Origin of the sequence: Streptomyces sp. NPDC006551 (assembly GCF_040611675.1) — a bacterium.
GTDB lineage: Bacteria > Actinomycetota > Actinomycetes > Streptomycetales > Streptomycetaceae > Streptomyces.
Genome location: NZ_JBEXOT010000004.1, coordinates 113,894 through 169,807, shown reverse-complemented (window position 1 = coordinate 169,807; position 55,914 = coordinate 113,894). Strand labels below are relative to the sequence as shown.

General features: G+C 71.7%; 49 protein-coding genes and 3 pseudogenes (1 of these 52 running past the window's edge). 22 read left to right on the top strand and 30 right to left on the bottom strand.

Translation table 11 applies throughout. From position 1 onward, the window contains the following. The 3 genes in view from ABZY12_RS06970 to ABZY12_RS06960 are tightly spaced (each overlapping or abutting the next) and all read right to left on the bottom strand, a layout consistent with a single transcriptional unit that may run on beyond the window. On the bottom strand, positions 1-972 hold the 5' portion of the coding sequence (locus tag ABZY12_RS06970; protein WP_356887941.1) for an iron-containing alcohol dehydrogenase family protein. 90 nt of this gene lie to the left of the window's left edge; the window shows 972 of its 1,062 coding nt (coding positions 1-972); its start codon is at positions 970-972; its stop codon lies off the left edge, out of view. Next, complete coding sequence (locus tag ABZY12_RS06965) at positions 960-1,697, bottom strand: phosphocholine cytidylyltransferase family protein (protein WP_356887939.1); 738 nt, start codon at positions 1,695-1,697, stop codon at positions 960-962. Before ABZY12_RS06965 ends, ABZY12_RS06970 begins: the two co-directional genes overlap by 13 nt. Continuing rightward, positions 1,694-3,472, bottom strand: coding sequence for a DUF5941 domain-containing protein (locus tag ABZY12_RS06960; protein ID WP_356888139.1), 1,779 nt, complete (start codon positions 3,470-3,472; stop codon positions 1,694-1,696). Before ABZY12_RS06960 ends, ABZY12_RS06965 begins: the two co-directional genes overlap by 4 nt. 434 nt (positions 3,473-3,906) lie before the next feature. Here ABZY12_RS06960 and ABZY12_RS06955 point away from each other — a divergent pair, with 434 nt between their 5' ends. From ABZY12_RS06955 to idi, 3 genes are all read left to right on the top strand, one after another. Then, complete coding sequence (locus tag ABZY12_RS06955) at positions 3,907-4,848, top strand: cation diffusion facilitator family transporter (protein WP_356887937.1); 942 nt, start codon at positions 3,907-3,909, stop codon at positions 4,846-4,848. 204 nt (positions 4,849-5,052) lie between these two features. Further along, on the top strand, positions 5,053-6,339 hold the full coding sequence (locus tag ABZY12_RS06950) for a bifunctional class I SAM-dependent methyltransferase/N-acetyltransferase (RefSeq protein ID WP_356887935.1): 1,287 nt from the start codon (positions 5,053-5,055) through the stop codon (positions 6,337-6,339). A gap of 141 nt (positions 6,340-6,480) precedes the next feature. Then, positions 6,481-7,089, top strand: coding sequence for an isopentenyl-diphosphate Delta-isomerase (idi, locus tag ABZY12_RS06945; protein WP_356887933.1), 609 nt, complete (start codon positions 6,481-6,483; stop codon positions 7,087-7,089). Positions 7,090-7,249: 160 nt separating this feature from the next. Here idi and ABZY12_RS06940 read toward each other — a convergent pair. Together ABZY12_RS06940 and ABZY12_RS06935 are read right to left on the bottom strand one after the other, a co-directional pair. Then, positions 7,250-7,696: pseudogene (locus ABZY12_RS06940) on the bottom strand (ATP-binding protein); the annotation flags it as partial. A 129-nt stretch (positions 7,697-7,825) separates the two neighbouring features. Continuing rightward, positions 7,826-8,452, bottom strand: coding sequence for a DUF308 domain-containing protein (locus tag ABZY12_RS06935; protein ID WP_356887931.1), 627 nt, complete (start codon positions 8,450-8,452; stop codon positions 7,826-7,828). 64 nt (positions 8,453-8,516) lie between these two features. Between ABZY12_RS06935 and ABZY12_RS06930 the strand changes: the two genes are divergently transcribed. Further along, positions 8,517-9,269, top strand: coding sequence for an enoyl-CoA hydratase/isomerase family protein (locus ABZY12_RS06930; protein WP_356887929.1), 753 nt, complete (start codon positions 8,517-8,519; stop codon positions 9,267-9,269). Between the two features lie 89 nt (positions 9,270-9,358). On the opposite strand, the gene ABZY12_RS06925 is transcribed toward ABZY12_RS06930, so the two are convergent. Then, complete coding sequence (locus ABZY12_RS06925) at positions 9,359-10,003, bottom strand: DJ-1/PfpI family protein (protein WP_356887927.1); 645 nt, start codon at positions 10,001-10,003, stop codon at positions 9,359-9,361. Positions 10,004-10,010: 7 nt separating this feature from the next. Continuing rightward, on the bottom strand, positions 10,011-10,997 hold the full coding sequence (locus ABZY12_RS06920; protein WP_356887925.1) for a DJ-1/PfpI family protein: 987 nt from the start codon (positions 10,995-10,997) through the stop codon (positions 10,011-10,013). 113 nt (positions 10,998-11,110) lie between these two features. Here ABZY12_RS06920 and ABZY12_RS06915 point away from each other — a divergent pair, with 113 nt between their 5' ends. Together ABZY12_RS06915 and ABZY12_RS06910 are read left to right on the top strand one after the other, a co-directional pair. Beyond that, on the top strand, positions 11,111-11,977 hold the full coding sequence (locus ABZY12_RS06915; protein WP_356887923.1) for a hypothetical protein: 867 nt from the start codon (positions 11,111-11,113) through the stop codon (positions 11,975-11,977). 134 nt (positions 11,978-12,111) lie between these two features. Continuing rightward, positions 12,112-14,481, top strand: a complete 2,370-nt coding sequence (locus ABZY12_RS06910; protein WP_356887921.1) for a Tex family protein — start codon at positions 12,112-12,114, stop codon at positions 14,479-14,481. A gap of 129 nt (positions 14,482-14,610) precedes the next feature. On the opposite strand, the gene ABZY12_RS06905 is transcribed toward ABZY12_RS06910, so the two are convergent. The 7 genes and pseudogenes from ABZY12_RS06905 to ABZY12_RS06875 all read right to left on the bottom strand — a co-directional run bounded on the left by ABZY12_RS06905 (position 14,611) and on the right by ABZY12_RS06875 (position 22,481). Further along, entirely contained in the window at positions 14,611-15,018 is a 408-nt protein-coding gene (locus ABZY12_RS06905; protein ID WP_356887919.1) for a hypothetical protein, read from the bottom strand. After that, positions 15,015-15,743 carry a 2-phosphosulfolactate phosphatase gene (locus ABZY12_RS06900; RefSeq protein ID WP_356887917.1) on the bottom strand — a complete coding sequence of 243 codons (729 nt, stop codon included), beginning with the start codon at positions 15,741-15,743 and terminating at the stop codon, positions 15,015-15,017. The genes ABZY12_RS06905 and ABZY12_RS06900 overlap by 4 nt, the downstream gene beginning before the upstream one ends. Continuing rightward, positions 15,743-17,380 carry an ABC-F family ATP-binding cassette domain-containing protein gene (locus ABZY12_RS06895; protein WP_356887915.1) on the bottom strand — a complete coding sequence of 546 codons (1,638 nt, stop codon included), beginning with the start codon at positions 17,378-17,380 and terminating at the stop codon, positions 15,743-15,745. Before ABZY12_RS06895 ends, ABZY12_RS06900 begins: the two co-directional genes overlap by 1 nt. A 198-nt stretch (positions 17,381-17,578) precedes the next feature. Next, positions 17,579-17,887 (bottom strand): hypothetical protein, encoded by a 309-nt coding sequence (locus tag ABZY12_RS06890; RefSeq protein WP_356887913.1) that lies wholly within the window; start codon positions 17,885-17,887, stop codon positions 17,579-17,581. A gap of 79 nt (positions 17,888-17,966) precedes the next feature. Then, positions 17,967-18,826 (bottom strand): annotated as a pseudogene (locus ABZY12_RS06885) (BCCT family transporter); the annotation flags it as partial. A 338-nt stretch (positions 18,827-19,164) separates the two neighbouring features. Further along, positions 19,165-20,490, bottom strand: a complete 1,326-nt coding sequence (locus tag ABZY12_RS06880; protein ID WP_356887911.1) for a M14 family metallocarboxypeptidase — start codon at positions 20,488-20,490, stop codon at positions 19,165-19,167. Beyond that, the gene (locus ABZY12_RS06875; protein WP_356887909.1) at positions 20,487-22,481 is read right to left on the bottom strand and encodes a Xaa-Pro dipeptidyl-peptidase; all 1,995 of its coding nucleotides are present in this window, start codon (positions 22,479-22,481) and stop codon (positions 20,487-20,489) included. The genes ABZY12_RS06880 and ABZY12_RS06875 overlap by 4 nt, the downstream gene beginning before the upstream one ends. A gap of 199 nt (positions 22,482-22,680) precedes the next feature. Between ABZY12_RS06875 and ABZY12_RS06870 the strand changes: the two genes are divergently transcribed. The 6 genes from ABZY12_RS06870 to ABZY12_RS06845 all read left to right on the top strand — a co-directional run bounded on the left by ABZY12_RS06870 (position 22,681) and on the right by ABZY12_RS06845 (position 30,246). Beyond that, complete coding sequence (locus ABZY12_RS06870; protein ID WP_356887907.1) at positions 22,681-24,198, top strand: M1 family metallopeptidase; 1,518 nt, start codon at positions 22,681-22,683, stop codon at positions 24,196-24,198. Positions 24,199-24,413: 215 nt separating this feature from the next. Further along, complete coding sequence (locus tag ABZY12_RS06865; protein ID WP_356887905.1) at positions 24,414-25,439, top strand: LacI family DNA-binding transcriptional regulator; 1,026 nt, start codon at positions 24,414-24,416, stop codon at positions 25,437-25,439. Between the two features lie 177 nt (positions 25,440-25,616). Next, positions 25,617-26,930 carry an extracellular solute-binding protein gene (locus ABZY12_RS06860; RefSeq protein WP_356887903.1) on the top strand — a complete coding sequence of 438 codons (1,314 nt, stop codon included), beginning with the start codon at positions 25,617-25,619 and terminating at the stop codon, positions 26,928-26,930. Positions 26,931-27,125: 195 nt separating this feature from the next. Then, the gene (locus ABZY12_RS06855) at positions 27,126-28,001 is read left to right on the top strand and encodes a sugar ABC transporter permease (RefSeq protein ID WP_356888137.1); all 876 of its coding nucleotides are present in this window, start codon (positions 27,126-27,128) and stop codon (positions 27,999-28,001) included. Continuing rightward, on the top strand, positions 27,998-28,834 hold the full coding sequence (locus tag ABZY12_RS06850) for a carbohydrate ABC transporter permease (protein ID WP_356887901.1): 837 nt from the start codon (positions 27,998-28,000) through the stop codon (positions 28,832-28,834). Before ABZY12_RS06855 ends, ABZY12_RS06850 begins: the two co-directional genes overlap by 4 nt. Before the next feature lie 44 nt (positions 28,835-28,878). Further along, the gene (locus tag ABZY12_RS06845; RefSeq protein ID WP_356887899.1) at positions 28,879-30,246 is read left to right on the top strand and encodes a GH1 family beta-glucosidase; all 1,368 of its coding nucleotides are present in this window, start codon (positions 28,879-28,881) and stop codon (positions 30,244-30,246) included. Here ABZY12_RS06845 and ABZY12_RS06840 read toward each other — a convergent pair. Continuing rightward, positions 30,218-31,045 (bottom strand): oxygenase MpaB family protein, encoded by an 828-nt coding sequence (locus ABZY12_RS06840; RefSeq protein WP_356888135.1) that lies wholly within the window; start codon positions 31,043-31,045, stop codon positions 30,218-30,220. The two genes, ABZY12_RS06845 and ABZY12_RS06840, sit on opposite strands and share 29 nt — an antisense overlap. 211 nt (positions 31,046-31,256) lie before the next feature. After that, positions 31,257-31,745, bottom strand: a complete 489-nt coding sequence (locus tag ABZY12_RS06835) for a hypothetical protein (protein ID WP_356887897.1) — start codon at positions 31,743-31,745, stop codon at positions 31,257-31,259. A 136-nt stretch (positions 31,746-31,881) separates the two neighbouring features. Between ABZY12_RS06835 and sph the strand changes: the two genes are divergently transcribed. Together sph and ABZY12_RS06825 are read left to right on the top strand one after the other, a co-directional pair. After that, a complete protein-coding gene (gene sph, locus ABZY12_RS06830; RefSeq protein WP_356887895.1) occupies positions 31,882-32,913 on the top strand; it encodes a sphingomyelin phosphodiesterase in 1,032 nt (343 codons plus the stop codon). A 146-nt stretch (positions 32,914-33,059) separates the two neighbouring features. Further along, positions 33,060-34,298, top strand: a complete 1,239-nt coding sequence (locus ABZY12_RS06825; RefSeq protein ID WP_356887893.1) for a glycosyltransferase — start codon at positions 33,060-33,062, stop codon at positions 34,296-34,298. Between the two features lie 219 nt (positions 34,299-34,517). Here ABZY12_RS06825 and ABZY12_RS06820 read toward each other — a convergent pair whose 3' ends face one another. Together ABZY12_RS06820 and ABZY12_RS06815 are read right to left on the bottom strand one after the other, a co-directional pair. After that, positions 34,518-35,009: a hypothetical protein gene (locus ABZY12_RS06820; protein ID WP_356887891.1), complete on the bottom strand. Its 492-nt coding sequence runs from the start codon at positions 35,007-35,009 to the stop codon at positions 34,518-34,520. 103 nt (positions 35,010-35,112) lie between these two features. After that, positions 35,113-35,595: an Appr-1-p processing protein gene (locus ABZY12_RS06815; protein ID WP_356887889.1), complete on the bottom strand. Its 483-nt coding sequence runs from the start codon at positions 35,593-35,595 to the stop codon at positions 35,113-35,115. A 117-nt stretch (positions 35,596-35,712) separates the two neighbouring features. Between ABZY12_RS06815 and ABZY12_RS06810 the strand changes: the two genes are divergently transcribed. Next, a complete protein-coding gene (locus ABZY12_RS06810) occupies positions 35,713-36,468 on the top strand; it encodes a MerR family transcriptional regulator (RefSeq protein ID WP_356887887.1) in 756 nt (251 codons plus the stop codon). A gap of 101 nt (positions 36,469-36,569) precedes the next feature. Here the strand turns inward: ABZY12_RS06810 and ABZY12_RS06805 are convergent, their stop codons facing one another. The 4 genes from ABZY12_RS06805 to ABZY12_RS06790 are packed head-to-tail and all read right to left on the bottom strand — an operon-like array spanning position 36,570 to position 42,344. Beyond that, complete coding sequence (locus tag ABZY12_RS06805) at positions 36,570-38,744, bottom strand: 3-hydroxyacyl-CoA dehydrogenase NAD-binding domain-containing protein (RefSeq protein ID WP_356887885.1); 2,175 nt, start codon at positions 38,742-38,744, stop codon at positions 36,570-36,572. Between the two features lie 34 nt (positions 38,745-38,778). After that, on the bottom strand, positions 38,779-39,996 hold the full coding sequence (locus tag ABZY12_RS06800) for an acetyl-CoA C-acetyltransferase (protein WP_356887883.1): 1,218 nt from the start codon (positions 39,994-39,996) through the stop codon (positions 38,779-38,781). 51 nt (positions 39,997-40,047) lie between these two features. Next, a complete protein-coding gene (locus ABZY12_RS06795; protein WP_356887881.1) occupies positions 40,048-41,190 on the bottom strand; it encodes an acyl-CoA dehydrogenase family protein in 1,143 nt (380 codons plus the stop codon). Further along, complete coding sequence (locus ABZY12_RS06790) at positions 41,187-42,344, bottom strand: CaiB/BaiF CoA-transferase family protein (RefSeq protein WP_356887879.1); 1,158 nt, start codon at positions 42,342-42,344, stop codon at positions 41,187-41,189. Before ABZY12_RS06790 ends, ABZY12_RS06795 begins: the two co-directional genes overlap by 4 nt. A gap of 180 nt (positions 42,345-42,524) precedes the next feature. On the opposite strand from ABZY12_RS06790, the gene ABZY12_RS06785 reads away from it, so the two are divergent. The 3 genes from ABZY12_RS06785 to ABZY12_RS06775 all read left to right on the top strand — a co-directional run bounded on the left by ABZY12_RS06785 (position 42,525) and on the right by ABZY12_RS06775 (position 45,762). After that, positions 42,525-43,730: a saccharopine dehydrogenase NADP-binding domain-containing protein gene (locus tag ABZY12_RS06785; protein ID WP_356887877.1), complete on the top strand. Its 1,206-nt coding sequence runs from the start codon at positions 42,525-42,527 to the stop codon at positions 43,728-43,730. A 927-nt stretch (positions 43,731-44,657) separates the two neighbouring features. Continuing rightward, complete coding sequence (locus ABZY12_RS06780; RefSeq protein WP_356887875.1) at positions 44,658-44,951, top strand: hypothetical protein; 294 nt, start codon at positions 44,658-44,660, stop codon at positions 44,949-44,951. Continuing rightward, complete coding sequence (locus ABZY12_RS06775) at positions 44,944-45,762, top strand: DUF2637 domain-containing protein (protein ID WP_356887873.1); 819 nt, start codon at positions 44,944-44,946, stop codon at positions 45,760-45,762. Before ABZY12_RS06780 ends, ABZY12_RS06775 begins: the two co-directional genes overlap by 8 nt. 508 nt (positions 45,763-46,270) lie before the next feature. On the opposite strand, the pseudogene ABZY12_RS06770 reads toward ABZY12_RS06775, so the two are convergent. The 4 genes and pseudogenes from ABZY12_RS06770 to ABZY12_RS06755 form a co-directional block, all read right to left on the bottom strand. Continuing rightward, positions 46,271-46,492, bottom strand: a pseudogene (locus tag ABZY12_RS06770) (transposase); the annotation flags it as partial. A gap of 76 nt (positions 46,493-46,568) precedes the next feature. Then, positions 46,569-46,961 (bottom strand): VOC family protein, encoded by a 393-nt coding sequence (locus ABZY12_RS06765; RefSeq protein ID WP_356887871.1) that lies wholly within the window; start codon positions 46,959-46,961, stop codon positions 46,569-46,571. Continuing rightward, on the bottom strand, positions 46,958-47,095 hold the full coding sequence (locus ABZY12_RS06760; RefSeq protein ID WP_356887869.1) for a hypothetical protein: 138 nt from the start codon (positions 47,093-47,095) through the stop codon (positions 46,958-46,960). Before ABZY12_RS06760 ends, ABZY12_RS06765 begins: the two co-directional genes overlap by 4 nt. Positions 47,096-47,242: 147 nt before the next feature. Then, positions 47,243-47,941 (bottom strand): endonuclease V, encoded by a 699-nt coding sequence (locus ABZY12_RS06755; protein ID WP_356887867.1) that lies wholly within the window; start codon positions 47,939-47,941, stop codon positions 47,243-47,245. 85 nt (positions 47,942-48,026) lie between these two features. Here ABZY12_RS06755 and ABZY12_RS06750 point away from each other — a divergent pair, with 85 nt between their 5' ends. Then, positions 48,027-48,326 carry a YciI family protein gene (locus ABZY12_RS06750; protein ID WP_356887865.1) on the top strand — a complete coding sequence of 100 codons (300 nt, stop codon included), beginning with the start codon at positions 48,027-48,029 and terminating at the stop codon, positions 48,324-48,326. 4 nt (positions 48,327-48,330) lie between these two features. On the opposite strand, the gene ABZY12_RS06745 is transcribed toward ABZY12_RS06750, so the two are convergent. Then, entirely contained in the window at positions 48,331-49,407 is a 1,077-nt protein-coding gene (locus ABZY12_RS06745; protein ID WP_356887863.1) for an oxidoreductase, read from the bottom strand. A 180-nt stretch (positions 49,408-49,587) separates the two neighbouring features. Between ABZY12_RS06745 and ABZY12_RS06740 the strand changes: the two genes are divergently transcribed. The 3 genes from ABZY12_RS06740 (at position 49,588) to ABZY12_RS06730 (ending at position 53,199) form a co-directional block, all read left to right on the top strand. Further along, positions 49,588-50,004: an SsgA family sporulation/cell division regulator gene (locus ABZY12_RS06740; protein WP_356887861.1), complete on the top strand. Its 417-nt coding sequence runs from the start codon at positions 49,588-49,590 to the stop codon at positions 50,002-50,004. 241 nt (positions 50,005-50,245) lie between these two features. Continuing rightward, a complete protein-coding gene (locus ABZY12_RS06735; protein WP_356887859.1) occupies positions 50,246-51,895 on the top strand; it encodes an ABC-F family ATP-binding cassette domain-containing protein in 1,650 nt (549 codons plus the stop codon). Positions 51,896-52,224: 329 nt separating this feature from the next. Next, positions 52,225-53,199 (top strand): acyl-ACP desaturase, encoded by a 975-nt coding sequence (locus ABZY12_RS06730; RefSeq protein ID WP_356887857.1) that lies wholly within the window; start codon positions 52,225-52,227, stop codon positions 53,197-53,199. Positions 53,200-53,212: 13 nt separating this feature from the next. Here the strand turns inward: ABZY12_RS06730 and ABZY12_RS06725 are convergent, their stop codons facing one another. From ABZY12_RS06725 to ABZY12_RS06715, 3 genes are all read right to left on the bottom strand, one after another. After that, positions 53,213-54,544: an SDR family oxidoreductase gene (locus ABZY12_RS06725; protein ID WP_356887855.1), complete on the bottom strand. Its 1,332-nt coding sequence runs from the start codon at positions 54,542-54,544 to the stop codon at positions 53,213-53,215. A 162-nt stretch (positions 54,545-54,706) separates the two neighbouring features. Next, positions 54,707-54,922, bottom strand: coding sequence for a WhiB family transcriptional regulator (locus tag ABZY12_RS06720; RefSeq protein ID WP_356888133.1), 216 nt, complete (start codon positions 54,920-54,922; stop codon positions 54,707-54,709). A gap of 201 nt (positions 54,923-55,123) precedes the next feature. Beyond that, positions 55,124-55,879: a class I SAM-dependent methyltransferase gene (locus ABZY12_RS06715; protein ID WP_356887853.1), complete on the bottom strand. Its 756-nt coding sequence runs from the start codon at positions 55,877-55,879 to the stop codon at positions 55,124-55,126. Positions 55,880-55,914: the final 35 nt, after the last annotated feature.

The window sequence follows — 55,914 nt, the reverse complement described above, 5'->3', positions numbered from 1 at the left end:
CGGACGGGTCTGCGGGGCGAATTCGACGGCCCGGACGAACTCGTCCACGCTGAAGCCGATCTCCTCCGGAAGCACGGGCAGACCGTGCCGGCGCAGGGTGTCGACCATCAGCGCGGATTCGTCGCGCGCGCCGCGCAGATGCATCGCGAAGGCCGCGCCGAGGCCGCACTGCTCGCCGTGGCTGGCCGCGCGGGCCGGGAAGAGCAGGTCGAAGGCGTGGCTGATCTCGTGGCAGGCGCCCGAGGAGGGCCGGCTGTCGCCGCTGATGGACATGGCGATGCCGGACATCACCAGGCCCTCGGAGAGGGTGACGAGGAAGTCGTCGTCGCCGACACCCCCGGGGTGCCGGAGCACCGCTTCGCCCGCGCTGCGGGCCATGGCGGCGGCCAGGCCGTCGACCTTCTCGCCGGTCTGGGCGTGGGAGAGCTCCCAGTCCGCGATGGCGGAGAGGTTGGAGATCGCGTCGCCGATGCCGGAGCGGACGAAGCGCACGGGGGCGTCGCGGATCACGTCGAGGTCGATGACCAGCGCGATCGGGGTCGGGACGCCGTAGGAGCCGCGGCCGTTGTCGTTGTCGAGGGTGGAGATCGGCGAGCAGATGCCGTCGTGCGACAGGTTCGTGGCGATGGCGACCAGCGGCAGGCCGACACGGGCCGCCGCGTACTTGGTCACGTCGATGATCTTGCCGCCGCCGAGCGCGACGACGGCGTCGTACCGCTGGCCGCGCATCGCGTCGGCGAGCTTGACGGCCGCGTCGATGGTGCCGCCCTCGACCGGGTACCAGTCGGCGCCGGGCAGCTCGGGGGCGAAGCGGTCACGCAGCTTGACGCCGGAGCCGCTGCTGATCGCGACGGCGATCTTGCCGTTGCTGGAGATCCGCTGGTCCGCGAGGAGCGCGGACAGATCGTCCAGCGCTCCTCGGCGGATGTCGACGACGACCGGCGACGGAATGAGCCGGGTCAGTACTGGCACGCGATGTCACGGCCCTTCGCCAGGTCGTCGTGGTTGTCGATCTCCACCCACTTCACGTCGCCGATGGGCGCGACGTCGACGGTGAAGCCGCGGTTGACGAGCTCCTGGTAGCCGTCCTCGTAGTAGAGGTCGGGGTCGCGCTCGAAGGTGGCCTTCAGGGCGTCGGCCAGCTCCTCGGCGGCCTCGGCCTCGATGAGGGTGACACCGATGTACTCGCCGGTGGCGGCGGCCGGGTCCATCAGCTTGGTGATGCGCTGGACGCCCTTGCCGTCGGCGGTGACGACCTTCATCTCCTCGTCGGCGAGGCTCTTCACCGTGTCGAGGGCGAGGATGATCTTCTGGCCGTCGCCGCGCGCGGCGAGCAGGGTCTTCTCGACGGAGACCGGGTGCACGGTGTCGCCGTTGGCGAGGATGACGCCCTTCTTCAGGACCTCACGGGCGCACCACAGGGAGTAGGCGTTGTTCCACTCCTCGGCCTTGTCGTTGTCGATCAGGGTGAGCGTGACGCCGTACTCGGCCTCCAGGGCCTCCTTGCGGTCGTACACGGCCTCCTTGCGGTAGCCGACGACGATGGCGACCTCGGTGAGGCCGACCTCCGCGAAGTTCTTCAGAGTCAGGTCGAGGACGGTGGTGTCACCGTCGACAGGCACGAGGGCCTTCGGGAGCGTGTCGGTGTAGGGGCGCAGACGCCTTCCGGCACCGGCTGCCAGTACGAGGCCAATCATGCTGTTTCTCCTTCGTCATGTACGGCGGGTGCTCCGGAGGACACCCAGAAACGGATGGACTCCACGAGCACCACGAGCGCAACGGCGACGGCGAGGGCGGTGAGCGCCAGGGTGAAGTCGTCGCCACGGCTCGCGAGCAGAGCGGCGAGCAGGGTCACCAGGAGCGTGCGGCCCTCGTGACCGCCGATGGTGCGCACCAGCCACGAGGGCGGCGCGCCGGTGCCGCCGCGGATGCGGTACACCGTGTCGTAGTGATGGTAGGCGACCGCCGCGATCAGCCCGAATGCGGCGGGCAGCGCCCCGGGGGCGTCCGCCTCGGCGGCGATCAGGAGGACGGTGCCGTACTCGGCTGCGCGGAAGACGGGCGGGACGAGCCAGTCGAGGGCGCCCTTGAGGGGGCGAGCGACGGCGAGTCCGGCGAGGATCGCGTAGCCGGCGGCGGCACCGGCGGTGGCCGCGCTGCCGATGTCCTGGGTCGCGGTGACACCGAACAGGAGCGCGGCGCCGAGCAGGGCGAGCACCGGCGGCGGTACGGGCAGGGGGCGCCGCGCGGCCTTGGCCACCAGCTCGGCGAGGGGGCCCGAGTCCGCGAGGTCGGCGAGCGCCTGGGCGGCGCGATCGGTGCGGCGCGCCTTGCGGGTCACCGAGCGCAGGACGCGGCCGGCCGTGGTGTAGCAGGCACCGAAGGCGCAGCCGACGAGCAGGGCGTAGAACACGATCCGGGGGCTGGTGACGGCGGTGAGGACCGCGATCATCGCCCAGCGCTCGCCGATCGGGAGGATGATCATGCGGCGGGCCCAGACGGTCCAGCCGACGCTGTTCAGCCGGTCGGAGAGGGCCGCGGTGGGGCTCGTGTTGGCCTGGGCGTCGTGGTTCGCCTCGTTGAAGGAGAAGTCCACGACATGGCGGCAGGTCATCAGGACCATCGCGCCCAGCGCGAGCGCCCACACGTCGTCGCCGTCGCGTGCGGCGCCGAGGGCGAGGCCCGCGTAGAACGCGTACTCCTTGGCGCGGTCGAAGGTGGCGTCGAGCCAGGCGCCCATCGTCGAGTACTGGAGGGAGTAGCGGGCGAGCTGCCCGTCGGTGCAGTCCAGAACGAAGGAGACGAGGAGCAGGACGCCGGCTGCGAGGTAGCCGCCGCGCTCGCCGGTGGCGGCGCAGCCGGCCGCGACGAGGGCGGTGAGCAGCGAGGCGGTCGTGACCTGGTTGGGGGTCAGCCCGCGCCGGGCGCACCAGCGGGCGATGTAGCGGGAGTACGGGCTGATGAAGAAGGTCGTGAAGAAGCCGTCGTGTGCCTTGACCGCGGAGCGCAGGCGTACGGCCTCGTCGTCGACGGCGGCGACGGCGGCGCGGGCCGCGTGGCGGGCCTCGGCGTCGACCGGCACGGCGGCGACGAGCGAGCCGAGCTCGGGCCGGTGCACGGCCACGCCGTCGGCGCCGAGGGCGTCGGCGAGGGCGTCGGGCAGGCTCTCGCCCGCCGGGGCGTCGGCCAGCGCGCGGGTCAGCGCCGGGCGGGCCTCGCTCCGCGCGGAGAGCACACCGGGCGCCGCGACCGCGGGGAAGCGGGGGTCGGTGAGGGCCAGGCGCAGTGCGTGGAGGTGTCCGACGAACCGCGGGTCGACCACGGCGACGCGTTCGACGGCCGGGACGGCGGCGAGCAGCGCGCCCGTCTCGTGCGGACCCGAGGCGACCCTGACGTCGAAGCCGAGCGACCGCAGATCGCCGTCGAGCGACGATCCGGGTGCCGGCGGACCGGTGAGGATGGCGGTCGACAGACGAACTCACTCCTTGGAGCTGGCGGACGGGCCGGCGGGGTCCTTGGCACACGGCCCCGGGCATGGTGGCGCGGCCCGGCATCGGGCGGCGGCACGTCGGCCGAGGCTATCGGATGAACGAAAGCGCGAGTTCACCGAGGCTTCGCGATGAGGACTCCCCCGGGCCCACTCGAATCACCGCGAGCGAGCCGCGTCCTGCGGAGATCATCATGGGCGATCGACACCCCGCCCCACAAACCGCGTCCCGCCGCCCCTCGGCCGGGACGCCCGCCCGCCCCCCTGGCCCCCAAGATCGTCGCGCGCGCCTGACCTGCGGACATAACCGCAGGTCAGGGCAGTTGACAACGGTGTTCAGTGCCGTGTTGCGGATACCCCCCACCCGTAGTTCACTTGCCCCTCGGGGCACAGGAACGACACGACCGGGAGGCCTTGTCATGGGGGCTGGACACGACCACGGGCACAGCCATGGAGGCCCGCCGCCGACGGGTACGGCGGCGGCGGCCTACAAGGGGCGGCTACGCATCGCGCTCGCGATCACCCTCTCCGTGATGGTGATCGAGATCGTCGGCGGCATCCTCGCCGACTCGCTCGCGCTGATCGCCGACGCGGCCCACATGGCGACCGACGCGGTCGGCCTGGCGATGGCCCTGCTCGCGATCCACTTCGCCAACCGGCCGCCCAGCGAGAACCGCACCTTCGGCTTCGCCCGGGCGGAGATCCTGGCCGCGCTCGCCAACTGTCTGCTGCTGCTCGGCGTCGGCGGCTACGTGCTGTACGAGGCGATCCAGCGGTTCATCGAGCCGGCCGAGACCAAGGGCGGGCTGGCGATCACGTTCGCGCTCATCGGTCTGGTCGCCAACATGATCTCGCTCTCCCTGCTCGTCCGCGGACAGAAGGAGAGCCTCAATGTGCGCGGCGCCTATCTGGAGGTGCTCGCGGACGCGCTGGGTTCGGTGACGGTGCTCGTCGCCGCGGGCATCATCCTCGCGACCGGCTGGCAGTACGCGGACCCGATCGCCTCGATCCTGATCGGCCTGATGATCGTGCCGCGCACGGTCAAGCTGCTGCGCGAGACCCTGGACGTGCTCCTGGAGTCGGCCCCCAAGGGCGTCGACATGGCGGAGGTGCGATCGCACATACTGGCACTGCCCGGCGTCGAGGACGTCCACGACCTGCACGCCTGGACGATCACCTCCGGGATGCCGGTCCTCTCCGCCCACGTGGTGGTCGATCAGGCCGCCCTGGACTCGGTGGGCCACGAGAAGATGCTGCACGACCTGCAGGGATGCCTGGGCTCGCACTTCGACGTGGAGCACTGCACCTTCCAGCTGGAGCCCGCCGGTCACGCGGAGCACGAGGCCAAGCTGTGTCTGTGATCCCTGTTAGTCTCTTCGTACGAACGTGAGGTGGGAGAGGAGCTGAGGTTGATGACCGTCGCGATGGAGGCTGCCCAGTGCGGCAGCGCCCGGTCCAGCTTCAGCTCCCGGGCCTCCGGCTGATCTGATCCCCCGGTTCCCCGCATCGCGGAACCGGTACGTCACGACGTCGGCCGGGGCCCTCTCACACAAGGGTTTCCCACGTTGTCCGACAACAACAACGCTCTGTACGAGGCGTTCTTCGCCCTGCACCACGGTCTTCCGCGGCAGGGTCCGGGGTCCGACGCCACCACCCGCCGACTGCTGGCGCTCTCCCTCGACGCCCCTGGGGGGCGTGGGGGGACCCCCAGCCCGCTTCCCGAGCGTCCCCGCGTGCTCGACCTGGGCTGCGGTCCCGGCCGCTCCGCGCTGCTCCTGGCCGCCGAGGCGGGCGCCGAGGTGACGGCCGTGGATCTGCACGAGCCGTTCCTGCGGGAGCTGCGGGAGGCCGCCGACGCCCGCGGCCTCGGCGACTCGATCCGCACCCTCCACGCCGACATGGGCGAGCTTCCGGTCCCGGACGGGTCCTTCGATCTGGTCTGGGCCGAGAGCTCGGCCTACTCCATCGGTTTCGACACCGCGCTCGCCTCTTGGCGGCGGCTGCTCGCGCCCGGGGGCACGCTGGTGCTCACCGAGTGCGAGTGGACCGTCGACGACCCGAGTCCCGAGGCCCGCGCGTTCTGGGAGCGGCACTACCGGCTGCGTACCACCGCCGAGAACACCGCGGCATGCGTCGCGGCCGGCTATCACGTCCTCGGGGTCGTCCCGCAGCCCGAGGGCGACTGGGACGAGTACTACGGCCCGCTCGGCGAGCGGGCCGACGCCGCGGACCCGTCCGCGCCGGGTATGGCCGAGGCGCTCGTCGCCACCCGCGAGGAGATCGCCATGCGCCGGGACCACGGCGCGGAGTACGGCTACACCGGCTATGTCCTGCGGCCGGCGGACACCCGGTGGCACACGCGGGAGGAGACCGCGGCGGATGTCCCTCTCGTACGGGAGGTCAACGCTGCGGCCTTCGCCACGGCGGAGGAGGCCGCGCTGGTCGACGCCCTGCGCGAGGACGAGGCGGCCTGGCTGCCGGGCCTCTCGTACGTCGCCGAGGCGCCCGACGGCACGGTCGCGGCCTATGCGCTCATCACCCGCTGCCATGTCGGTGACGTCCCGGCGGCGGCGCTCGCGCCCGTCGCCGTGTCGCCCGCCCACCAGCGCTCCGGCGCGGGGCAGGCCGTCGTCCGGGCCGTGCTCGACGCCGCGCGGCTGCGCGGGGAACGGCTCGTCCTGGTGCTCGGCCACCCGGAGTACTACCCGAGGTTCGGTTTCGTACCGGCTTCGCGGTACGGGATCAGGCCCGTGTTCGAGGTCCCGGACGGGGCCATGATGGCCCTGGTCCTGGGCGGTTCCGGTCCCGTGCCCTCCGGCACGATCCGCTATCCGGCGGCCTTCGGCGTCTGACCTGAGCGCCGTGCCCGCCGCATCGGATGTACTCCGGTGCGGTGGGCACGGCCATGTCCGGCCTCCGAAGTACGGACAAGCCGCTTTTGTACGGCAGACTGAGGTGCCCCCACCGGGCCGATACCGAAGCGAAGGACGGGTATGCCGACCACACCAGCCACCGCGGCACAGAGCTCGCCGAACGGAATCTCTTCGAGCGGCGTTCAGGCATCGATCATGCTCGAGCTGGTCGACGAGGACGGCAACACCATCGGCACGGCCGAGAAGCTCGCCGCGCATCAGGCGCCGGGGCAGCTGCACCGGGCGTTCTCGGTGTTCCTCTTCGACGAGGCGGGCCGTCTGCTGGTGCAGCGCCGCGCGCTCGGCAAGTACCACTCCCCCGGTGTCTGGTCCAACACCTGCTGCGGTCACCCCTACCCGGGCGAGGCGCCGTTCGCGGCCGCCGCCCGGCGTACTTACGAGGAGCTGGGCGTCTCGCCCTCGCTGCTGGCCGAGGCGGGCACCGTCCGCTACAACCACCCGGACCCGGCCTCGGGCCTGGTGGAGCAGGAGTACAACCACCTCTTCGTCGGCATGGTGCAGGCACAGCTGCGGCCGGACCCGGAGGAGGTCGAGGAGGCCGCCTTCGTGACGGCGGCCGAGCTGGCCGAGCGGCACGCGACCGCGCCGTTCTCCGCCTGGTTCATGACCGTGCTGGACGCGGCGCGTCCGGCGATCAAGGAGCTGACGGGTCCGGCCGGGGGCTGGTGATCCCGGCCGGGGGAACGTTTCCGTACGGGGGAACGCTCCCGGGCGCGGGGATGGTTCCGGGCGGCGCGGGCACGCCTCCCGGCGCGGTCCCGGCCATGGGGACGCCTCCGGGCAGGGCCCCGGGCGTCGCGGCCGCGGCCGGCCCGGCCGTCGGCGTCCGTGGGGTGAGGGGCAGCGCGGCCCAGATGATCTTGCCGCCGCTCGCGGTGTGCTCCACATCGCACGTCCCGCCCGCCTCCAGCGCGGTCTCCCGCACCAGGAGCAGCCCGCGGCCGCCGGTCTGTCCGTAGTCCGCCTCCAGCGCCTTGGGGCGGTAGGGATGGTTGTCCTCGACGGACACCCGGATCCACTCCGCGCCGATGGCCACCTCCACCGCCACCTCGGGGGAGAGCAGTGCCGCGTGCTTGACGGCGTTGGTCACCAGCTCCGAGACGATCAGGAGCAGTCCCTGGACGGTGTCCTCGTGGACCGGTACTCCTTGACGGATCAGCAGATCGCGTACAGCATGCCTGGCCTGCGGAACGGAGACGTCGACCGCGGGAGCGGTGAAGCGCCAGACCCCTTCGTAGGACGGTGGCCGGGCGGGGACGCTCCCGCGGCTCTCCATAGTCCGGCTCCCACCCTCGTGCTCGATTGTCGCCACAGGTCGAGTCTTGGTAATCCGTCGGTCCACACGGCCTACTGACCAGAAGTCGACACTTATCGGCCAGCTTTTGATCGGGTGAGTATGCCAACGTCAGTTGTTCGACTGACCCTGATCTTCTTCTGACCTCTTCGGAAGGGTGGCTTCCGGAGGTGCGACCATGCCGACGATCCGTCGGCCCCCGACGCCGATGGCGATCAGGCCGAGCCCGTCGAAGAGCAGCGCCAGCGAGAAGAAGCAGCCGATGACATAACGGCTGCTGTCGGGCCAGTCGAGGAGCACGAGCACCCCGAGCAGCAGCCCGAACGCCCCCTGCAGCAACGTCCAGCCGAACTGCGGCCCGCGCACCACCGCACTCCCCACCAGCCGGAAGACACCACCGGTGAGGAAGAGCAGCGCGGCGAACATGGTCAGCGCCTCGGCCGAGCCCTCCGGGTGGCGGATGACGACCACACCGGCCGCGAGGTTCAGCGCGGCGACCACCACGGCCAGCCAGAAGTAGCCGGTGCCACGGGACTCGATGGCGTGCAACAGCCCCACGACACCGCCGATGAGCAGCAGCCAGCCGAAGAGGAGCATCGAGGTGAGCGTGGCGACGCCGGTGTAGATCAGACCGACGATCCCGCCGAGGACGAGCAGCGCGCCGAGCAGCGCGAGCCAGCCGAAACTGCGGTTGAGCCTCTTGCTCTCCCGTACGGCGTCGTGGGACTCCCGGGTCATGCGCGCCTCCTCCTCGCACCCCTTCTTGATCGTACGGTCGGGCGGCCCGGATAGCATCCGCCGCATGGAGCCCACCGAGCCGCAGCTGAAGACCTCCGTCGCCGACGGGATCGCCACCGTCCTCATCGCGAACCCGGCCAAGCGCAACGCGATGACGGCCGGGATGTGGCGGAGCCTGCCCGCGCTGCTCGCCCCGCTCGCCGCCGACCGAGCGGTGCGCGCGCTGGTCCTCACCGGCGAGGGCGGGACCTTCTGCGCCGGCGCGGACATCTCCACGCTGCGGGAGCCGGGCGACGAGCAGCAGTCGCTCGCGGTACGGGCCGAGGAGGCGCTCGCCGCCTTCCCCAAGCCGACGCTCGCCGCCGTGCGCGGCTACTGCGTGGGGGGCGGCAGTCAGCTCGCCGCCGCCTGCGACCTGCGGTTCGCCGAGGAGGGCGCGCTCTTCGGAATCACCCCGTCGAAGCTCGGCATCGTCTATCCATCCTCTTCGACCCGGCGCCTCGCCGCGCTCGTCGGGCCGTCGGCCGCCAAGTACCTGCTCTTCTCCGGGGAGTTGATCGACACGGCTCGGGCGCTGCGCACCGGCCTCGTCGACGAGGTGCTGCCGGCCGGTGAACTGGACAAGCGGGTGGCCGAGTTCACCCGCGTGCTGGTCTCGCGCTCGCAGCTGACGCAGGCCGCGGCGAAGGAGTTCGCGGACGGCCGCACGGACCGCGACGCGTACTGGGCGGAGCAGGCGCGGGGCAGCGGCGACACCGCGGAGGGGGTCGCCGCCTTCCTGGAGCGCCGCGCGCCCCGCTTCACGTACGGGGTGTGACTCAGGCGCCGTGTCTCAGGGCCCCGGGCCCCGGGTCCCAGAACCCCGGGTCTCGGTGCTCCCGGCCCCGTGGCCGCGGTCGCCCGGGCTCAGCGCTCCTGGACGAGGACCTTCTCGCCCTGGCCGCGCCAGTGCGCGACGATCGCGGCCGGGGCCTTGGCCGGCGAGCCCGCGTCGTAGGGCGGCTGGGGGTCGTACTCGGTCAGCAGTTGGATCGTCTGCGCCGTCTCGTCGCCCGCGATCCGGCCCAGCAGATGCAGGGCCATGTCGATGCCGGAGGAGACCCCGGCGGCGGTGACGTACTTGCCGTCGAAGACGACGCGCTCGCCGGTGGGTTCGGCGCCGAGCGGCTTCAGGTCGTCGAGCGCGAGCCAGTGGCTGGTGGCCCTGCGGCCGGAGAGCAGGCCGGCGCCGGCGAGGATCAGCGAGCCGGTGCAGACCGAGGTGGTCCAGGTGCTGGTGGCGTCGGCGGTACGGAGCCAGGCGAGGATCTCCGGGTCGTGCATGGCCACCCGCGAGCCGGGACCGCCGGGGACGATCACGATGTCGGGGTGCGGCACATCGGCGAGCGTCCGGTCGGCGACGAGGGCGAGGCTGCCCTGGTCGCCCCGGACCGGACCGGTCTCCTGGGCGACGAAGACGGTCTCGGCTCCGGGCAGGCGCGCGAGGAGCTCGTAGGGGCCGACGGCGTCGAGGGTGGTGAAGCGGTCGTAGAGCAGGACGGCGATCTGCATGGGATCCCTATCGACTGGTGGGGTGAACGGGGGCGTGGAAACGGCGGCGGTAGTCGGCCGGGGCCGTACCGAGCGCCTTGACGAAGGCGCGACGCATGGCTTCGGGGGTGCCGTAACCGGCCGCCCGGGCCACCTCCTGGACGCCGTGGCTGGAGTCCTCCAGGAGACGGCGCGCGTGTTCGAGCCGGACGCGGTCGACGTAGCGGCCGGGGGTGGTGCCGGTCTCCGCGTGGAACGCGCGGGCGAAATGGCGGGGCGAGAGCCGCGCGCGGGCGGCCAGCGCCTCGACGGACAGATCGCCGTCGGGGTGCTCGGTGATCCAGTGCTGGAGCTCGCGCAGCGGTGCGCGACGGGCCGTCTGGGCGGCGAGCTGGACGCTGAACTGCGCCTGATTGCCCGGGCGGCGCAGAAAGACGACGAGATGGCGGGCGACGGTGAGCGCCGCGTCCCGGCCCAGGTCCTCCTCGACCAGAGCGAGCGCGAGATCGATGCCCGCGGTCACCCCGGCGGAGGTGGAGAGCCTGCCGTCCCTGACGAAGATCGGGTCCGGATCCACCTCGACCTCGGGATAGCAGCGGGCGAGATGGTCACAGGCCAGCCAGTGGGTGGTCGCGCGGTGCCCGTCGAGGAGTCCGGCCTCGGCGAGCAGCAGCGCCCCGGTGCAGACGGAGACCAGCCGCTCGGCGCGCGGGGCGTTCTGCCCCAGCCATGCGATCAGCCGTGGGTCCGGCGCGCGGGTGCCCTCGCCGCCCGGGACGAGCAGCGTGTGCGGGGCCCCGGCCTCGACGGCTTCGGCGAGCGTGGAGTCCGGCAGCATCCGCAGCCCGCTGTGGGTACGTACGGGGCCTCCGTCGAGCGAGGCGGTACGGATCGGGTAGGTACCGCCTCTCCCCGCGTCGAAACGGCCGGCGCCGGCGAACACCTCCACCGGTCCGGTCACATCCAGGCTCTGCACGCCGTCGAAGAGGACGACGAGGACGGGTCGCTGCGTCATGCCCTCAATCCTTCGCGGGGCCGGGGACGGCCGCAATGACGAGTACCCCACCTTTCCTGCCATCGGGATCCCGGCGGTTCCCGTCGTACCGACCAGTCGGTAACGTTCAGGGCATGACGACTGCTCTGCCGCCGCGCGCGGGACGCCGCTGCCACAACGCCCTCAACCCGCTCCACTCGACCCTCTACTTCTCGCCGGACCTCGACCGCGAGTTCGCGGCCATCGGCTTCGAGGACCCGTCCGCCATGCGGCTGGCGGCGCGCAGCGCCGCGCTCGGGGCGGTGGGCGCCGGGACGGTCGCCGCGACCTTCTACAACTACAACGTCGACTTCCTCGCGCGGCACCTGCCGTCCGTCTGGAAGACCGCCGCCCCGGCGGCCGTCCTGGACGCCCGGCTGCGCGCCGCCGACACCACCCTGCGCCGGCTGCTCGGCGAGGAGACCATCGCGTCGCCGGAGATGGCGGAGGCCGCCGAGCTGGCGCTGCGCGCGACGGAGGCCTGCACCCGGCACGCCCGGCCGCTGTACTCGGCCAACGCCGACCTGCCGGTGCCGCGCGAGCCGCACCTGACGTACTGGCACGCCGCCACTCTGCTGCGCGAGCACCGGGGCGACGGGCACCTGGCGGCGCTGCTCACCGCCGGCCTCGACCCGCTGGAGGCCCTGGTCAGCCACACCGCCACCGGCAAGGGCATGAGCCCGCGCTGGGTCCTGGGCAGCCGGGGCTGGCGGCGCGCCGACTGGGACGCGGCGCGGGAGCGGCTGCGGGAGCGCGGGCTGATCGACGCGGAGGGCGAGCTCACGGAGGCGGGCACCGGACTGCGCGACTCCGTGGAGGCCGAGACGGACCGGCTGGACGCGGCCCCCTACGAGCACCTGGGCGCGGCCGGGGTGGAACGCCTGACGGAGCTCGGCCGGGGCTTCCTCATCACGGCGGCGGGAGCGGGCGCGTTCCCGGCCGACCTCACCGGCAAGGACTGACCGGCGGGGATGACGGGACCGCCCCCGCGCGACGCGCCTCGCCGCGCGGGGGCGGGGCGCGTGCGGCGTTCCGGTGACCGACCCGGCACAATGCACTCGCAAGCTTGAGGCACGAGAAGGCGAGTCGGGACACCGTGACGACGTCCATCGAAAGCAGGATCGCCGAGGAACTCGGCGTACGCGAGCGACAGGTGAGGGCGGCCGTCGAGCTGCTCGACGGCGGCTCGACCGTGCCGTTCATCGCGCGCTACCGCAAGGAAGCGACCGAGATGCTCGACGACGCGCAGCTGCGCACGCTCGAGGAGCGGCTGCGCTATCTGCGGGAGCTGGAGGACCGGCGCGCCGCCGTCCTCGACTCCGTGCGTGAGCAGGGGAAGCTGACGGCGGAGGTGGAGGCGCGGATCCTGGCGGCCGACACCAAGGCCCGCCTGGAGGACATCTATCTGCCCTTCAAGCCCAAGCGCCGCACCAAGGCGCAGATCGCCCGCGAGGCCGGTCTGGAGCCGCTGGCCGAGGGGCTGCTCGCCGACCCGTCGGTGGAGCCCGCGGCCGCCGCGGCGGCCTTCGTCGACGCGGACAAGGGGGTCGCCGACGCGGCCGCCGCGCTGGAGGGGGCCCGGGCGATCCTCACCGAGAAGTTCTCGGAGGACGCCGACCTGATCGGCGAATTGCGTGAGCGGATGTGGGGCCGGGGCCGGCTGGTCGCGAAGGTACGGGAGGGCAAGGAGGAGGCGGGCGCGAAGTTCGCCGACTACTTCGACTTCGCCGAGCCGTTCACCGCGCTGCCTTCGCACCGGATCCTCGCGATGCTGCGCGGCGAGAAGGAGGACGTGCTCTCCCTGGAGCTGGAGCCGGAGGAGGCGTCGGACCTGCCCGGCCCGTCCTCGTACGAGGGGATGGTCGCCTCGCGCTTCGGTGTCGCCGACCGGGGGCGTCCGGGTGACAAGTGGCTTCTGGACACGGTCCGTTGGGCCTGGCGGACCCGGATCCTGGTCCACCTCGGTATCGACCTGCGGCTGCGGCTCCGTACGGCGGCGGAGGACGAGGCGGTACGGGTCTTCGCGGCGAACCTGCGGGATCTGCTGCTCGCGGCCCCGGCCGGGACGCGGGCGACGCTGGGCCTCGACCCCGGTTTCCGTACGGGGGTGAAGGTCGCCGTCGTCGACGCGACGGGCAAGGTCGTGGCCACCGACACGATCTACCCGCACGTCCCGGCGAACAAGTGGGACGAGTCGCTGGCGAAGCTGGCCCGGCTCGCCGAGGAGCACGCGGTCGAGCTGGTCGCCATCGGCAATGGCACGGCCTCGCGCGAGACCGACAAGCTCGCCGCCGAACTCATCGCGAAGCACCCGGAGCTGAAGCTCACCAAGGTCATGGTCTCGGAGGCGGGAGCCTCGGTGTACTCCGCGTCCGCGTTCGCTTCGCAGGAACTCCCGGGCCTGGACGTGTCGTTGCGCGGCGCGGTCTCGATCGCCCGGCGGCTGCAGGACCCGCTGGCCGAACTGGTGAAGATCGACCCGAAGTCGATCGGGGTCGGGCAGTACCAGCACGATCTGTCCGAGGTGAAGCTCTCGCGTTCCCTGGACGCGGTGGTCGAGGACTGTGTGAACGGCGTCGGCGTCGACGTCAACACCGCCTCCGCGCCGCTGCTTTCGCGTGTGTCGGGCATCGGCGCCGGGCTCGCCGAGAACATCGTGGCGCACCGGGACGCCAACGGCCCCTTCCGGTCGCGCAAGGCGCTGAAGGACGTGGCGCGGCTCGGGCCGAAGGCGTACGAGCAGTGCGCGGGCTTCCTGCGGATCCGCGGCGGCGACGACCCGCTGGACGCGTCGTCGGTGCACCCGGAGGCGTACCCGGTGGTACGGCGGATGGTGAAGACGGTCGGCGGGGAGGTGGCGTCGCTGATCGGCAACACGGGTGTGCTGCGGTCGCTGCGGGCCGATGACTTCGTGGACGAGATTTTCGGTCTGCCGACGGTGACCGACATCCTGCGCGAGCTGGAGAAGCCGGGGCGTGACCCGCGGCCCGCGTTCAGGACGGCCACGTTCAAGGAGGGCGTCGAGAAGATCGGCGACCTGGCGGCGGGGATGCTCCTGGAGGGCGTGGTCACGAATGTGGCGGCGTTCGGGGCGTTCGTGGACATCGGCGTGCACCAGGACGGTCTGGTGCACGTGTCGGCGATGTCGAAGACGTTCGTGAAGGACCCGCGGGACGTGGTGAAGCCGGGGGACGTGGTCCGGGTGAAGGTGATGGACGTGGACATCCCGAGGAAGCGGATCTCGCTGACCCTGCGACTGGACGACGAGGCGACGGCGACGGAGTCGGCGCCGCAGCCCCGCAAGGAGCGGGGCGGACGGCCGCCGCAGCAGCGCCGTGGCGGAGGTGGCGGCGGTGACCGGGGCCGCTCGCAGGCCCCGGCCCCGTCGAACAGCGCGATGGCCGACGCCCTGCGCAAGGCGGGCCTCCTGAACGAGGGCGGCGGCGGCAGGCGACGCGGCCGCTGACAGCGACGGGCCCGGCCGGAGGGCCGGGCCCGTCTGTCGTCCGTGCCTCGCCATGGGCCGGTCCGCCCGTCGGCCGGGATCTGGCCCGAGCGCCTGCGCCCCTCGCCCCCGGCGCGGCGGGCGGTGAGGTCAGTCGGTCGGGAGGAAGCGCAGGGCCCATTCCGCGCGGTTGGCGACCGCCAGGTCGTCGTCCTCCGTCAGGGGGCCCAGGACCGTGCGGGAGCGGGCCGGGTCGGAGCGGACCACGTCGACGATCTCGGTCGCCAGGGCGTCCTGGTCGTCGCCGAGGTCGACGGAGGAGGCCCGCAGCAGGGCCGGGAGCGCGTCCGGTCCGCCGATCGCGGCGAGGACGCCGCCGAGGAGCTCCCGGGCGTAGGCGTTCTGTTCGGCGAGGGCGCGGTCCAGCTCGGCCTGGAGCCGTGGGAGGAGCGCGGCGTCGCCCGATGCGGCGATCTCGTCGGCCAGGTCGATCGTCTCGTCGACGTCGGCGTCGAGGTCGTCCAGCATCTCGGTGAGTCGGGTCAGCAGGTCGGTCATGGTGCCTCCAGGAATGCGCCGTCCGTCAGGACGGGGACGGTCTCCGAGGTGTCGACCTCGGCGGCCACCGCCACGTCCCGCGGATAGCCGTACTCGTACAGTTCACGCCCTGAATCGCATCGGTGCAGCACCGCCACGGGGTCCTCGGTCACCTCCCACAGCGTGGCCGCCGCCCGCGCCTCGGGTGTCAGCTCGTACGGCCCCAGGGCGCACAGCGCCGACAGCACCGCTCCGGCCCCCAGCAGGTCCTCGAGGGCCGGCCGCAGGGAGCCGTCCGGCCACCGTTCGCCCGAGGCGATGACGGCGAGGGGGCGGGCCCCGGAGCCGTAACCCCGTTCCACGAGCCACTCCGCGACCGCCGTGCGGTTGCGGAGCGAGGCGGCGACGACCGGCGCGCCGCCCGCCTCGGCGGCGATCGTGGAACCGTTCGGGGACGGCAGGACGAGACGCGGGGGCGGCGGGGCCGCGCGCAGGGCGGCCGGGGAGAGCGACCACGGATGCTCCGGGGTCGCCTCGCTCCGGCCGACGGCGAGGGCCGCGTCGAGCTTCGCCGCGTACTCCGCCGCCGTCGCGTCCCGCCAGCGGTACGGATACACCGCGGTGCCCGCCTCCACGGCGACGCCGACCGCCGTCGTGAAGGAGAGGGCGTCGACGATGACCAGGCAGGCGGCGTCCCGGGCGAGGACGGCCGCCTCCGTCGGGCCCCACCCGAAGGCGACGGTCATCAGAGTTCGGTCACCTTGCCGTCCGCGACCTCGATACGGCGGGTCGTACGGACGGCGTCCAGCATCCGCCGGTCGTGGGTGACCAGGAGCAGCGTTCCGGTGTACGAGTCGAGGGCGGACTCCAGCTGTTCGATGGCCGCCAGGTCCAGGTGGTTGGTCGGCTCGTCCAGGACCAGCAGGTTCACTCCCCGGCCCTGGAGGAGGGCGAGGGCGGCGCGGGTGCGCTCACCCGGGGAGAGCGTGGTCGCCGGGCGCAGGACGTGCTCGGCCTTGAGGCCGAACTTGGCGAGCAGGGTACGGACCTCCGCGGGCTCCGTCTCCGGTACGGCCGCGCAGAACGCGTCGAGGAGGGACTCCGAGCCGTGGAACAGCTTGCGCGCCTGGTCGACCTCGCCGACGACGACGCCCGAGCCGAGACCCGCGTCGCCGGAGTCGAGCGGCAGGCGGCCGAGGAGCGCGGCGAGCAGGGTCGACTTGCCGGCCCCGTTGGCGCCGGTGATGGCGACCCGGTCGGCCCAGTCGATCTGGAGGGTGGCGGGCCCGAAGCGGAAGTCGCCGCGCCGGACCTCCGCCGCGCGCAGGGTCGCCACGACCGAGCCGGAGCGCGGCGCGGCGGCGATCTCCATCCGCAGCTCCCACTCCTTGCGGGGCTCGTCGACGACGTCGAGCCGCTCGATCATCCGCTGGGTCTGACGGGCCTTCGCGGCCTGCTTCTCGCTGGCCTCGCTGCGGGCGTTGCGACCGAGCTTGTCGCTGTCGGTGGCCTTGCGGCGGGCGTTCTTGACGCCCTTGTCCGTCCAGGACCGCTGCATGTGGCCGCGTGCTTCGAGGGCGGCCTTCCTGCCCGCGTACTCCTCGTAGCCCTCGCGGGCGTGGCGGCGGGCGGTCTCCCGTTCCTCCAGGTAGGCCTCGTAGCCGCCGCCGTACAGCGTGATCTGCTGCTGGGCGAGGTCCAGCTCGAGCACCTTGGTGACCGTACGGGTGAGGAACTCACGGTCGTGGCTGATGACGACCGTGCCGGCGCGCAGCCCCTGAACGAAGGTCTCGAGCCGCTCGAGACCGTCGAGGTCGAGATCGTTGGTGGGCTCGTCGAGCAGGAAGACGTCGTACCGGGAGAGGAGGAGGGAGGCGAGTCCGGCGCGGGCGGCCTGGCCGCCGGAGAGGGAGGTCATCGGCTGGTCGAGGCCGATGGTGAGGCCGAGCGAGGCGGCGACCTCCTCGGCGCGTTCGTCGAGGTCGGCGCCGCCGAGGGAGAGCCAGCGCTCCAGGCTGACGGCGTACGCGTCGTCGGCACCGGGCGCACCGTCGACCAGGCCTTGGGTGGCCTCGTCCATGGCGGTCTGGGCGGCGTCCACACCGGTGCGCCGGGCGAGGAACTCCCGCACCGTCTCACCCTCGCGCCGCTCCGGCTCCTGCGGGAGGTGGCCGACGGTGGCGGTGGGCGGGGAGAGCCTCAGCTCACCGTCCTCGGGGGTGTCGAGCCCGGCGAGCAGCCGCAGCAGGGTCGACTTGCCGGCGCCGTTGACACCGACGAGGCCGATGACGTCGCCGGGGGCGACGACGAGGTCGAGACCGGCGAAGAGGGAGCGTTCGCCGTGGCCGGCGGCGAGGTCCTTGGCGACGAGAGTGGCAGTCATCAGGAGATGAATCCTAAGTCAGCCGCGGCCGGCCCCTTCGTGGAGGCCGCGGTCCCGCGCTCACGGGGCCCGGCGCCGCCCGGCCCCGCGCTCCCGCGTCCCGGACCGGCCGGACGGTATGGCCGGCCGTTGCCGAGGGCGTGCCCCTGAGAACGGGCCGGCCCCGTCCTGGTGGACGGGGCCGGCGCGGTGGTCGGATCAGTTCCAGGGCTTCGGAGCGTCGTTGTCCGCGTCGATGCAGTTGCGCACCTGGCGGTCGATGGCGTCGGCCTGGGCGCGGGCCTTGCGGGCCTCCGCCGTGGCGCCGAGCTTCTGGAGCTTGGCCGCCTTCGCGCGCAGGGCGTGGGACTCCTGGCGCATCTTGTCGATGTGGCAGACGACCTTCTTGCCGCCGGCCGCGGTGGCGGCCGGGGCCGTCACCGTCTGACCGATCATCAGGCCACCGGCCAGCAGCGCGGTCGTGGCGAAGGCGGCCAGGGTGCGGCGCAGGGGCGTCGCGTACGTCATGTGGTTCTCCAACTTCCGGGCCGTGGGGACCCGTTCAGAGGTATGGTCAGTACCGGCCGGTAACTCTATACCGGAATGATCAAGGTCCCTCACCCGGCGTGCCGGTGCCCGGGCCGATCCGCAGTTCGAAGTCGCCGTCGTACTTCTCGTGGCCCGCGATCACGGCGAGTTCGACGACCTCCACCCCCACCTCGCCCCGGACGATCAGCGGGTCCTCGCGCGGATCCCGCATCAGCGCCAGACACATGCCGATCATCACCAGCACGAACACGTCGCCGATGAGCAGCATGATGGCGGCGACCGCTCCGGTGACCACGCCCCAGAGCACGACGACCGGGCGGGTGGGTTCGAAGGCACCGCGCTGGGAGAGCGTGCCCATGACGATGGAGGCGGCGTCGGCGCCGGACACGAAGAAGATGCCGACGAGGATCATCACGAGAAGGCTCATGGTCCCGGCGAGCGGGAACTCCTGGAGCAGACCGAAGAGTTGACCCTCCGGTGTCGTCTCCCCGGCCAGCCGGCCCTCTTCGCCGAGCCTCATCGCCGTACCGCCGAAGACGGCGAACCAGACCAGGCTGACCGTGCTGGGCACGAGGATGACTCCGCCGACGAACTGCCGGATGGTCCTGCCTCGGCTGACCCTGGCGATGAACATCCCGACGAACGGCTCCAGGAGATCCGCCAGGCCCAGTAGAAGACGGTCCAGCTGCCGAGCCATTCATGGATGTTCTCGCCGCTGGTCGCCTCGGCGCGGCCGGCCGGCTGCGGCAGGTCGCCGAGGTAGGAGGCGATCGAGGTGGGCAGCAGGTCGAGCACGATGACGGTGGGGCCCACCACGAAGACGAAGGCGGCGAGCACCAGCGCGAGCACCATGTTGGTGTTGGAGAGCCACTGGATGCCCTTCTCGACACCGGAGACGGCGGAGAGGACGGCGGAGACGCCGAACACGATCGAGTCGGTGCGGGCTCGGTGGTGGTGCTCGGGGCGGCCGGGAAGGTCCGCCGTCACCAGCAGCCATTCCCAACTTCCCCGGACTCCCTTGACCGCCCGTCTGGCCCGCCCGGCCCGGCGTTCACGGCCGTCATGCCCCCACCGTGGCACGGCGGGCCGCCCCGCTCCTTCCGTCCTCCGCCTTGGCGGCCTTCCCGGCCGGCGCCATCACCACGGCCGTCCGGTCTCTGTTCTTCCTGCGGCACAGAGGGCACCTTTCACGCACGACGGGAAAAGCGCTCTTTTCTCCGTAACGCAGTACCACAGGTGAGTCGGAAGTCAGCGGATCAACAGACCTCCACGGCTTGTGCGGTGGTGAGCCGATAGGTCGCCCGGGCGTCGAGGAGCAGAGGGACGAGGGCCCGGTGCGACTGCCGCAGCGGTACGAACCAGCCGTCACCGCTCCGGCGGACGGTGATCCCGTGCAGGGCGAGCTCGTCGCCGAACTCCGCGTACTGCCCGCCGTCGAGCCGGTAGCCGCACGGCGGGTCCTCGATGACCTCGGCGGGCTCGGCCGGATCGTTGTCGGCGCCGCCGAGCAGGATCGGGCCCCGGTCGGCGAACCCGGCGGCCCGGGCCGCCGCCGTTGCCGCGACGACCCGTCCGCGCCGCTCGTCGACGAAGGCGATCGCGCCCTTCAGCGCGGCGAGTTGGGTGTTCACCCGGCGTCGCTGGTTGCGGGCGTTGTCGTTCTCTCCCGCCTCGTCCAGCGCCTCGACCCGGGTTTCGACGAGCAGTCCGACGGCGTGCTTGACGCCGGCCGCGTTGCGCAGGATGCGCTCCTGGCCGTCGCCCGCCACCTGCTTGATCGGATTGCCGGTGTGGGGGTCGGTCCAGATGCCGTAGACGCCACTGCTGAAGCCCGCCGCCGCGGCCGCCGGCCGGACGTACGACTCCGACAGGGTGTGTGCCTCGTCGTGGACGCGCCGGTCGGTGTTGAGGTTGCGGGGCCAGAGCGCGAGCAGGTCCTTGTCGTAGTACGGCGAGGTGCCGCCGTACTCGTGCAGGTCGTAGATCATCTCCGGGCGCCGGTCGCGGATGACGGCGGCGAGCGCGCGTCCCTCGGCGGTCTTCAGGGCGATGTGGTCGCGATTGACGTCGATGCCGTCGGCGTTGCCCCGGGTGTCGGCCTCCCGGCCGTCTGGGTTGGCCGTGGGAACGACCAGGACGGTGGTGCGGGAGAGGAAGCGCCGGGTCTCCGCGTCCCGGGCGTACGCCAGGTCGCGCACGGTGCTCAGGCACGCCTCGCGGCCCGACGGCTCGTCGCCGTGCTGGCTGCAGATCAACAGCACGGTCGTGCGGGCGGTGGCGGCGCCCGCGTGGCCCGCGTCGATGGTCACGAGCCGGATCGGGCGGCCCTGCTCGGTCGTGCCGACGGAGCGTACCGAGACCCGGTCGCTGCCGCGGTCGACCGCCGCGAGGAAGGCGCTCTCCCCCGCCTCCGTGGTCCAGTGGGCCCCGTTGCTCGTCTCGAAGCCCGTGCGGGGCGGCGGGGCGGCCGCCGGGGCGCCGGCGGCCTCGGCGGGGACGGTGACGAGCGGGAGGGCGAGGGCGGCGACGGCCACCGCGAGGGTGAGCGTGCGCCGGGAACGGCGGTTCGGTGTGCGGGTCATCGCGTCTCCCCGGGGATCGGGTGGCCGGACCGCTGGGGTGCGGCCAGCCCGTTCGGCGCCTTCTCGGCCGGCGCCGGACGCCCTTGAGCCGGGCCCGCGGTCGCCCGCGCGAAGGCCCCGGGGCCACCGACCAGTGGCAGCCGCGCCGACGTACGGGCGAGGTCGAGGGTGAGCGTCGGTGTGGTCGAGGGAGGGTCGAGGAGGTCCTTGTCGGTGCCGCCGATGATGAGGGCGAGCCGGTGCCCGGCCGGGACGACGTGGTCGGTCGCCGCGAGGCGCAGGGTGACGGTGTACGCCGTACCGGGCGTCAGCGGGCGGCCCTTCCGCGGGTCGGCCCAGGTGCCGAGGTCGGCCCAGCCACGGCTGACGATCGTGTGGCCGACGTCCGCCGTACGCGCCTCGGTCTCCTTGAAGCAGGCGCTGTCGCCGCTCGTGCTCGCTCCCCAGCAGGTGCGTTCGGTGAGCGTGGTGATGCCTTCGCCGGGTGCGGCGTAGTCGCGGATGGTGTCCGGGCCGAGATCGACGAGTACGGCGGTCAGATGGGCCGTCCCGGTCGTCGGGGTGGCGGTGACGGTCACCCGCGAGGAGCCGGAGAGCCGCAGGTCCCGGGTGAGCGTACGGGTGACGAAACCGGCCTTGGCCGGTGTGGGGCTGTCGATCCGGGCGGCCCAGTCGCTCTCGCCGAGGCTCGGGTCGTCGGTGAAGATCTCGGTGGCTCCGGGCGGGGCCGGTGTCCGGCCGAGGGTGCCGACGCCCGGCGCGGCGCCCGTGCCGGGGCGCAGGTCGGTGGGTGCGGTGGCGCGCGGCGGCCAGAAGCGGTCGGTGGACCAGCGGTCGGGGGCGCGCTCGATGTCGGCCATCGGCTCGCGGTCGATGCCGTTCTCGTAGCCGAGGAGGTAGTGGTCGAACCAGCGGTGCAGGGTGCTGACCCAGTCGGCGCGGCGGAAGTCGAACGGGTCGACGTGGCCGGTCTGGGAGAGCCAGATCTTGCGCTCCACACCCTGGGCGGCGAGCGCGTCCCACCACTGGCCGAAGTGGTTGGCGCGGACGTTGAGGTCCTGCTGCCCGTGCACGACGAAGACGCTGGCCTTCACCTTTCCGGCGTCCCGGACGTGGTCGCGCTCGGTCCAGGCGGGGGTCCAGTCGCCGCTGTAGGGGGTGGCGGACGTGATCCGGTCCTGGACGGCGCCGCAACGCTTCTTCGCCTCGGGGCTGTTGACGTAGGCGGAGAGCCAGCTCGGGTTGGCGTTGTACAGCGGGGCGCCCTGGGAGTGGAAGTAGTCGTACCAGGAGGAGATCGCGCCGATCGGCACGATCGTCTTCAGCCCTTCGACCCCGGTGGCGGCGACTCCGTTGGCGATGGTGCCGTCCCAGCTCTTGCCGATCATGCCGACGTCGCCGGTGGACCAGGTGGTGGCGCGGGCGCGGTCGTCGCCGGTGCGGGAGGTGTAGCCCCGGGCGCGGCCGTTCAGCCAGTCGACGACGGCCTTGGCGGACTGGACGTCGGAGCGGCCGCCGACGTCGTCGCACCCGTCGGAGCGGTTGGTGCCGGCGAGGTCGACGGCGACGAAGGCGTAGCCGCGCGGGACGAAGTAGTTGTCGTAGAAGAGCGGGAACTGGACGGGGTCGCCGTCGGCGTCGTACGTCTTCTTCTGGCTTTCGTTGCCCCGTCCGCAGCAGGCGTAGTACGGGCTGGCGTCCATGATGACCGGGATCTTCCGGCCGGCCGCCGCGGGCTCGTGGGGCCGGATGATGTCGACGGCGACCCGGTCGGCGCGGCCGTCCCCGTCGCCGTCGAGCCCGGTGTCCACCCAGACCGACTCCCGGATCGCGTCGGCGTAGGAGTGAACGGGCGCCGACTCCCGTACGGCAGGGGCGCCTTGGGCCCCGGAGGGGGTGAGGAGCGCGGTGGTCAGGGCGGCCGCGGCGGCCGTCACGAGGGTTCTGCACGACAGACGGGCTCTACGGGTTCTCCGCACACGTATCGGCATGGGGCGGAACGTACCGTCGTCGACTCCTGAGCAAAAGAGTGCGTTCGGGGGCCGCCGGTACGGGTGGTTCATGTCGGCCGAATGGCGATCATGTGTCGGAAGGGCCCATGGACATGACGGCCCGTCGGGGTTCTGAATAGTGTCGATAAGGACCGACGGCTACCCGCACGTCTTACGCTTCTTACGACTTGGAGCCCCTGTGCATCGCAGAATCATCGTTCCGAGCGCTCTCGCGGCCTCCGTCCTGCTGGCGATCCCGGCATCGGCGGCCGACTACGTCCCGGGCGCCCCGGGCATCGGCGATCCCTACTACCCGGCCAGCGGCAACGGCGGGTACGACGTCTCCCACTACGACCTGCGGCTCAAGTACCAGCCCGCCACCGACCTCCTGGAGGGCACGGCGACGATCCTGGCCACGACGAAGCAGAACCTCTCCCGCTTCAACCTCGACCTCGGGCTGAAGGTCAGCGAAGTGCGGGTGAACGGCAAGAAGGCGAGGTTCACCACCTCCGGCGAGCAGGAGCTGGAGATCACCCCGGCGGCCCCGCTGGAGAAGAACCGTTCCGTCTCGGTCGTCGTGCGGTACGCGGGCAAGCCGTCCGAGGTGAGGATCGGCGGCTGGACCGCCTGGCACCGCACCCCGGACGGCGGCGTCGCGGCGCAGGAGCCGGACTCGGCCGCGTGGTGGTTCCCGTCCAACGACCACCCACTGGACAAGGCAACCTTCGACGTCTCGGTGTCCGTGCCGGACGGCACCCAGGCCATCAGCAACGGTGTGCTCCAGTCGCAGTCGTCGCGGCTCGGCTGGACCCGCTACAACTGGCGCTCCAACAAGCCGCAGGCGACGTATCTGGCCACCCTCGCCGTCGGGAAGTTCGACATCACGACCGACAGGACGGCGAACGGGCTGCCGGTCCTCAACGCGTACAGCAAGGACCTCGGCGACAACGCGGGCGCGGCGCGGGCCAGCATCGAGCGCACGACCGAGGTCGCGGAGTGGCTGGAGGAGGTCTTCGGACCGTACCCCTTCAACGCGCTCGGTGGCTACGTCCCGAACGTGACCAGCGGCTACGCCCTGGAGACGCAGACCCGGCCGTTCTACAGCCCCCGGCAGTTCGCCAACGGGGCGAACGTGTCCGTGGTGGTGCACGAACTCGCGCACCAGTGGTACGGCGACAGCGTCTCGGTCGACCACTGGAAGGACATCTGGGTCAACGAGGGCTTCGCCCGCTACAGCCAGTGGCTCTGGTCGGAGAAGGAGGGCGAGGGCACCGCCCAGGAGCTGGCCGACTACGTCTACGCCTCCCGCGCCGCCGACGACCCGTTCTGGACGGTGAAGCCGGGCGACCCGGGCCCGGACGACCAGTTCCACATCGCCGTCTACGACCGGGGCGCGCTGGCGCTGCAGGCGCTCCGCAACGAGATCGGTGACGAGGACTTCTTCGCCATTCTGAAGGGCTGGCCGACGGAGTTCGCGTACGGCAACGCGAAGGTCGCCGATTTCGTGGCGTACGCGGAGCGGATCTCGGGCAAGCCGCTGGCGGGTCTCTTCGACACCTGGCTCTACCAGCCGGTGAAGCCGGCGGCGCCGACGGCGGCCGAAGCGGGTCTGGCGGCGCGGTCCGCGGCCGCCGACGCGACCTCGCGGCCCGTGGAGCCGAAGTCCTGGAAGAAGATCGCGGAGACGAACACCATCCACGACCACGACGAGCACTGATGCCGTAGGGAGCCCGGCGAGGTCGGAGAGACACCCCCGTGCCGCGTCCGTGTCCCGCCCCCTCGGGGGCGGGACACGGACGTGTGGGGCCGCCCACCCCTTGAGAGCGCTTTCCCCGTCCGGTTCTCGTGCAGGGGCCAACCGTTACCCTCGTCCTGTCAGCAGCGTCGTCCACCGTGGTCATGCCCGTGTCCACGCCCCGTGAGGAGCCGGCCTTGAGCGAACCGACGTCCGGGCCGCGCCCCACCCTGGAAGCCGTCGCCGCGCGCGCCGGAGTGTCCCGGGCGACGGTGTCCCGTGTCGTCAACGGCGGAGCCGGGGTCCGGGAGGTCCTGGTGGAGAAGGTGCGCAAGGCCGTCGAGGAGCTCGGCTACATCCCCAACCACGCCGCCAGGACCCTGGTGACCCGGCGCAACGGCGCCGTCGCCGTGATCATCGCGGAGCCCGAGTTCCGGATCTTCTCCGACCCCTTCTTCGAGCAGCAGGTGCGGGGCATCAGCCGTGAGCTGACCGCTCACGACGCCCAGTTGGTGCTCCTCTGGGTGGAGGGGCCCGGCGACCACGAGCGGATCGCCCGCTATCTGGGTGGCGGTCATGTCGACGGCGCGCTCGCCTTCTCGCTGCACAACGACGACCAGCTGCCCGCGATCGTCCGCCGGGTCCAGGTGCCGACGGTGTTCGGCGGCCGCCCGGGGTGGACGGGCCCGGCGGACGAGCCCGCGGTCCCGTACGTCGACTGCGACAACCGGGGTGGCGCCCGGGCCGCCGTGCGCCATCTGCGCTCGCTCGGCCGCCGGACGATCGCCCACATCACGGGGCCTCGCGACCAGACGTCCGCGCTGGACCGACTGGACGGATACCGGGACGAACTGCCCGGTTCCGCACCGGACCTGGTGGCGGTCGGGGCGTTCACGGTGGAGAGCGGGGCACGGGCGATGGCGGAGCTGCTGGCGCGGCGGCCCGACCTGGACGCCGTGTTCGCCGCCAACGACCTGATGGCGTCGGGGGCCCTGCGCGTGCTGCGCGAGCACGGCAGGAGGGTGCCCGAGGACGTGGCGCTCGTCGGCTTCGACGACATGCTCCAGGTGGCCGAGGCGACCGACCCGCCACTCTCGACGGTCCGTCAGGACATCGAGGGGATGGGCCGGTTGATGGTACGGCTCCTGATGCGCACTTTGGACGGCCAGACCCCCGAGTCCGTGATCACACCGACCGAGCTGGTCCTGCGCGCCTCCGCGTAAGGCTCCTGAATCCGGGGGCCAACTTCACCGCTCCACCCAGCTGTTACGCGTTCGACTCTTGACGGGAACCTCGCTGGGGAGGCACGCTCCTGACGCATTCCTGAGAGCGCTCTCAAAGCGAACCACCAGCGCGCCGCGAGCGTTCTCGACGGACCCCGAAGCCAAGGGAGGCTTCCCATGCCCACTGCCCGAGCCGCCAGGAGAGCCGCCGCCCGCATGCGCTGCCTCGGCGCGGTCGCCCTCGCCGGGGCACTCCTCGCCGCCTGCGGATCCGGGGGGTCCGACGGCGCCTCCGACAGCGCGGGCGGAAAGGTCACGATCACCGTCGACCTCTTCGGCTCGTTCGGCTACAAGGAGGCCGGGCTGTACGCCGCGTACGAGAAGCTCCACCCGAACGTCACGATCAAGCAGACCGACACCGAGGACGAGCAGGACTACTGGAAGTCGCTGCAGACCCGGCTGGCCGGCGGGGGTGGACTCGCCGACGTCCAGGCCGTCGAGGTCGGCCGGATCGCGTCGGTCACCCAGCAGCAGGCGGACAAGTTCGAGGACCTGACGAAGTACGGCGCGGACAAGCTCGAGGGCGAGTTCGCCCCCGCCACCTGGTCGGCGGCGACCACCAAGGACGGCAGGATCCTCGGACTCGGCACCGACGTCGGCCCCGAGGCCATGTGCTACCGCACCGACCTCCTCCAGCAGGCCGGACTGCCGACCGACCGCGCCGAACTGGCGCGGAAGTGGTCCACCTGGGAGGGCTACCTGGCGCTGGGCGAGCAGTACCGGGCCAAGGCTCCGGCCAAGAGTGCCTGGCTGGACAGCGTCGGCAGTCTCTACACGGTCATGGTCGGCCAGGAGAAGGAGCGCTACTACGACGCCTCGGGCACGCTGATCTACGCGGACAACCCCGCCGTGAAGCACGCCTGGGAGACCTCCACCAAGGCGGCGAAGGCGGGGCTGAGCGCCAAGCTGGACCAGTGGTCACCGCAGTGGAACCAGGCGTTCTCCGCCGGTTCCTTCGCCACGCTCCCCTGCCCCGCCTGGATGCTCGGCTACATCAAGGGCCAGGCCGGGGACGCCGGCAAGGGCAAGTGGGACATCGCCAAGCTCCCCGGCGGCGCCGGGAACTGGGGCGGCTCGTACCTCACCGTCCCGCGCGCGGCCAAGCACAAGAAGGAGGCGTACGAGCTGATCCAGTGGCTCACCGCCCCGGCACAGCAGGCCGCGCTCTTCAAGAAGCAGGGGAACTTCCCCTCCTCGACCGGCGCCATCGCCCAGGTCGCGACGGCGACGGACCCGTACTTCTCGGGCGCGCCGATCGGCCAGATCTTCGGCGACGCGGCGAAGGCGGCCCCGGTACAGGTGCTCGGCGTCCACGACAAGAACGTCGCCGACCAGATCACCAACGCGCTGAGCGAGGTGGAACGCAAGGGCACGTCACCGGAGAAGGCGTGGTCGAACGCGCGGAAGGGCGTGGAGAACGCCATCGGCTGAGCCGATCGTCCGTCCCACGGGGGCGGGACGCCCGGCCCGCCCCCGTCCGGCCCCAGCCCCGCACGCTCCCCCGCCCGCTCCGAACGACCGAAGGGCCGCACCGTGACCCTCACCGCCTCCGGGCCGACGACGGCGCCCGTCCCGCCGCCGTCGGCCCGGTCCGCCGGCCGCGCTCACCGCCGGTGGGCCGCCTTCGTGCCGTACGCCTATCTCGCCCCGTTCTTCACCCTGTTCGCGGCGTTCGGCCTCTTCCCGCTGCTCTACACCGCCTTCGTCTCCCTCTACCGGGTCGAGCTGCAGACCCCCGGCGACATGGAGTGGCGGGGCCTCGGGAACTACGCGGCGCTGCTCACCGACGAGTTCTTCTGGACCGCGCTGCGCAACACCTTCACCATCGGGGTCCTGTCCACCGTCCCGCAGCTGGCGATGGCCCTGGGCCTGGCGCATCTGCTCAATTACAAGCTGCGCGGCCGGACCTTCTTCCGTACCGCCATGCTGCTGCCGTACGCGACCTCCGTCGCCGCCGCCACGCTGGTGTTCGCCCAGCTCTACGGCCGGGACTTCGGTCTCGTCAACTACGTCCTGTCGCTGGTGGGGATCGGTCCCGTCGACTGGCAGAACGGCACGCTCGCCTCGCAGATCGCCGTCTCGTCGATCGTGGTCTGGCGCTGGACCGGGTACAACGCGCTGATCTATCTCGCGGGCATGCAGTCCATCCCCTCCGAGCTGTACGAGGCGGCGGAGATGGACGGGGCCTCGCGGTGGCGGCAGTTCTTCCATGTCACCCTGCCCGGACTACGGCCCACGATCGTCTTCACCACCGTCGTCTCCACGATCGGCGCGACCCAGCTCTTCGGTGAGCCGCTGCTCTTCGAGGGCTCGACCTCGGGCGGCATCTCGCACCAGTACCAGACGCTCGGCCTCTATCTGTACGAACAGGGCTGGGGCTTCTTCCACCTGGGCCGGGCGGCCGCGATCGCCTGGTTGATGTTCCTGCTGATCCTCGTCCTGGTCGGGATCAACGCCCTGATCGTGCACCGCCGTTCACGTCGAGAGGAGGGCCGGGCATGACCACGCGCTCCGCCCGTACGGGCCATGGCGGCAGGATCACGTACGCCGTCCTGGTCCTCGCCGTCCTCGTCTCCGCCTTCCCGTTCTACTGGACGATCGTCGCGGCCAGCCGCTCCAACGCCGATCTGGCGCGGGTGCCGCCGACGTTGCTGCCCGGCCCGAACCTGATCCGCAACTTCGAGGCGGTGATGGAGGAGGCCGACATCGGCAAGGCGCTCCTCAACTCCCTGATCGTCTCCGGCTCGATCACCGTCGGCACCGTGCTGTGCTGCACCCTGGCCGGCTTCGCCTTCGCCAAGCTGCGTTTCCGCGGCCGGGGCGCGCTGCTCGCGGTCACGGTGGGCACGATGATGATCCCGCCGCAGCTCGGGGTGATCCCCCTCTTCATGCTGATCGCCGAACTGGGCTGGGTGAACCAGCTCCACTCGGTGATCCTGCCGGGGCTGGTCTCGGCCTTCGGGGTCTTCTTCATGCGCCAGTATCTTGTGCAGTCGCTGCCGGACGAGCTGATCGAGGCGGCCCGGGTGGACGGCGCCTCCTCCGCCCGGATCTTCTGGTCGATCGTGGTGCCCATCGCCCGGCCCGGGATGGCCGTGCTGGGGCTCCTCACCTTCATGGCCGCCTGGAACGACTTCTTCTGGCCGATCGTGGCGCTGTCCTCGCAGGAGCCGACGGTGCAGGTCGCGCTGCGCCAGCTCGGCGGCGGCTATGTCCACGACCAGTCGGTGATCATGGCCGGCACGCTGCTCGGCACGCTTCCGGTGCTGCTCGTCTTCGGCCTGCTGGGCCGGCAGATCGTCGGCGGCATCATGCAGGGCGCGGTCAAGGGCTGACCCCTCCTTCCTCTCTCCTTTCTCATCACGGGAGTTCCTCACCCATGAACGCTCTCTTCCCTGCCGGTTTCCGCTGGGGTTCGGCCACCGCCGCGTACCAGATCGAGGGTGCGGCGGCCGAGGACGGCCGCACACCGTCGATCTGGGACACCTTCAGCCGGACGCCGGGCAAAGTGCGCAACGGTGACACCGGTGACATCGCCGCCGACCACTACCACCGGATGCGCGAGGACGTGGCGCTGATGAAGGAGGTGGGGCTCACGGACTACCGGTTCTCCCTCTCCTGGCCCCGGATCCAGCCGACCGGGCGGGGCCCGGCCGTCCAGAAGGGCCTGGACTTCTACCGTGCCCTGGTCGACGAGCTGCTGGAGGCCGGGATCCGGCCCGTCGCCACCCTCTACCACTGGGACCTCCCCCAGGAGCTGGAAGACGCCGGCGGCTGGCCGGAGCGCGCGACGGCCGAGCGGTTCGCCGAGTACGCCTCTCTCGCCGCCGAGGCGCTGGGCGACCGGATCGCCACTTGGACGACCCTCAACGAGCCCTGGTGCGCGGCCTTCCTGGGGTACGGCTCCGGTGTCCACGCGCCCGGCCGCACCGACGGGCCGGCCGCCCTGCGCGCCGCCCATCACCTCAATCTGGCGCACGGTCTCGCCGCCCGCGTCCTGCGCGGGGCGCTGCCCGCCGCGACCGAGATCTCCCTGACCCTCAACGTCCATGCGATCAGGGCGCTTTCGGATGCGCCGGAGGACCGGGACGCCGCCCGCCGGATCGACGCCGTCGGCAACCGGATCTTCCTCGACCCGGTGTTCCACGGCCGGCTCCCCGACGACCTGGTGGCCGACACGGCCCCTCTCACGGACTGGTCCTTCGTCCACGACGGCGATCTGGAGACGATCTCCACCCCGATCGACTCGCTCGGCGTCAACTACTACTCCCCCGCCGTCGTGGCCGCCGGGACGTCGGAGTCGCCCTCGCCGTGGCCGGGGGCGGCGGACCGGGTCCGGTTCCTGCCCGCGCCCGGACCGAGAACGGCGATGGACTGGCCGGTGGACCCGGAGGGCCTGTACGAGCTGCTCGTGCGGCTGCGCGACGAGCTGCCCGGGGTGCCGCTGCTGATCACCGAGAACGGCGCCGCGTACGACGACTACGCCGACCCGGAGGGCGAGGTCCACGATCCGGAGCGGGTGGCGTATCTGGACGCGCACCTCGCGGCGGCACACCGGGCGATCGCCGACGGGGCGGATGTGCGCGGCTACTTCCTCTGGTCGCTGCTCGACAACTTCGAGTGGGCGTACGGCTACGGCAAGCGGTTCGGGATCGTCCATGTGGACTTCGCGAGCCAGCGCCGTACACCGAAGGACAGCGCGCGCTGGTACGCGGAGGTCATCGCACGCGGCGGACTGCTCCGCTGAGCCGGGCCCGTCGGCGGGCCTCGCGCGCCATCGGCAGATAGCGCAGCCGCTCGGGAAGGACGGGCACCACGAGCCGTACGACCCGGGTGAAACGGCGCAGCCGCCTCTCCTGCTCGTCGCTCCAGGCGAGGCCGATGGCCTCGCGGGCGTCCGGTGGCGTCAGGCCGACGGTGACGAAGGAGCGGAAGCGGGCGAGCCGGGGCAGGATCACCGGCCACAGCGCCCGGAGCAGGATCCGCAGCGGCAGTGGGCCCCGGTCGGGCGGCGGTACCGGCTGAGCGGGGTCAAGCAGCTCGCGTACGACGACGGTGGCCTCCAGTTCGTCACGGAGCATCGTGCGGTAGTACGGCCAGAACTCCTCGATCGTCTGGGGCATGTCCCGGTCGTGGATGCCGAGGATCCGGCCGACCTGGAGCCATTCGGCGTAGAGCTGTCGCTCCTGGGCCTCGCTGAGCGGGCGGTGGAGATAGTGCAGGCCGTGGTGGTAGACGGGGAAGCCGGTGGCGTGGACCCAGGCGTAATGGGCGGGGGTGAGGGCGTGGTAGCGGCGGCCGTGGGCGTCGGTGCCCTGGATGGTCCGGTGCAGCCGCCGGAGCCGGCGCCCCTCCTCGGCCGCGGCCTCGCCGCCGTACACCCACAGCAGTGCCGAGCGCAGCGAGCGCTCGCCTCGGCCCCAGGGGTCGGTACGGAAGACGGAGTGCTCGTCGACACCGGCGCCGACGGCGGGGTGCGCGACCTGCAGGGTGAGGGCGGCGGGCAGCATCAGCAGCGCCCGGACGTCCCCGGCGACGCTCCACAGAACACCGCCGACGGGCGGCGGCTCGGGCGGCCGGGCGGTGCCGTCCGCCGTCGCCTCGGCGGGGGTCGCCGCCGCCTCGGGTCCTGTCACCTGGTGCACTCTCCTCACGCTCTCAGCCTGCCCCTCGCCGGGCCTTCCGGGCAAAAGGCGCACATGGGTCGGGGCCGCGTCCCGGGCGTGGGCCCGGGGCACGGCCCCGTACGCGTGTGCGTCAGGCGCGGTCCGCGCCGACCGGCTCGCCGACGATGCGGCCGGCCAGGGCGCGGGCCCAGGCGTCGACGTCGGCGGTCAGCTCGCGCTCGGCGGCGGCGCGCTCGGCGGCGATGCGCTCGGCACCGGCCGCGAGGATCGCGTCCCGCTCGGCGATGCCCTCGGCACGCGCGGCGGCGATGGCGGCCGCGCCCTCCTCGGTGGCCCGGGAGCGGATGCGGGCGGCCTCGTGGCGCGCCTCGGCGAGCTCGGCCTCGTACTGCTCGCGGATCTGCGTGGCCTCGGCGCGCAGGTCGTCGGCGCGCTCGGTGCCGCCGGCGATCGCGTCCTCGCGCTCGGAGAGGGTCTTGTTGATCTTCGGCAGGATGCCCTTCGCCAGGATGAGGAAGGTCAGGCCGAACAGCACGAGGCCGAGGAAGATCTCCGCCGTGACGGGGTTGAGCGGACCGAGGTCCATATTGAAGATCGTCGAATTCTGCGCGAGGGTCATGCGCGCATCCTACCTGGTCGCAAAACCGACAATTCGTGCGAGTGGTGTACGGGCGCGGAAGAGTTGGCGCACTGGTGCGGGTCGCGCAAGATTCCCGGCATCCAACGGCTACCGGAAGGTAACCACGGCTGCTTTGATGTGCGGCGCCGGTCCAACCCCCCACCACTCCACGGGAGTTCCAGTGCCGCTCGCTCCGCTCCAGCGCCGCTTCCTCGGCGTCGCCCTCTCGGGCGCGCTCGCCGCCGCCACCCTGGCGACGACCGCCCCGTCGGCCTCGGCCGCCGAGACTCCTCGGCTGAAGGTGCTCTCCTACAACGCGTTCCTCTTCGCCAAGTCGCTGTACCCGAACTGGGGCCAGGACCACCGGGCCAAGGCCATACCCGCCGCCCCCTTCTTCCAGGGCAACGACGTCGTCGTGCTCCAGGAGGCCTTCGACAACTCCTCCTCGGACGCGCTGAAGGCGAACGCGGCCGCCCAGTACCCGCACCAGACACCGGTCATGGGCCGGAGCAGGACGGGCTGGGACGCCACCGGCGGCGCCTATTCCACCACCACGCCGGAGGACGGCGGTGTGACGATCCTCAGCAAGTGGCCGATCGTCCGCAAGGAGCAGTACGTGTACAAGGACGCCTGCGGCGCCGACTGGTACTCGAACAAGGGCTTCGTCTACACGGTCCTCGACGTGAACGGCGCCAGGGTCCACGTGGTCGGCACCCACGCCCAGTCCACCGACCCGGGCTGCTCGGCGGGCGAGGCGGCGCAGATGCGCAGCCGCCAGTTCAAGGCGATGGACGCCTTCCTCGACGCCAAGAACATCCCGGCGAGCGAGCAGGTCGTCGTGGCCGGCGACTTCAACGTCGACTCGCGCACGCCGGAGTACGGCACGATGCTCTCCGACATGGGCCTGGTGGGCGAGGACGCCCGGACCGGACACCCTTACTCGTTCGACACCGAGCTGAACTCCATCGCCTCCGAGCGCTACCCGGACGACCCGCGCGAGGACCTGGACTACGTCCTGCACCGCGCGGGCCACGCCCGGCCCGCGGGCTGGACGAACAACGTGGTCCTGGAGAAGAGCGCGCCCTGGACGGTCTCCAGCTGGGGCACCCGGTACACGTACACCAACCTCAGCGACCACTATCCGGTCACGGGGTACGCGGCGGGCTGATCACGCCACTGCGGGGCTGCCTCCTCGGTGGCCCCGCAGGCTTTCCATGATCAACTTATAGCCCACCGGGGGGCTTGCGGCAAGACCCCGTGGGTGCCGCAGAATCGCCGACCGAAGCCAGTACCTGGAAAAACGGGAGCCGCGAGATGCGTGTGCTGTTGTCGACGTACGGGGCGCGCGGGAGCGTCGAACCAATGGTGGGACTCGCGGTGCGGTTGCGGGAACTCGGCGCGGAGGTCCGCGTGTGCGCGCCGCCGGACGAGGAGTTCGCGGAACTGCTGGCGGGTGCCGGTGTACCGCTGGTGCCGGTCGGGCGGCCGGTGCGCCCGCTGGTGACCTCGGTGGTGCCGGGATCGGCGGTGGGCCTGGCGCAGCGTGCGGCCGATCTGATCGCCGCGCAGTTCGACACGGTCGCCGCGGCGGCCGAGGGCTGTGACGCGCTGGTGGCGACCGGGCCGTTGCCGGTCACGGCCGGCGCGCGGTCGGTGGCCGAGAAACTGGGCATCCGCTTCGTTCATGTGAGCCACCAGCCGGTCATCCTGCCGTCGCCGCACCAGCGGCCGCCCGCGCGGCGGGGCCGGCCGCTGCCACCGGAGGTGACCGACAACCGGGTGCTGTGGGACCTGGACGCCCAGTACGCGAACGACATGTTCGGCGCGGCGGTCAACACCCATCGGGCGGCGATCGGCCTGCCGCCGGTGGACAACGTCCGCGACTACGCCTTCACCGACCGCCCGTGGCTGGCGACGGATCCGACCCTGAGTCCGTGGCGGCCTACGGACCTCGATGTCGTGCAGACCGGCGCGTGGTTCCGGCCGGACGAACGCCCGCTCCCGCCCGAGCTGATGGCGTTCCTGGACGCCGGCACACCGCCGGTGTACGTGGGCTTCGGCAGCACGCCCCTGAGCGCCTCGAAGGACGTCGCCCGGGCGGCCGTCGAGGCGATCCGCGCGCAGGGCCGCCGCGCGATCGTCTCCCGCGGCTGGGCCGGCCTGGACCTGATCGACGACCAGGACGACTGTGTCGCCATCGGCGAGGCCAACCACCAGGCGCTGTTCGCCCGGGTGGCCGCCGTCGTGCACCACGGCAGCGCGGGCACCACGACGACGGCCGCCCGGGCCGGCGCGCCGCAGGTGGTGCTGCCCCAGGGGGCGGACCAGCCGTACTGGGCGGGCCGGGTGACCGATCTGGGCATCGGTGTGGCGCACGACGGTCCGACTCCGACCACCGAGTCCCTGTCGATCGCGCTGAAGACGGCCTTGACCTCCGAGATCCGCGTACGAGCGCGGGCCGTGGCCGGCACGATCCGCACGGACGGGACGACGGTGGCCGCGACCTCCCTGCTCGGCACGGCCGACCGGGCAAGGCCGCCGGCGTCCGCGTGAACCACGCGGACGTGTGGTGTGTGTGCGCCGCGGCCACGGCCCTGATCAGCCGGACAAATCCTAGTGACCTGAGTCGGAGGTTCTTCGGTAGATCGTCACTGCGGTCCATCCGCATAGATCCGAGGGCGCTCACGAACGCCGCTGGCCACAGGCTCATCGGCCGCCGCCGATGCACTAGGTGTCCAGCAGGAACTGCCTATGGATCTCCGACTCAGGTCACTAGTAGCCGTATCCGCCGAACACGCTGTAGGCCCACAGGCCGACGACCCCGACCACGCAGATCAGCACCACCCAGGAGCCGACGCCCGTGTGGCGGCTCGGGCGGTTCCGGCGCGCGCGGGCGGGCCTGTCCGGCCGGGACGGACGTGGAGCGCGGGCGGCCCCGCGCCCCGCACCGACGGCCGCGACCTGCTCGGTCTCGGCGGCGGCGACATCGGCGAGCAGACGGCGGCAGACCGCCGCCAGCTCGCTCGTCCCGACGGTGAGGTCGACCACGATCTCCGAGCGCGCCGGCGCCGTGGTGCCCCCGTCGAGGAGGCGCCCGGCGCGCAGGCGCGCCTGGTCCTTCCCGCCGGTGGGGGCCAGGCTGATCCACCGCCCCACATGCTCGCCCCGGATGACCACCCCGCCGCCCCGCTCCCGGTACACGGTGTGCTCCCGCCACAGGACGCCGGCCAACTCCGTGGCCGTGTCCCTGAGTTCCGCGTACATGCCCCTCCCCTGCCCCGCACTCCGTATTCGAACAAGCACGTGACTCTAGCGGCAGGTCCGGGCCACCCGGCGAGGTGGGGGCGGCCGTACCCCTTACGGCCGCTTACGCCTCGAAGTCGTACACCGTGACCGGTATCCCCCGGGCCACCAGCCGCTCCGCGACCAGCGGTTCCACCCGGGACCACTTCCCGCCGGCGAGGCCACAGCCGATGCGGGGCATGTGCACGGAGGCCCCCAACTCCAGTGCCTTGCCTGCGAGCAGCGCGAGCGCCGCGTCGATCGCTTCGTACCGCACCGGCACGCCCGTGCTCCGGCCGGTCCGTATACCCCGCTGCCCCACCATGTTGGCCACCCATACATACGGTCCGACCTGGACGAACTGGGCGGCTCCCAGGCCGAAGTCGTTCCGCGCGCGTTCGCGGTGCCAGCGGCGGAAGGCCGCCTCCGGCTCCGGCCAGCGCCGCGAGAGCGCGAGCACGAAGCCCTTCCCCCAGCCGCCCAGGTCGTTGCAGACATGAGCGATGATCTTGACGCCTCGGCCATGCGGCGCGGTGGCGTCCCCCTGGACGTACGTGATCCCCGACATGCCCTCACCGTAGAGGCCGCCACCGACAGCGACCCAAGGCTTTTACAACGATGGTGAGACAGCAATACTGTTGCATGTAAGGGCCGGGAACGCGGCACGGGAAGCGAGGGACCTCAGATGGCCACCGGGACCGAGGCGGATACGTCACCGCAGCCGCCGACGTTCACCGTCGACGAGCTGGCCGCCCGGGCCGGCGTCACCGTGCGCACGGTGCGCTTCTACGGCACCAAGGGGCTGCTGCCGCCGCCGGTGATCGGCCCCCGCCGGGTCGGACACTACGGCCCCGGACATCTGTCGCGGCTCGCGCTGATCGAGGAGCTCCAGCGCCAGGGCATGACCCTGGCCGCGATCGAACGGTACCTGGAGCAGCTCCCGCCCGACCTGAGCGCGCAGGACCTCGCGATCCACCGCGCGCTGGTGGCCTCCTGGGCGCCCGAGTCGGCCGAGGAGATCACCCGGCGCGAACTGGAGCGGCGGGCGGGTCGGCCGCTGACCGACGAGGACGTCGAACGGCTCGCGGCGATGGGCGTCCTCGACCGGGGCCCCGATCCGGAGGTCTTCCGGCTCGACGGGACGCTGCTGCGCCTCGGTGTCGAACTGCTGGACGTCCCCATCGCCCACGAGACGATCCTGGCCTCCCGCACGGTCCTGCTGGAGCACGCGCGGGCGGCTGCGCAGGAGTTGTCCCGGCTGTTCCGGGACGAGGTGTGGAACCCGTACCGGGAGCGCGCGTCGGACCCGGACCACCTGGCGGCGATGAAGTCGCTCTCGGCCCATATGCAGCCGATGGTGGTCCAGGCCCTCGTCACGGCCTTCCAGCGCTCGCTGCGCGAGGAGCTGCGGGCCGCGTTCGGTCAGGCGAAGCAGGACTGACGCGGCCCGATCGGGCGGCCTCAGGGCCCTGTCCGGCGGATCAGGGCCCTGTCCGGGCTCGGCCGGACAGGCCCCGGCCCGGCCCGATCGGCGAGACGCCCCTACGCGTCGGTGAAGACCTCGCCCCGCTCCGCCTTCTCCACCAGCAGCGCCGGCGGCAGGAAGCGGTCGCCGTAACGCTCGGCCAGCTCACGCGCGCGTGCCACGAAGCCGGGGAGCCCGCCCTCGTACCCGTTGATGTACTGGAGCACGCCACCGGACCAGGCCGGGAAGCCGATGCCCATGATGGAGCCGATGTTGGCGTCGGCGACCGAGGTGAGGACGTTCTCCTCCAGGCAGCGGACCGAGTCCAGCGCCTCGGAGAAGAGCATCCGCTCCTTCATGTCCTCGAAGGGGATCGTCACGTCGGAGCGGGTGAAGTGCTCGCGCAGCCCCGGCCACAGTCCGGCCCGCTTGCCCTCCTCGTCGTAGTCGTAGAAGCCCGCGCCGCCGCTGCGGCCGGTGCGCCCGAACTCGTCGACCATCCGGTCGATCACCGCGTCCGAGGGGTGTCCGGCCCAGCTGCCGCCGGCCTCCTCGATCGCGCGCCGGGTCTCGTCGCGGATCTTGCGGGGCAGCGTGAGGGTCAGCTCGTCCATGAGGGAGAGGACCTTGGCCGGGTAGCCGGCCTGGGCGGCCGCCTGCTCGATCGAGACCGGGTCGGCGCCCTCGCCGACCATCGCCACCCCCTCGTTGATGAACTGGCCGATCACCCGGGAGGTGAAGAAGCCGCGCGAGTCGTTGACGACGATCGGGGTCTTGTTGATCTGCCGGACCAGGTCGAAGGCGCGGGCCAGCGCCTCGTCCCCGGTGCGCTCGCCCTTGATGATCTCCACCAGCGGCATCTTGTCGACGGGCGAGAAGAAGTGCAGACCGATGAAGTCCTCCGGGCGCGTGACGCCTTCGGCGAGCACGGTGATCGGCAGCGTCGAGGTGTTGGAGCAGAGCAGCGCGTCCGGCTCGACGATGTCCTGGATCTCCTCGAAGACCTTGTGCTTGAGCGCGGTGTCCTCGAAGACGGCCTCGATCACGGCGTCACAGCCGGCCAGATCGGCCGGATCGGCGGTGGGCGTGATCCGGGCCAGCAGCGCGTCGCGCTCGGCCTCGGTGGTGCGGCCGCGCGAGAGCGCCTTGGCGAGCAGCTTCTCGGAGTACTCCTTGCCACGCTGGGCGGCCTCCGCCGAGACGTCCTTGAGGACGACCTCGATGCCCGCGCGGGCGCAGGAGTAGGCGATGCCCGCGCCCATCATGCCGGCGCCGAGGACGGCGACCTTGCGGACCGGCCGGGGCTCGACGCCCCGGGGGCGGTTGGCACCGGAGTTGACGGCCTGGAGGTCGAAGAAGAACGCCTGGATCATGTTCTTGGCGGTCTGGCCGGTGACCAGCTCGGTGAAGTAGCGCGCCTCGATGATCTGGGCGGTCTCGAAGTCGACCTGGGAACCCTCGACGGCGCAGGCGAGGATGTTGCGCGGGGCCGGGTAGGGGGCACCGTTCAGCTGCTTCCTCAGGTTGGCCGGGAAGGCGGGCAGGTTGGCGGCGAACCGCGGGTTCGACGGCGTACCGCCGGGGATCTTGTAGCCCTTGACGTCCCAGGGCTGCCGCGACTCGGGGTGGGTGTCGATGAAGGCGCGTGCCTTGGCGAGCATCTCCTCGCGCGTGGCGGCCACTTCGTGGACCAGGCCGTTCTCGAGCGCACGCCGCGGCGCGTACTGGGTGCCCTGAAGGAGCACCTTGAGCAGCGCGTCGGCGATGCCCATCAGCCGTACGGTACGGGTGACGCCGCCACCGGCCGGGAGGAGACCGAGGGTGACCTCGGGCAGGCCGATCTTGGAGCCGGGGGCGTCGAGGGCGATGCGGTGGTGGGCGGCGAGGGCGATCTCGTAACCGCCGCCGAGGGCCGCTCCGTTGATGGCGGCGACGACCGGCTTGCCGATGGTCTCGATACGGCGCAAAGAGTTCTTGATGGCCATGCCTGTGTCGAAGGCCCGCTGGGCCTGCTCGGGCCCGACCTTCATCATGTCCTTGAGGTCGCCGCCCGCGAAGAAGGTCTTCTTGGCGGAGGTGTAGATGATGCCGCGGATGGAGTCCTGCTCGGCCACGACACGGTCGGCGATCGCCGCGATGGAGTCCTTGAACGCCTGGTTCATGGTGTTCGCGGACTGGTTCGGGTCGTCGAGGACGAGGGTGACGACGCCCGTCTCGTCCTGCTCCCAGCGGATGGTGGTGCTCTCGTTCATGGAGTGTCTCCGAAGTGGGGAAGGGAACGGACGGTCAGACGCGCTCGACGATCGTGGCGATGCCCATACCGCCGCCCACGCAGAGCGTGGCCAGGCCGTAGCGCTTGTCCTGGCGCTCCAGCTCGTCGACGAGCGTGCCGAGGATCATCGCGCCGGTGGCGCCCAGCGGGTGGCCGAGCGCGATCGCTCCACCGTTGACGTTGACCTTGTCCAGACTGATGCCCATGTCCTTCACGAACCGGAGCACCACGCCCGCGAATGCCTCGTTGATCTCGACCAGGTCGATGTCGTCCATGGTCAGTCCGGCCTTGGCGAGCGCCTTGCGGGTCGCCGGGGCCGGCCCGGTGAGCATGATGGTCGGCTCGGAGCCGGAGACGGCCGCGGCCACGATCCGGGCCCGCGGGGTCAGTCCGTACCGCTCGCCGACCTCCTTCGAGCCGATCGCGACCAGCGAGGCGCCGTCGACGATGCCGGAGGAGTTGCCGGCGTGGTGGACGTGGTCGATCTTCTCCACCCAGTGGTACGTCTGCAGGGCGACGGCGTCGAAGCCGCCCAGGTCGCCGATGTCGGCGAAGGAGGGCTTGAGGGAGGCGAGCGAGTCGGCGGTGGTGCCGGGCCGCATGTGCTCGTCGTGGTCGAGGACGACCAGGCCGCTGCGCCGGTCCTTGACCGGGACGACGGAGCGGTCGAAGCGGCCGTCCTTCCAGGCGGCGGCGGCACGCTCCTGGGAGAGCGCCGCGTACTCGTCGACGTCACGGCGCGAGAAGCCCTCGATGGTGGCGATGAGGTCGGCGCCGATGCCCTGCGGGACGAAGCCGGTCTCGTAGTTGGTCATCGGGTCGGCGAACCAGGCACCGCCGTCGGAGGCCATCGGGACGCGCGACATGGACTCGACGCCGCCGGCGAGGACGAGGTCCTCCCAGCCCGAACGGACCTTCATCGCGGCCATGTTGACCGCTTCGAGGCCGGAGGCACAGAAGCGGTTCTCCTGGACGCCGGCGACGGTGTCGGGCAGTCCGGCGGCGATGGCGGCGATCCGGGCGATGTCGGAGCCCTGGTCGCCGACCGGGCCGACGACGCCGAGGACGATGTCGTCGATCGCGGCCGGGTCGAGGCCGGGGAAGCGGTCGCGGAGCTCGTGGATGAGGCCGACGACCAGGTCGATGGGCTTGGTGCCGTGCAGGGCGCCGTTGGCCTTGCCGCGACCGCGCGGGGTGCGGATCGCGTCGTACACGTACGCTTCGGTGCTCACGAGAAGCCTTTCAGGAGGGTGGACAGCGCAAGAGGGGTGGACAGCGGGAGGTCAGCCGAGCAGGGAACGGCCGATGATCTCCTTCATGATCTCGGTCGTACCGCCGTAGATGGTCTGGATACGGCCATCGGTGAAAGCCCTGGCGACCGGGAATTCGGCCATGTAGCCGTATCCTCCGTGCAGTTGCAGACAGCGGTCGGCGACCCGCTTCTGCAGCTCGGTGGCCCACCACTTGGCCATCGAGGCGTGGACGGCGTCGAGCTCCCCGTTCGAGTGATCGACGATGCACCGGTCGAGGAAGGTGCGGGTGACGGCGCACTCGGTGGCCATCTCCGCGATCTCGAAGCGGATGTGCTGGAGCTTGGCCAGCGGCCGCCCGAAGGCCTCGCGCTCCTTGACGTACGTCGTGGTGATCTCCAGGAGGTGCTCGGCGGCGGCGATGCCGGCCACGGCGATGGCCATCCGCTCCTGGGCGAGGTTGGTCATGAGGTGGACGAAGGCGCCGTTGAGCTCGCCGAGGAGGTTCTCCTTGGGGACGCGGACGTCGCGGAAGAAGAGCTCGGCGGTGTCCTGGGACTTCTGTCCGATCTTGTCGAGGTTCCGACCGCGCTCGAAGCCCTCCATGCCGCGCTCGACGACCAGCAGGGACAGGCCGTGGGCGCCTCCCTCGGGCGTCGTCCTCGCCACGACGATCACCAGGTCGGCGAGGATGCCGTTGGAGATGAAGGTCTTGGAGCCGTTGAGCACCCAGTGGTCGCCCCGGTCCTCGGCGGAGGTCCTGATCCCCTGGAGGTCGGAGCCCGCGCCCGGCTCGGTCATCGCTATGGCGGTGATGAGCTCGCCGGAGCAGAAGCCGGGCAGCCAGCGCCGCTTCTGCTCCTCGGTGGCGAGCGAGGTGAGGTACGGGCCGATGATGTCGTTGTGCAGGCCGAGGGCGATCCCTGGGGCGCCGGCGCGGGTGAACTCCTCGGCGAGGACGGCGCTGTAGCGGAAGTCGGGGGTGCCGCCGCCTCCGTACTCCTCGTCGACGGCGAGGCCGAGCAGCCCCTGGCGTCCGGCGGCGCGCCAGGCGTCCCGGGAGACGATGCCGTCCTTCTCCCACTGCTCGTAGTGCGGCAGGACCTCCTTGGCGAGGAAGGTACGGACGGTCTCCCGGAAGGCGTCGTGGTCGGCGGTGTAGAGCTGGCGCTTCATGCTTCGGGCTCCTGAGGGGCGTCTTTGCTGATCAGGGACGGCACGGCCCAGTCGCGGGCGACCTCTTCGCTGTCGGCGCCGGGCTGGGCGGGGCCGGTGCGGACGGCGCCGGGCGTGGCGGAGAACCGGGGTGCCGGAGCGGGCTGGGTGAGACCGCCGTGTTCGACGAAGGTGGCGCGGGCGGCGAGATGCGGGTGGGCGGGTGCCTCGCGCAGCGAGAGGACCGGCGCCACACAGGCGTCGGTGCCGGCGAAGACTTCCGTCCATTCGTCTCTCGTACGGGTCCGGAACCGGTCGGCGACGGCGACGCGCAGCTCGTCCCAGCGTCCGAGGTCCTTACGGGCGGGGGCGACGTCCTCGATGCCGAGGAGCCGCACGAACTCGTCGTAGAACCGCTGCTCGAGAGCGCCGACGGCCATGTGGCGGCCGTCGGAGGTCTCGTAGGTGCCGTAGAAGGGGCAGCCGCCGTCCAGCAGGTTGACGCCCCGGCGGTCCTGCCAGCCGCCGGCGGCGAGCATGCCGTGGATCATGGTGGCGAGGTGGGCGGCGCCGTCGACGATGGCCGCGTCCACGACCTGGCCCTCGCCGTGCGCGCGCGCGTGCTGGAGGGCGGCGAGGACGCCGACGACGAGGTAGAGCGAGCCGCCCGCGTAGTCGCCGACGAGGTTGGCGGGCACGGTGGGCGGCCCGTCCGGGTCGGGACCGATCATGTGCAGGGTGCCGGTGAGGGCGAGGTACGCGATGTCGTGTCCGGCGCTGGTGGCGAGCGGCCCGTCCTGGCCCCAGCCGGTCATCCGGCCGTAGACAAGCGCCGGGTTGCGGGCGAGGCAGGCGTCGGGGCCGACACCGAGGCGCTCGGCGACGCCGGGCCGGTACCCCTCGATGAGGATGTCGGCCTGCTCGACGAGGTCCAGCACGGTCGCCGGCCCGCCCTCGGCCTTCAGGTCGACGAGGACGGAGCGCTTGTTGCGGTTGGTGAGGTCGTACGCGGGGTCGATGCCGAGCCCCGACCCGCCGGGGCGGTCGACCCGGACGACATCGGCGCCGAGATCGGCCAGGAGCATGGCCGCGAAGGGGCCGGGCCCGATGCCGGCCAGCTCGACCACGCGCACGCCGGAGAGCGGACCCTTCCGGGCGTTCCGCGTCCCTGCCATCAAGCCCCCAGCTGTGTGTGACACCAATGATGTAACACCGGAGATGCTAGGAACGTGTTCCACCGCGCACAAGACCCCGGGCCGAGCAAGCGCTTGGAAATTGTGCCGGTGCGGAGTTCCGCTAGGCTCCGCCGACGACACGCGCCCGGACGACGGCGCGGGCGAGGGCGGAGGGGCTGGATGGAGACTGGGGCCGGCACGGGGCGGGACGCGGCGGCACGGCCGTACGACCTCGTCCTCTTCGGGGCGACCGGGTTCGTGGGGGAACTGACCGCGGAGTATCTGGCCGAACGCGCTCCGGCCGGGTGCCGGTGGGCGCTCGCCGGGCGCGGCCACGCCAAGCTGGCGGCGCTGCGGGACCGGCTCGCGGCCCGGTGGCCGCGGTGCGCGGAGCTTCCGCTGATCGTGGCGGACTCGGCCGACCCGGTCGCGCTGCGCGAACTCGCCGAGTCAAGCCGGGTGGTGGCGACCACGGTCGGCCCCTACGTCTGGTACGGCGAGGGGCTGGTCGCCGCGTGCGCGGAGGCGGGCACGGATTACGTGGACCTCACCGGCGAGGCGGAGTTCGTCGACCTGATGTACGTACGGCACGACGCGCGGGCCCGGGAGACGGGGGCGCGGATAGTCCACGCGTGCGGCTTCGACTCCGTGCCGCACGATCTGGGCGTGTACTTCACGGTCCAGCAGTTGCCGAAGGACGTACCGCTGAGGATCGACGGCTTCGTCCGGGCGGGGGCCGTCTTCTCGGGCGGGACCTTCGCGTCGGCGCTCACCGCGATGGGGCGGGGCCGGGAGATCCTGCGCGCCGCGCACGAACGGCGGTTGTACGAACCGCGGTTGGTGGGTCGCCGTGCGAGGGCGCCGTTGGGCGGCCCACGGTTCAGCAAGGAGACCGGCACGTGGGCGCTCCCGCTGCCGACGCTCGACCCGCAGGTGGTGGCGCGGTCGGCGGCGGCGCTGGAACGGTACGGCCCCGACTTCCGCTACCGGCACTACGCCTCGGTCAAGACGCTCCCGATGGCGATCGGCGGCGCGGCGGCGGTCGGTACGGGCGTGGCGGCGGCTCAACTGGGCCCGCTACGGCGGTGGCTGATGGACCGTTATGAGGCCGGCCAGGGGCCGAGCGCGGAGCGTCGGGCACGGAGCTGGTTCTCCGTGCGGTTCGTCGGCGAGGGTGGCGGCCGGAGGGTGTTCACGGAGGTCTCGGGCGGTGACCCGGGGTACGACGAGACGGCGAAGATGCTCGCGGAGTCGGCGCTCTGTCTGGCCTTCGACGCGCTGCCGAAGACGTCCGGGCAGGTCACGACGGCGGCCGCGATGGGCGACGCGCTGCTCGACCGGTTGCGGGCTGCGGGGATCCGCTTCCGGGTGGCCGACGCGCGCTAGGTGTATCGCCCAGGCGTTGTTCACACGGCTGATGGGGGAGCTTCCCGGGCGGGCCGAACTCGGCGAGTGCGTGCTTCCGGGCCAGGCCTTTGCGGTAGGCCCAGGCGTTGCCGGTTGGACCCGTTCGCAGTTCGCCTATTCGCGATTCGGTCGCGTCCGGGGTCCGACGCGGCGTCGTGCGGGGGGCGGCTGGAACGGTCGTGCGGGCCGTCCCGACCGCCCGACCGACGCGTACGGCAACAGCTGCCACGTACAGCCCTGTGACGGTGTCCAAGCGGATGGAAGCATCGTTCTGACGAACGTGACAGATCATCATTGGGCAGACCCCAGCCGCGGCGCCCGGGCCGGCAGCGGCAAACGCAGAGCGGTATCCCCTCTCCCGGAACAAGCGCGCCGAAGGCCTTCCCCTGGCCCGGCACACGCCCGTGGCCAGATCGAAGAAGCCGCGGACCAGGGCACACCCCTGTACACGCAGCTCGCCGCGGAATGGGACGCCCGAGGCGCCACCGTCCCCTGCCGCCCCGACCCACTGTGGCAGCGCCTGGTCTCTCCCGAACACCTCAAGCGCGAGACGGAAAGCACCTTGCGCCGGCTCCACCTGGTGGGAGAGCCCCGCCCCGTGGACGTCGCAGCCGGGTCGGTTCAACCGGAGGCACTCACCTGATCCACGCTTCTCCGGTGTGCCGGGCTGCTCGGGCACCCTCAATTCCGTCGCCGTTATCCGCGCCCACGACGCACCCTTCACCCGCAGGTTCCGCCCGTCGACGGAACTGTCTGAATTGCCGGGGGTTGTCTCGCACAGTTCGTGTTCTGCTAGCCGTGAAGGAATTTGCAGAACCGATAAAACTCCTGAGAGTCCCCCGGATGGAGGCGCGCGGTCACCCGAATGCCGCGCATCGGGGAGATTCCGCCAGGCGTTAGCCGGGTATGACAGCAGCACTTCCTGAAAGCTTCATCTCCAGGCGTGTGAATGCGCCTTCCTGGGCGGACGGCTCCGTTGCCATAGGCGACCTCTTGTTCCTTCCCGCCTCCTCAGCCGACGGCGTCGACGCGCGCCTCGAGGGAGTCGACGGAGTGATCGCCCTGACGTGGTCAGCCCCGACTCTGGAGGAGTTCGTGGCAGCCATGGCCCAGCTTGAGCAGGAGTTCCTCAGCGCCTGGAGGGATGCCGGCCTGCCGCAACTGGCTCAAGGAAGAGCGGTGCTTCACCATCATGCGTGAGTGGCATGCCGAAGAAGCACTGGACCCACGTTCGGGCTTCTACCATCGGGTTGAGGAACAGCCGTGGGCTCGGTCCGCTGAGATTGAGACCGACCCTCAGAGGAACTTTCACGGGCCGCACTCGTCGAACCGTCTGACGGATACCGGGTGGGATCCGACCGAAGAGCTCGCCTTCCTCCTCCAGGAGGCCATGCAGGCCGAACAGGTCCCCTCCTCGGCATTCTTGCCGGACGACGACGATTACGCACGCGACCGCACACGCCTGGAGAGCCTCGCCGAGTTCGCGACCGACCTGCCACCTGTGCGTTCCGCAGGGGCCGGCCACCGCAAGACTCGGCGCGCTCCGGTGAGTTGGGCGCGAGTGGTCAGCTTCTCCATCGCATCGCTCGGGGTCTTCCTCGTGTGCGTCGTCAGCGTTCTCAGCGGTGCGATCGCATACGGCCCTCTACTGCGCATCGCTGAGCCCCGAGCACCTGCCGGCATGGTCGCGTGGTGGCCATATCTCATCTTCGGGCCTTGGGTCGTGGCTTCTCTGTCCATTCTGCGTGCCGCTTTTCATCAGCGCCGCGCCGCGAACTCTTGGCTCGTCGTCCTGTTCTTCTCGCTCATGGCGATGTGGCTCTGTGTAGCGGAGGCCGACTGGAGTTGTACCGATGTGGCAGCAGCCGCTCTGCCCACCGCCGCGTCACTGGCTTGCTTTCACCAGCTGGTCCGCTTCATCACCCTCACCAAGCCCCCTCGCAACCCGAGACGCCGCCGCCGCGTCTCCTCATCCCTCCCATCCCCCCCAGCCGGCGATCGCCGCCCATGACGCCCCCGTCCGCGCCCGCGCCCCTGATGAAACGCCTCATGCGCATACCCGTGATGAAGACGTCCGATGAAGAGGACGTACCTCCTGCCAGCAGAATCCCCCGGAACGCGCGGCCCGCTGTAAGGAGAGGCGTCGCCTCGCTCACGTGGGAAGTCTCCCAATTTCAAGATCCACCACGCAAGACCCGTCACCCGGTCGGATGACGGCTACTGAAAAGTCGTCTTATCCGCCTGGGGCAAGCCTCCGTATGCCCCCACTTGAAAGGAGCCTTACCCCAATGAATGTGTCCCTGTGGCTTCTCCTGGCATGCGTCTCGGCATGCTCGCTGGTGACCACATTCACCTCGTCCGCCCGGACAGGCATGCCGCGACACGACACACGAGAGTTGCGGCGCCGCCAGCATCTGATTCACGTGCTCGAAGCCAACGCACGCCTCGTTCGTTGCGCCAGCCTGGCTCCGCCACGCAGCGACACCAACGACCGGCAACCCTGCACCCTCATCTCCCCCGCGGTGGCAAATGAGGGTGCGGGCGATGCCGGTGAAGGCGAGGAACTGGTCGGCTTCGCGTTCGCAGCGTCGGTGGAGTCGGTGGCAGTCGGCGAGCCAGGCCATGGCGCGTTCGATGGTCCAGCGGTAGCGACCCGACCGCTGCGATGATTCGACGCCCTTGCCGGCGATGCGGTGGGTAACGCCGCGCTCGCGTAACCATCGCCGCGGGTGGGAGTGGTCCACGAGCCCCGAGCTCGTCGAGGACCAGTGGAGCTTGCCCCTGGCCATCGTCCACGAGTGTCGACAACGCTCGTGATCAATACAGCTGGCGCGCGGAGTGGCGTACGAGACAGAAGGGGTGGCCGGCCGGGTCCGCGTAGATGCGCCAGGCGCGGTCGGCACCGCCGTCGTCGAGCTGCCACGCGCCCAGGGCGAGGACCGCGTGGTGGGCGGCCTCCAGGTCCTCGACGCGTACGTCGAGGTGGAACTGCTGCTCGGGCGCGCCCCAGACGGGCGGCCGGTGGTCCGCCACCCCCTGAAAGGCGAGGACCGGCGCGCCGGAGGCGTCGTGCAGGGTGGCCCACGCGTCGTTGACGGCCCACTGGGGGTCCGGGCGGTTGATCTCTCCGCCGAGCAGCCCCTGGTAGAAGGTGGCCAGTTCCATGACGTCGGGGCAGTCGAGGACGACGCACTGCAGGGAGCCGATCACGACGTGCTCACCAGGACGACGGCCATGAGGAACGCGACGCAGAGGAAGGCGACGGCGGCGGCCGCGGCGACACAGAGGACCGCGATCATGCCGCGTTCGACGGGGCGGAGCCCGGTGGGAGCGGGGGTTGTCATGCGCGCCACTCTGCCCCCCAAGATCGCGACCCGCCATCCGTACTCGTACTCAGGTCGTCCAGGATCCGCTGCCATGCGAGCACCCGGCGGCCGTCGTGGAGCGGCCCGTCCGGGGCGGGGCGTCCGGACACGTCAGGACCAGCTCGGTCACGGCGCGGTGCCGAGCGCTTCCTTCAGCGCCCGACGGCAGAGGGAGTCGGCGTGGCGGGTCGTCTCGGGGATGCGGTAGCGGGGGCTGAGGTGGAGGGTGTGGGCGCAGGCGGTGTCCAGCGACACCCGGTGGCCGACGGAGACGAACACGGGCTTCACACCGGCCTGGGTGCGCAGCGCGCGGCCGACCTCCTCGTCGTCGGCGAGGAGGGGGCTGAAGTCGCCGCGTCCGGAGCCCGGTTGCTCGTAGGTGAAGGTGAAGGGGTTCTTGGCGACGCCGATGGAGGGCCGTCCGGTGAGGACTCCCAGGTGGCTCGCGAGGCCGAAGCGGCGGGGGTGGGCGAGGCCGTAGCCGTCGCACACGAGCATCCCCGGGTCGGTCCGCAGCCCGTCCAGCGCGGCGAGCACGGTCGGGATCTCGCGGAAGGCGAGAAGTCCCGGAACGTAGGGGAAGGAGACCCGGCCCACCGCCGTGGCCTCCTCCACCACCTCCCGCGTCCGCGCGTCGAGCACGACGGCCGCGGCGGCGACGAGGTCCCGCTCGTCGTCGTACGCCACGTCGAGCCCCGTGACATGGCCGGTGCCGGGCGGCGGGCCCGGCTCGTCGAGCACGAGCCGCTGCCGCAGCTCCCGTTGGAGCTCACGCGCGTCGGCCTCGTCGGCGGGCCACCCCGCGGGAATGTCGATGATCCTCATGATGACGGCCACCCTACGGCGCCCCTCCGTCCGGCAGGCGAGCGGTTTTCCCGCCCGCCGACGTCCCCCGGGTAGCCTGGCGATCATGTTCGTACTGGAATTGACCTACACCGCGCCCGTCGAGCGGGTCGACGCGCTGATGGAGGCGCACATCGCGTGGCTCGACGCGCAGTACGCCGCCGGGGTGTTCATCGCCTCGGGGCGGAAGAACCCGCGCGACGGGGGCGTCATTCTCGCCACCGGGGCCGACCGCTCCGAGATCGAGAAGATCGCGGCGGCCGACCCCTTCAGCGTCGAGGGCGTGTGCGCGTACCGGATCACGGAGTTCTACGCGACCAAGACGTCCGACGCGCTCGCCCCGTACCGGGAGCGGTTGCCGTCCTAAGGGTCTAGGCGCGGCCCAGGCGTGCGATGCGGCCCTTCTCACCGGAGGCCCAGCAGGAGCCGTCCCGGGTGCAGTCGACCGTGTCGTACGAGCCGGTGTCGATCGTCCGCCAGGTGCGGCCGCCGTCCGTCGTCAGGTCCGTGCCGGTCGGGCCGACGGCGAGCGCGGCGGACCTGCTGTGCGGGAGCCAGGCGACGCCCGAGCGGTAGGCGGGCGGGGGTGCGGCGGCCTGACGCCAGGTGCGACCGGCGTCGCCGGTCACCGCGGCCGCCCGCGGGGACGGCTGGTCCTTGCGGTAGTCGCCGCCGACCGCGAGACCGTGGGTACGGTCACGGAACGCGAGCCCGAAGACGCCCCGCGCCGGATCCCCCGCCGGGATCGTCGATTCGGCGACGGTCCAGGTCAGCCCGCGGTCGGCGGAGTGCAGCACGCGCGCCGCGGCCCCGCCGCCCGTCGCCAGCCACACGTCCCTGGGCCCGGACGAGACCAGGCACTGGCCGCTCGCCGCGAACCCCGCCTCGCCGGGCAGCGCCGCCGGCATCCCCTCGTCCGGGAGCACCGTCCAGGAGCGGCCGCCGTCGCGTGTCGACAGGATGCGGTACTTCCCGTCGACAGGGTCGCTCATCGCGAGTCCGTGCCGGTGGTCGAAGAAGGTCATGCAGTCGTAGAAGGCGCGCGGGTCGGTGTTGCGGAAGGACTCGGTCCAGCTCACCCCGCCGTCCTCCGTGCGGAAGACCCGTGACGCCTCCCCCTCGCCGATCGCCAGGACCACCGCTCTGCGGGCGTCGAACGCCTCGACGTCGCGGAACTCCAGCCCCCCGGCCCCCGGCGGAGACACGTCCCGCCAGGTGCGGCCGCCGTCGCCGGTGCGCAGCACCGTTCCCTTCGAGCCGGCGGCCCAGGCGACCTTCCGGTCCACCGCCGCGAGCCCGCGGAATCGGGCGTCCGTGCCGGTCGGTGTGAGGTGCCAGCCGGCCGCGGGGGTCTCCCCGGCCTGCGCCGGGGACGCCAGGGCCATGGCGAGCGCCGCCCCGGTCAGCCCCACCGAAATCATTCGTCTCGTCTTCCCCATGGACGTCATGGCGCCGGAAGCTAGCCCACCTCGAAGATCCCGTCCAGAGCGCCTCCGGGGTGCCGGGGGCTCCCGCGGGGGCGGTGACACAGCTCACGTCACCCGGCAGTGCACGTTCCCGCCCGATCCTTCGTCTTCCCTAGAGTCAGGGAGACGTCAGGAACCGAAGCCGCGCGACAGGAGCTGGCCTTGTCCACCGTCATCGAGCAGGCCGTCCAGGCCCGCCTGGTCGCATCCGCTCCGCGGATGGAAACCGTCCCCGCCACACTGCGCTACGACCGCGAGGACCCCTTCGCGGTGAGCATGGCCTTCCCGCCGCCCGCGACGCTGGAGGGCGTGGAGGTGTCGTGGGCGTTCGCGCGCGAACTGCTGGCGCGGGGCGTCGACGCGCCGGCGGGGGACGGGGACGTCCGTGTGCGTCCGTACGGCTACGACCGCACCGTCGTGGAGTTCCACGCGCCCGAGGGCGTGGCCGTGGTCCATGTCCGCACCTGCGAACTGCGGCGTTTCCTGGAGCGCTCGCAGCATCTCGTGCCGGCCGGGCGCGAGCACCAGTACCTGGATTGGGACGAGGAGCTGGCGGCGCTCCTGGAGGAGTACTCGTAGGCCCGCGGGCGTAAATCGGTTGTTGCCCGCTCGGCGGCGGGCGTACCGTCCTTTCCTGGCCCTGTTGTCGCCCGATCGGAGAAGGCCGTTGCTCGTCTGAGGTTTCGAGACACCGTGCCGCGCGCGCCCGTTGTGCCGCGTGTGCCGTCTTCGACCTCGGCGTACGAGCCTTGCTCCCTGTCCGCGCCCTCGGTGTCTCACCCGTTGCCCCAGCCCACGCTCACGCAACCGGGAGGCCCCCATGGCGACCCATCCCACGTTCATCACCTGCTCCTCGCTCTCCTTCTCCTGGCCGGACGGCACGGAGGTCCTCGACGACTTCCGGCTCGCGGTCGGGCCCGGCAGGACCGGTCTGATCGGTCTGAACGGCTCCGGCAAGTCCACGCTCCTGAAACTGATCGCCGGCGAGCTGACCCCCACCGAGGGGACCGTCCGCACGGTCGGCGACGTCGGGTATCTGCCGCAAAACCTGGTCCTGGACACCGCGCTGCGGGTCGACGAGGCCCTCGGCATCGCCCGGGCCCGTACCGCGCTGCACGCCATCGAGTCAGGCGATCCCGCCGAGGAGCACTTCGCGGCGGTCGGCGACGACTGGGACGTTGAGGAGCGGGCACTCGCCGCGCTCGACCAGCTCGGCCTGGGTCACATCGGCCTGGACCGCACCATCGGCGAGGTGTCGGGCGGCGAGTCCGTGCTGCTCAGGTTGGCGGCGCTGCTGCTGGCGCGGCCGGACGTCCTGCTGCTCGACGAGCCGACCAACAACCTCGATCTGTCCGCGCGCCGGCGGCTGTACGCGGCGGTGGACGCCTGGTCCGGAGTGCTGGTCGTGGTCAGCCACGACCGTGAACTCCTGGAGCGGGTCGACCAGATCGCCGATCTGCGCGACGGCGAGGTCTCCTGGTACGGAGGCGCGTACTCCGCCTACGAGCAGGCGCTCGCGGCCGAACAGGAGGCGGCGGAACGGATGGTGCGCGTCGCCGAGGCCGATGTGCAGCGGCAGAAGCGCGAACTGTCCGACGCCCACATGAAGTTGGCACGGCGCAAGCGATACGCGCAGAAGAGCGAGCGGAACAAGGTGGTGCCGAAGATCGTCGCGAACAACCGCAAGAGCGAGGCGCAGGTCTCGGCCGGCAAGCACCGCGCCCTGCACGCCGAACGGCTCGACGCGGCGCGGGAGCGGCTCGACGCGGCGGTCGAGGCGGTACGGGACGACGACGAGATCAGGATCGAGCTTCCTCGCACCACGGTCCACCCGGGCCGCGATGTGCTCGAACTGCGCGACGTGAAGCTGCGTCACGGGGCGCGGGTGGCCGGCTGGTTCGAGCTGCGCGGGCCGGAGCGGATCGCTCTCGTCGGCCGGAACGGCTCCGGCAAGACGACGCTGCTGCGGACGATCGCCGGGGAGATTCCGCCGGTGTCGGGCGAGGCGGTGGCGCGGGTGCCGCTGCGGTTCCTGCCGCAACGACTCGACGTCCTGGACGACGCGTTGAGCGTGGTGGAGAACGTGGCCCGGTTCGCGCCCACGGCATCGGTGAACGCGATCAGAGCCCGGCTCGCCCGGTTCCTCTTCAAAGGGGCACGGGCTGATCAGCCGGCCGGCACGCTGTCGGGCGGAGAGCGGTTCCGCGCGACGCTCGCGGCGCTGCTGCTCGCCGAGCCGGCCCCGCAGCTGCTGATGCTGGACGAGCCGACGAACAACCTGGACATGGCGTCCGTCCGGAAGCTGACGGCCGCGCTGGAGGCGTACGAGGGGGCACTGATCGTGGCCAGCCATGACGTGGCGTTCCTGGAGTCGCTCGGCATCACCCGCTGGCTGCTGCTCGACGGCGACCTGCGTCCGACGACGGCCGAGGCCGTACGGGAGGGGCTGCCGCAGGACGCTCTCCGGTGAGACGTCCAGGTCCTGTCCGGCCCTGATCCGCCGGACAGGACCTACCGGGGCGGGCGAGGCCCCGGGCTCGGTGCCGGCGGGGATGAGGACGGGGACGAGTCCGCGGCCATCGCCGCGCGCGCCGTAAATACGCATTCCAGCCGATTCGTCGTCGATCGCACCCGGACTGACCTCCCGGCGAGCCCCGTGAGCTGCGCACATAACAGAACGTAACCGGACATCGCGGAGACGGGCTTGGCCCAGCGCCTTACGGAGCCTTAACCTACGGTTTCGTAACCTACGAGTGCGTAGGTATTTCCGTCCCCCTTCCCCGTCTCTCTGGAGTCCCCGTGACGCTCACCTCTCCCCACCTCGGCAGCTCGACCGGGTGGAGCGACGCCCGCTTGCTGTACGCGCTGGAAGAGGTCGTGGAGAAGGAGCTCAACCGGCACCTCAAGGTCACCAAGGACTGGATGCCGCACGAGTACGTCCCGTGGTCCGACGCCCGGAACTTCCCCGGCTTCTTCGAGGACGGCGAGGCCTGGGACCCGTCCCAGTCCAAGGTCACCGACATCGGCAAGATCGCCCTCGTCGTCAACCTGCTCACCGAGGACAACCTGCCCAGCTACCACCACGAGATCGCCAGCCTCTTCGGCCGCGACGGCGCCTGGGGCACCTGGGTGCACCGCTGGACCGCCGAGGAGGGCCGCCACGGCATCGTGATGCGCGACTATCTGCTGGCCTCGCGCGCGGTCGACCCGGACAAGCTGGAGCAGTTCCGGATGGCGCACATGAGCGAGGGCTTCGAGTCGGACAACCGTCACTCGATGCTGCACTCGGTCGCGTACGTCGCCTTCCAGGAGCTCGCGACCCGCATCTCGCATCGCAACACCGGCCACCAGTCCGGTGACCCGGTCTGCGACCGGATGCTGGCCCGGATCGCCACCGACGAGAACCTGCACATGGTCTTCTACCGCAACCTCCTGGGCGCGGCCTTCGAGCTCGCCCCGGACCTCACCATGCAGGCCGTGCGGGACGTCGTCGTCAACTTCCGGATGCCCGGACACGGCATGCCGGGCTTCGAGCGGGCGGCCGCGCAGATGGCGATCGGCGAGATCTACAACATGCGCATCCACCACGACGACGTCCTGCAGCCGGTGCTCCGCTTCCTCAAGGTCCTTCAGATCGACGGCCTCGGCCCCGAGGGCCTGAAGGCCCAGGAGGAGCTGGGGCTCTACATGAACGGCCTCGACAGCGAGGCCAGCAAGTTCGACGAGAAGCTCGCCGCCCGCAAGGCCCGGATGGCGGCGCGCGCGGCGGGCTGAGCCGCGTACGGCATCACCAGTCCGCCACGGCGTAGTCCTTGAGGAACACCCCCGAGACCGGCTCCCCCGCCTCGCCGCGCACGATCGGGTCGTAGATCCGCGCCGCGCCGTCCACGACGTCGAGCGGGGTACGGGTGCCGGCGGCGGCGATCCGCGCCTTGCGCGGCGCCGGGTTCTCGTCCGTGATCCAGCCCGTGTCCACGCTGCACATGTGCACGCCCCGCTCGGCGAGCTCGGCGGCGCTGGTCCGGGTGAGCATGTTGAGAGCGGCCTTCGCCATGTTGGTGTGGGGGTGCCCGCCCGTCTTGTTGCGTACCGCGAACCGGCCTTCGACGGCCGACACGTTCACGACGTACCGGTGCGGACGCGGGGACGCGAGGAGCAGCGGCAGCAGCCGGTCGCACAGCAGCGTCGGCGCGACGGCGTTGACGAGCTGGGTCTCGAGCAGCTCGGCCGCGTCGAGGTCGCCGAGCCGTACGGACCACGAGTTGGCCACGGAGAGGTCGGGCAGCAGCCCGGCCTCGTCCGGCTCCAGGCCGACCAGGACCGGTACGCGCTCGGCCGTCTCGTAACCCGGTGCGGGGATGACCCCCGGTGGCAGCGCCGCCCGCTCGCCGGCGGCGAGCAGGGCGTACGACTCCGGGGGCCGCCGTATCGTCTGGGCGGCGTTGTTGACGAGTATGTCGAGCGGCCGCCCGTCGGTGAGCAGCCGCTCGCACAGGCCGAGGACCTGGCGGGGGTCGCGCAGATCGATGGCGACCACGGTGAGCCGCTCCAGCCACCGCTCGCTGCCCTCGGCGGCGCGGAAGCGGCGCAGGGTGTCATGGGGGAAACGACTGGTGACGAGCAGCTCGGCACCGTCGCGCAGCATCATCAGGGCGAGCTGGAAGCCGATCTTCACCCGGCCGCCGGTGAGCAGTGCGCGCCGTCCCGTGAGGTCGGTGGAGAGAGCGCGGCGGGCGGTGTTGTCGGCGGCGCAGGGCGGGCAGAGCCGGTGGTAGAACGGGTCGGCCTGTCGATAGGGCGATTTGCAGACGTAGCAGTGGCGGGCCCTGAGGAAAAGGCCCGGGGAGCCGCCGGTCGTCGTCGCGGTGTCCAGGGGCGCGTCCTCCCGCCGGTCGAGCGCCCCGGTCGCGGTACGCGCGCTGAGCGCGGCGTCGGCGGCGGACCGCTCGGCCTTGTGGGCCTTACGGCGCTTGTTGCGGCTCTCGCGGGCGAAGGTCGCGGCCATCTCCTCGCCGCGCATACGGGCGGGATCTCCGAGGGGCAGCGTGCGCAGCCTGCCGATGGTGCGGCCGAAGGCGGCCAACTCCTCGTCGGTGACGGGCGTCTGGTGGGGCTCCATGATCGCGTGATCGTAGTGCGGGAAGGGGCGCGCCGGCATCCGGATATCGGCCCGCCTACCGGCGGTGAGCGGGCGCGCGAGGCACTTCGGCCGGGCGTGTCAGCCCCGCCCGTGCTTCGGCTCTGGGCGCTTCAGCCCCGCCCGTGCTCCGGTCCGGGCGCTTCAGCCCCGCCCGTGCTTCAGCCGGAAACGTTCCTTCTCCGAGAGCCCGCCCCACACGCCGAACCGCTCGTCGTGCGCCAGGGCGTACTCCAGGCACGCCACCCGGCCCTCGCACGCGCCGCACAGCTGCTTCGCCTCGCGCGTCGAGGAGCCGGGGGCCGGGAAGAAGAACTCGGGGCCGGCCTGGGCGCACAGGGCGTTCTCCTGCCAGGACATGTCAAGGTCGGCGGGGACGGCCGGAGCGGTCGGAACGGTCGGAACGGTCCGTACGGTGGTGTCGGTCTGCATGGTGGACACGCTGCCCCGCGGCTGTAAACGGTCCATCAACGTTCGCTCAATGCGGCGCACCGATGTGCGTGCCAGAACATTTCAGCCTCCCGCAGGTGGAGCCCAGGACCTCCCGGGAGGTCCTGGGCATCAGCGGCCGGCGTCGGCGGTGTCCCGGCGGAACAGGGCCGTCCACAGGAACGCCTCGCCGAAGTACGGGGACTCGGGCGGCTCGTCGTTCATGCGGCGCAGTTCGACCTCCGTCAGATCGGAGAAGATCCGGCGCAGGGACTCCGGGGTGTAGGCGAGGCCGCCGTGGAGCGCGGCCTGGCGGTAGAGGTCGGCGTCGGAGATCTCCGAGCCCATGCCGTTCTCGCCGGCCGCGAAACAGGTCAGGGCGAGATGGCCGCCGGGGGCGAGGAGTCGGTCGAGCAGGTCGAGGTAGCTGACGCGTCGGTGGGGCGGCAGGTGGTGGAAGCAGCCGGAGTCGTGGATCACGTCGTACGGTCCGGCCAGGCCGGTCGCGGCGAGCTCGAAGGCGTCGCCCTGGTGGAACCGTATGTCGGCGCCCGCCTCGCGGGCGCGCTCCTCGGCCCAGGCGATGGCCTGCGGGGAGAGATCGACGGCGTCCACCCTGAAGCCGAGGGAGGCCAGGTGGAGGGCGTTGCGGCCGGGGCCGCAACCCAGGTCGAGGGCGCGGCCGCCGGGAGCGATCAGGCCGCGGTCGAGATACGAGACGAGGTTCTCGTCGGGCTTGGCGACGAAGAACGGGACCGCCTTGGAGCGGTCGTCGTAGAAGCCGTCCCACCAGCCCGCCGCGCCGGCCGTCCAGCGGTCCGCCTCCGGTGCGAACAGGCCGTCCAGGAGCTTCAGTACATCGTCGACCGTGCGTATGTTCCGGTCCATCCGGACCCCCCTTTCACGATGGGGAAACGGTAGAA

Bases quoted from the DNA above. Each gene is read 5' to 3' on its own strand.
- ABZY12_RS06715 (WP_356887853.1), bottom strand. From the start codon at position 55,879: ATGGACCGGAACATACGCACGGTCGACGATGTACTGAAGCTCCTGGAC.
- ABZY12_RS06915 (WP_356887923.1), top strand. From the start codon at position 11,111: ATGACGACTGCTCTGCCGCCGCGCGCGGGACGCCGCTGCCACAACGCC.
- ABZY12_RS06805 (WP_356887885.1), bottom strand. From the start codon at position 38,744: ATGAACGAGAGCACCACCATCCGCTGGGAGCAGGACGAGACGGGCGTC.
- ABZY12_RS06735 (WP_356887859.1), top strand. From the start codon at position 50,246: ATGGCGACCCATCCCACGTTCATCACCTGCTCCTCGCTCTCCTTCTCC.
- ABZY12_RS06935 (WP_356887931.1), bottom strand. From the start codon at position 8,452: ATGACCCGGGAGTCCCACGACGCCGTACGGGAGAGCAAGAGGCTCAAC.
- ABZY12_RS06760 (WP_356887869.1), bottom strand. From the start codon at position 47,095: ATGACAACCCCCGCTCCCACCGGGCTCCGCCCCGTCGAACGCGGCATG.
- ABZY12_RS06750 (WP_356887865.1), top strand. From the start codon at position 48,027: ATGTTCGTACTGGAATTGACCTACACCGCGCCCGTCGAGCGGGTCGAC.
- ABZY12_RS06965 (WP_356887939.1), bottom strand. From the start codon at position 1,697: ATGATTGGCCTCGTACTGGCAGCCGGTGCCGGAAGGCGTCTGCGCCCC.
- ABZY12_RS06755 (WP_356887867.1), bottom strand. From the start codon at position 47,941: ATGAGGATCATCGACATTCCCGCGGGGTGGCCCGCCGACGAGGCCGAC.
- ABZY12_RS06825 (WP_356887893.1), top strand. From the start codon at position 33,060: ATGCGTGTGCTGTTGTCGACGTACGGGGCGCGCGGGAGCGTCGAACCA.
- ABZY12_RS06795 (WP_356887881.1), bottom strand. From the start codon at position 41,190: ATGAAGCGCCAGCTCTACACCGCCGACCACGACGCCTTCCGGGAGACC.
- ABZY12_RS06820 (WP_356887891.1), bottom strand. From the start codon at position 35,009: ATGTACGCGGAACTCAGGGACACGGCCACGGAGTTGGCCGGCGTCCTG.
- ABZY12_RS06785 (WP_356887877.1), top strand. From the start codon at position 42,525: ATGGAGACTGGGGCCGGCACGGGGCGGGACGCGGCGGCACGGCCGTAC.
- ABZY12_RS06900 (WP_356887917.1), bottom strand. From the start codon at position 15,743: ATGACCGTCGCCTTCGGGTGGGGCCCGACGGAGGCGGCCGTCCTCGCC.
- ABZY12_RS06875 (WP_356887909.1), bottom strand. From the start codon at position 22,481: ATGCCGATACGTGTGCGGAGAACCCGTAGAGCCCGTCTGTCGTGCAGA.
- ABZY12_RS06745 (WP_356887863.1), bottom strand. From the start codon at position 49,407: ATGACGTCCATGGGGAAGACGAGACGAATGATTTCGGTGGGGCTGACC.
- ABZY12_RS06720 (WP_356888133.1), bottom strand. From the start codon at position 54,922: ATGTCCTGGCAGGAGAACGCCCTGTGCGCCCAGGCCGGCCCCGAGTTC.
- ABZY12_RS06895 (WP_356887915.1), bottom strand. From the start codon at position 17,380: ATGACTGCCACTCTCGTCGCCAAGGACCTCGCCGCCGGCCACGGCGAA.
- ABZY12_RS06930 (WP_356887929.1), top strand. From the start codon at position 8,517: ATGGAGCCCACCGAGCCGCAGCTGAAGACCTCCGTCGCCGACGGGATC.
- ABZY12_RS06845 (WP_356887899.1), top strand. From the start codon at position 28,879: ATGAACGCTCTCTTCCCTGCCGGTTTCCGCTGGGGTTCGGCCACCGCC.
- ABZY12_RS06890 (WP_356887913.1), bottom strand. From the start codon at position 17,887: ATGACGTACGCGACGCCCCTGCGCCGCACCCTGGCCGCCTTCGCCACG.
- ABZY12_RS06860 (WP_356887903.1), top strand. From the start codon at position 25,617: ATGCCCACTGCCCGAGCCGCCAGGAGAGCCGCCGCCCGCATGCGCTGC.
- ABZY12_RS06835 (WP_356887897.1), bottom strand. From the start codon at position 31,745: ATGACCCTCGCGCAGAATTCGACGATCTTCAATATGGACCTCGGTCCG.
- ABZY12_RS06880 (WP_356887911.1), bottom strand. From the start codon at position 20,490: ATGACCCGCACACCGAACCGCCGTTCCCGGCGCACGCTCACCCTCGCG.
- ABZY12_RS06850 (WP_356887901.1), top strand. From the start codon at position 27,998: ATGACCACGCGCTCCGCCCGTACGGGCCATGGCGGCAGGATCACGTAC.
- idi (WP_356887933.1), top strand. From the start codon at position 6,481: ATGCCGACCACACCAGCCACCGCGGCACAGAGCTCGCCGAACGGAATC.
- sph (WP_356887895.1), top strand. From the start codon at position 31,882: ATGTGCGGCGCCGGTCCAACCCCCCACCACTCCACGGGAGTTCCAGTG.
- ABZY12_RS06780 (WP_356887875.1), top strand. From the start codon at position 44,658: ATGACAGCAGCACTTCCTGAAAGCTTCATCTCCAGGCGTGTGAATGCG.
- ABZY12_RS06815 (WP_356887889.1), bottom strand. From the start codon at position 35,595: ATGTCGGGGATCACGTACGTCCAGGGGGACGCCACCGCGCCGCATGGC.
- ABZY12_RS06725 (WP_356887855.1), bottom strand. From the start codon at position 54,544: ATGGAGCCCCACCAGACGCCCGTCACCGACGAGGAGTTGGCCGCCTTC.
- ABZY12_RS06925 (WP_356887927.1), bottom strand. From the start codon at position 10,003: ATGCAGATCGCCGTCCTGCTCTACGACCGCTTCACCACCCTCGACGCC.
- ABZY12_RS06810 (WP_356887887.1), top strand. From the start codon at position 35,713: ATGGCCACCGGGACCGAGGCGGATACGTCACCGCAGCCGCCGACGTTC.
- ABZY12_RS06955 (WP_356887937.1), top strand. From the start codon at position 3,907: ATGGGGGCTGGACACGACCACGGGCACAGCCATGGAGGCCCGCCGCCG.
- ABZY12_RS06905 (WP_356887919.1), bottom strand. From the start codon at position 15,018: ATGACCGACCTGCTGACCCGACTCACCGAGATGCTGGACGACCTCGAC.
- ABZY12_RS06775 (WP_356887873.1), top strand. From the start codon at position 44,944: ATGCGTGAGTGGCATGCCGAAGAAGCACTGGACCCACGTTCGGGCTTC.
- ABZY12_RS06790 (WP_356887879.1), bottom strand. From the start codon at position 42,344: ATGGCAGGGACGCGGAACGCCCGGAAGGGTCCGCTCTCCGGCGTGCGC.
- ABZY12_RS06920 (WP_356887925.1), bottom strand. From the start codon at position 10,997: ATGACGCAGCGACCCGTCCTCGTCGTCCTCTTCGACGGCGTGCAGAGC.